This window comes from Phytobacter palmae, from assembly GCF_039409775.1.
GTDB lineage: Bacteria > Pseudomonadota > Gammaproteobacteria > Enterobacterales > Enterobacteriaceae > Phytobacter > Phytobacter palmae.
On record NZ_JBCIVJ010000001.1, the window covers coordinates 230553 to 288090 of the forward strand.

Here is a 57538-nt window from a genome sequence, read left to right on the forward strand (position 1 = left end):
AGTTCACCCGCACGCTGTTACTGATTACCGCCCTCGGGGTGATGCTGGTTGCCGTGCTGGGTTTTATGATTGCGAGGTTTGGTATGCGTCCGGTGAATACCATGAGCGAACAGGCGCACAAACTTGCCCCTGGCGATCACGGTCAGCGCCTCGATACCACAACCCTTCCCGATGAACTGCAAACGCTGGCGGAAGCTTTCAACGGCGTGCTGGAACGGCAAGAAGTGGCCTGGCGGCAACTGGAAAGTTTCAACGCTGACGTCGCCCACGAGCTGCGCACGCCGCTGACTAACCTGATAGGTCAGACACAGTTGGGGTTATCCCGCGAACGCTCCATCAGTGAGCTGGAAGATTTACTGGAATCCAATCTGGAAGAGCTGGCGCGTATGACATCGATTGTCAATGACATGCTGTTTCTGTCCCACGCACAGGCCGGGGAACATGCCACCCAGCTTACCGAAGTCTCGCTACGTGAGGAGGCATGGAAGACTGCCGATTATGTCGAACCCTCATTTGCCGGGAAAAACCTCGCCGTCAATGTACAAGGCGATGTTATTGCCTGTATCGACCGTCGACTCTTCCACCGTTCACTGGCAAACCTTCTGGAAAACGGGGCTCGCCATGCGAAGCCGAATACCGCCATAACCGTTTCCATTCGCCAGCGGCATGAGCATGCGATCATTGCCGTCGCCAATGTCGGTGAGCCGATCGCCGCAGAGCATCTGGATCGCCTGTTTGAGCGGTTTTACCGTATCGACTCGTCACGCACGCGCAGCGATACACATCATGGTCTGGGGTTATCCATTGTTCGCGCAGTCGCGCTGATGCATCGTGGAGATGTGTTTGTTCGTAGTGAAAACGGCATCAATACATTTGGTCTGTCACTGGCGATCGGTAAAACAGATGCACATGGACATACTGCCGCGGGTGACCAATCGGCGACCGATGAGCAGACACAATTCAAAAATGCCTGAACAGAAAGAAAACAGGAGGCTAAACCTCCTGTTTTTCGGTTTATTTGTAGATTACCGCCACGCCGTGCATCTGGTTTTCGCCACCGGCCGCTACGATGCGGTAGGCACCAGCCCCCGCCTCCTCCGCTTTTTGGGCCAGCTCTTCATGCAAATCTGACAGCGTGGTCGCGCCCGACGCCGAGACCGACCCCATTTTTTGCAGACCGCTACCGGATTCTACGGGCACCGCCGCCAGCGCACCGGCAGAAAACAGGCCAACAATCATTGCGGTTATAATGCCTTTCGTCATCTTCATATATTTACCTCATAAAGAGAAAAGTCAGGAATATCCGCTGACATGAATCAGTTTAGAAAGCCTGGCTGTCATTATGCTGACGCATAAATAACAGACGTGTCAGATAACAAAAATATACATTTATTTTAATTTATCCTCTAAATATTCTTATTAGCCAGCCTGTTCCCCAAACTTTCAAATACGAAGTAAACAAAAATGATAAGCCAGTATTTCAGCAAGTTAATCAACAGCCCGTCTAACCTCGCCGCCAGCCACCTTGTTCACAAACCTGTCAGGAATGTCATTTTCACGTCACGCTAACGACAGCTACGATGACGTAAACTCCGCTTTCAGTGGTAATACATCGGGCAATTATGTTGCGCATTATTCGGCACACCAAAATAGACACAGCGCATTCATATTTAGCAAAGAGGGGCATATATTATGGCCATGCAAAAATCGGTTATCCTCGATATTCAGACATGGATTGATAATAATATTGACAAACCTTTACGGATTAATGATGTTGCCCATCGGGCAGGTTATTCCAAATGGCATTTACAGCGCCTCTTTCATCAGATTATCGATATTCCGTTAGGTGTTTATATTCGCAATAAAAAACTGGAAGGCGCCGCCCACGACCTGAGTGCGACAAAAGAGTCGATTATCACCATCTCGACGCGCTACGGCTTCGATTCCCAGCAAACCTTTACCCGGGTGTTTACCCGAAAATACAGTATGCCGCCGGGCGCATGGCGTCGACAGCATCAGTCGAATGAGGGGTAGCTTCTTCGACCATGCTCCCTCCTCTTTCCAACGGAGCGAGGCCGCACTGCCGCTATGTCCGGCGTCACGTAGCCCGGGTACGGTGCGTTAAACACCGCATCCGGGCATTGTCCGCGTCGCTCACAGGGACTATGCGGCGACGGTACGGAAGACGCTCATCAGCGTTACCAGATGCTGCGCCTGATCGCGCAGATCTTCCGCCGCAGTACTTGATGCTCCTACCAGCGCCGCGTTTTGCTGAGTCACCTTATCCAGTTGGTTAATGGCTTCATTCACCTGCCCGACGCCTGACTCCTGCTCACGCGTCGTCACGCCAATCTCGTCGATCATCCCGGCCACATGGTGCGACTGCCGTACCAGCTCGCCAATGGTCGCGCCCGCATGGTTCACCAGCGCCGTGCCGTTATCCACACGCTCGATACTGTCCATAATCAGCGCCTTAATTTCTTTTGCCGCAGACGCCGAACGCTGAGCCAGCGAACGTACCTCACCCGCCACCACCGCGAAACCGCGCCCCTGCTCCCCTGCCCGTGCGGCCTCTACCGCTGCGTTCAGCGCCAGGATATTGGTCTGGAAGGTGATACCATCAATCACCGCAATGATCTCGCTGATTTTGCGTGAACTTTGGCTAATCTCATCCATCGTACGTACGATGTTCTCAATCGCCTCGCCCCCTTTCGCGGCAATTTCACTGGCCGTTGCCGCCTGCTGATTGGTAACCCGCACCGTATCCGCGTTCTGGCGAATCGCCTGGCCGATTTGTTCCATCGAGGCTGCCGTCTGCTGCAAACTGGCGGCCTGCTGCTCGGTACGCTGGCTGAGATCGGTGCTTCCTTCCGCCACACCATTTGCCCCAGCTGAAATTGATTCACTGCTCTCCCGCACCTGATTGACGATACCGCTCAGGCTTTGTCGCATCTCATCCATCCCCGCCAGTAAACTGGTTCTGTCATCTGGGGCAAGGGTAATTCGGGTGGCCAGATTCCCTTTAGCAATTTCATGAACCACCTGTAGCGCATAAGAGGGTTCGCCCCCCAGTTGTCGCTTGATGTAGCGGGTGAAAAGCCAGGCAATAGCTATCCCCAGTAATGCAGCCACCCCGGCAATTATCAGCAGGGCATCACCAGAGGCACGGGCGCTTGCGGTGGAAGCCGCCGCCGCCGAGGTCGTACTGGCCTGCTGGGTCTGGATCATGGCGGAAATTTCTTCAAACAGGCGAATCTGTAACGGCTGCATCTTCTCTACCGCCAGCGACTGGGCATCCAGCATCTGACCATTTTTTGCCAGCCCCACGGTCTGGCGGACAACATTGACATACTCCACCTGGGTGGCTTTAAAACTGTTCAGCATGTTTTGCAGATCAGCGTCATGTACATTCGCCTGTAACTGCGCCACCAGTTCGTCGTTACGTTTAATCGACAGTTCGGTGAGCTTTTCCTCTTCCATCTGGCTCTTTTCATCATCCTGAAACACCATGATAAACGTGGCCTTAGTGGCATTATTAAGGTTGTCTTTTAATGCCTGCATCGACAGCAGATTTGTCAGATGATACTTTTCGTAGAACTCAATATGTTTACTGGTGTTATTCAATTCAGCCCGACCAAAAATCGCCACCAACAGACCAATAGCGATAATCGCGGCAAAGCCCGTGCCCAACAGGGCACCCAGAGAGAAATGTCTTTTTACTCGCATATATCCCTCGATAAATGAATCACGAAGCCGCTTACCAGCGAAAATATCCCCGCATTAGCCCCGCAGAAAGCAACTGCAGGCGCAAGAATGCGTAACCGCACAGGATTAATATACGTAGCGTAAAAAACCGGGGAAAATATGAAATAGCGATGGTTTGACTAAACAGACAGGTTGCACCAGGGCAGACATGATGACACATCGTAGTGAGCCAAAATGAAGCCACTCAACATAGTAAAAACTTATTTTTCATAAAGATACAATAAATCAACCGACCGATAACATCATCAAAAATAATGACGCCATAGCCAGCTCATCCCTGAGCCATTCCTTTCATGGACTCTCTGGAGATGTCTCAATAACAGATTACTCAACCAACTCCTCCATACGATCAATGGCAAATTTTAATATTTTCTCTGCATCAATAGCGGCATACGGATAGCCGGCAATAACTTCAATATGCTGGCCTTCTTTAATCGCTTTTTTCAGCTCTTCTTTTTTATATTGAATATGCGGTGCGACCAGGAAACCATCAAAGGCAGGTGCCACACTGGCAAATGCGTCTGCTCCTGTTCCACTGATTTGAATTTGATAGCGATGCGCGTCTGCTACGCCCTGCATTTTTTTTGCCAGTTTCACCGCTGTATTACCAAACAGACAACATATTAATAACCTTTTCATGATAATGCCCTCCTGGAAGTTACCGATACGCTATTCCCGCCCAGGCTCAAAAAATGCGCACTGCATCATATTTGCGAATTTATACGATTAATATTTAACCAGCGTATGTAGGCTCCTGGCCGATGGCTCGCTTTTCTTTGCGTCAATCTGCGATAACAAGAGAGATGAGAATAAGATACACTTACGCTTCAACATCCGTATGTTGGCTGTTTTTTGTACGTCCGTGATGTCATGCAGTAGTCGGGCGTATGGCTTACACCGCTGGTAATCACTCGATCTGGCGTGAAAAATGGCGATCGAAGCAGCACCGGATTATCGCATCTGGTTAGCAACCAGCGTCGGAGTTTATCAACCACCACCTGCGTGGCCGGAGATAATAAGAAGGAGATTTACATGCTGGAAAAACTACGTACCCGTGAGGGTAAAAAATTCCTGATCGCCGTTGCTATCATTTTTGTGGCCGCCGTGTCGATTATCTCAGAAGCCGCGTTCCAGGGCGTGGTGGATCAATATGATTTGCCGATGGACGAGTGGTCGGTATCAATGTTTGTGATTCAGGGCGCGTGGGTGTTTATCTATAGTCTGATATTTACCATCATCGGCTCGCTGCCTTTCGCGTTTTGGTTCCTGGGACCAAAGGATGATCGCGGGTAGGTTGTTCCCCCGGCTGGCGCTGTAGCCCGCAGATAACCGGTAACCCGGCTTAGCGAAGCGCCAGCCGGGATGAGTCATTCGCCAATATCGAGCCCGCTCAATGCACAGAGCAGAGCATCCACCTTGGGCAATAGCTGCTTACGTCGCGGCCATACCAGCGTCAATGCCAGTCCTTCCGGCTGCATATGCGGCAAAATCCTCTCCAGCTCGCCGCGCGCAAGCGCATCGCGAACCAGCCATGTCGGCATCTGGGCAACCCCTAACCCGCCAAGAACAGCCTGTAACTGAGCATCCGCATCCCCCAGAGCCATATGGTAGGGCACGGTACGCCAGTCCGGATATCCATCCTCGGTGACAAACTGCCACGGCTTACTGCTGCCATCGACACGCTCGTACACTATGGCCCGATGCTGCAACAGCGCCTCGGCACTTTCCGGGTGCCCCTCGCGCGCCAGATACGCGGGCGAAGCGCAGAACACCATCTTCTCTCGCCCCAGTTGCCGGTACCCCAGCGACGCAGGCATCTCCGCCGTTTTGCCAATCCGCACCGCAACATCAATTCCTTCATCAAACAGATCAACAAAACGGTCGGAGAAGGTCATGCTGATATCAATATCCGGATGCTGCTGGCAAAAGGTTAACAGTAGCGGCATGACGCGCAGCCTGCCATAGGTATTCGGCACGGCCAGCCGTAGCCGCCCGGACGGAATACTGCGTTGCGCCGCCAGCACTGATTCCGCCTCCGCCAGCTCCTCCATAATGCGAATACAGGTCTGGTAATAGGCGTGTCCGGCGTCTGTCAATTTCAGGCGCCGGGTCGTTCGCTCCAGCAATGTTGAACCCAGCCGCGCCTCCAGCCGACTCACGCTTTTACTGATGGCGGAGCCCGTCACATGCAAACGCTCCGCTGCGGCGGCGAAACTTCCCCCTTCTATACTGGCAACAAAGGGCACAATGTCTTTTAGTCGTTGGTCGTGCATTTATTCATGAACTCAAGTCAGGAATGATGTGAATTAATGCCATAAATGAGAACTACATTCTCGATTAGTCTACTCATAAGGTTTATGCATGAGGAGAATAAAATGCAAAAAGAGGCACTCATTGTCGGCATCAGCGGGGTGATTGGCCGCGCGCTGGCGCAAAAGCTGCTGCAGGAAGGCTGGAAGGTCTCCGGTCTGTCGCGCGGGCGCGGCGCGGTGCCGGAAGGTTGTACCCGCCTGATCGCTGATTTGACGGACCCACAGGCCGTCAATATGGCACTGGCAGGTGTGAAGCCAGACGCGCTCTTTTTTAGCGTCTGGTCCCGTCAGGCAAACGAACAAGAGAACATCCGCGTCAACGGGGCGATGGTCAGAAATGTCATTGAGGCGCTGGGCGACAACCTGCGCGGCGCACATGTCGCACTGGTTACCGGGTTAAAACATTATCTTGGTCCGTTTGAGGCCTACGGTAAAGGTGCCGTACCGGTTACGCCTTTTCGTGAGGAGCAGGGTCGTCAGCCCGTGGATAATTTCTATTATGCCCAGGAAGATGAGATCTTTGCCGGAGCGGATAAATACGGTTACCGCTGGAGTGTACACCGTCCGCACACCATCATTGGCTACGCGGTCGGCAACGCAATGAACATGGGGCTGACGCTGGCGGTCTACGCTACTTTGTGCCGTGAAAAAGGCTGGCCGTTTATTTTCCCTGGCTCGCCGCAACAGTGGCATGGCGTCTGCGATGTTACCGACGCAAACCTGCTGGCTGAGCAGCTTACCTGGGCAGCCCAAAGCCCGAATGCGGCAAATGAAGATTTTAACGCGGTTAACGGTGATGTATTCCGCTGGAACTGGCTATGGCCTCGCCTGGCTGCCTATTTTGGGATCGAGTCTGGCGGTAACCCGCAGACAATGATGCCGCTGGAAGGGCGGATGCAAGAGGCTGCCGCCGCCTGGCGGGAGATTGCAGCCCGCTACTCGCTTGCCGAGCCGGATATCAGCCGACTGGCCTCCTGGTGGCATACCGATGCCGATCTTGGTCGCCCGATGGAAGCCTTCACCGACATGAGCAAAAGCCGCAAGGCCGGATTCACGGGCTATCGGGCCACACTGGATTCTTTTACTGCGCTGTTTGATACCTTAAAGGCAGAGAAAATCATTCCGAGTCACTAATTCCACGAAGAAAACATCAGGGGCGATCATCTTCGTCCCTGGTTTTAGTCATCTTTTCTGGGTTGTACAGCTTGCTGATTGTTGTTGAACGTCAGATATCAGGTCTTTCCCGGCGAAGCTGCCTCTTCGCACTTAACAATTAAAGGCTTGAATACCGAGGCACGAGCTTTCATATATTTTTCAGTGGCTTTTAGGGCTTATCTTTTGAAATCAGTGCTATTTCTGTTCTTTAATCTGCTCGCCTGTACTCATTTTCTGGCAAACCGCCATCGTTATCTCACCCTGCGTTAATGTAAAAATGTTCTCTTAATGTTCAGGCTATCTTCGTAACTTATTCTTAAACAAGAAAGTTAGTCACATAAATAAAAAGCAGCAGAATAATTATTTCACTGCAATGTATTAAATTTTCGCACCTTAAGGTTATCTTAATATTAAAAAAGACATTTTTCTTTTTGCATAAAAAAATGATGTACATCACAAACTTAACTGTTGTTATCAAAATAGCGTTTTTTATTTAAAGTTTAATTATCTCTTGCCGTTAATACAGATGACTAAAAAAACATATTTTGCTTATTACAACACTTAGAAAAGGTGAAGTATGAACATTTTCGATGACCAGTACGCATCTGCACCTGCCACTGATACGCATCGTATCATGAAGCAGACGGTGACACTGGTACTGATGCTGATGGGCTTCATTTTTCTAACGACAATATTTGCGCTCATTCAGACTGAAAATGATCTGGCGCGTAACACCCGCCACCAAACCCGGCAGTTGCTGATGAAAGCGCTCGACAATCGCCAGGAAAATCTTCGTTTACACCTTGCCGATAACGCCGCATGGAACGAAGCCTGGGATAATCTCCACCGCAAGGTCGACATTAGCTGGGCCTGGGACGAACAAAACCTTGGTAAGTCGTTGTTTTCAAAATTTGGTTACGAAGGCGTGTTTGTTCTCTCGTCAAAAGAAGAAACCCGCTACAGCGTCGTTGACGGCAACCTTAACCTGGTACCTTTTGAGGACTGGCTGGGAAAAAATCTTAATACTGAATTAAGCACGGCACTGAAAATAAGCAATGGCACGGCTATTTCGCGTGTCGTTTTCACCAATAATGAGTTAGTCCTGATTTCGGCAGCATGGATTACTACCGAGGATAAGCTTGCGCTTGCGAATGCGCCTCAGGATCATTCGATGATGATCTTTGTTGATAAGCTGACGCCTCAAAAACTCGCCGCGCTGGGCGAGGAGTACGCCATTGCGGATTTACATATCCTCGCGTCAAAACCCGTGCGTCGTCAACCACATACAACGGGTATGTTATGGCCTGTATCAGGGGGGGACGTCTACTTTGAATGGAATAACAAAAATCCAGGTGACACGCTACTCACGTGGGTTCTTCCCTTGCTTGTGCTACTGATGCTCACATCGGTCCTTCTGGCGATCTCTCTGGTACGAAAAGGGCTGTTAAAAGCCAGGTTGAATGATGAAAAGACATTCCTGCTGGAGCAAAGCCGTCGGGCGTTCGCCATTAGCGAGCGCCGTTTTCGTGATGTGGTTGAAACAACGACAGACTGGATCTGGGAAGCCGATGAGCTCTTACAACTCACCTGGATATCTGTGCGCTTTCCGGCAATTACCGGTCATCGTATTGATGACTGGATAGGGCGTTCACTGCGGGCATTTTTGTCACAGGAGAACCCGGCACTGACCAAATGGTTAGAACTTCCTTATGCGGGTAATTTCCTCACCCTTAACCATTGCAGTTATTTTTCCGCCCAGGGTAATCAGCGCTACTGTAATTTAACCCTGAAACGCGTCACCCTGATTGATGGGTCACTGGGATTCCGTGGTACCGCAACAGATGTCACCCTTGAAGTTGAGGCAAGTGAACGTATTCAGTACTTGTCACACCATGATGAATTAACCGGCCTGCCTAATCGCGTCAGGATGAAAGAATTCCTTGAGGGGCGCCTGCAATCAGATAATGAAGCGAAAAATGCGCTGGCAATGATCAGTGTCGATTTAAATGATTTCAAAACCATTAACGATGTCTACGGCCACACAGTAGGCGACCAGGTGCTGAGCGAAGCCTCTAACCGCCTGCGCCGCTGCATGCGAAGCATAGATTTGGTGACACGTCAGGGGGGAGATGAATTTATCATCATTGCCACCGATCTTAACCGACGTGAAGATATTGAACGTTTTTGCTTACGTATAGTGGAAGAATTGAACCATCCTTTTGAAATCTGCGGTAATGAGATTTTTATTGGCGTCAGTATGGGTATTGCCCTGGCACCACAAGATGCACTCACCGCAAGCGATCTTCTGCGCTATTCTGATATCGCGCTCTACAAAGCGAAAAATGCCCCGAATGCACATTGGGTTTTTTATAAGCCTGATATGGCTGAACAAATTGTTCAACGCCGGGAACTCGAACAGGAACTCCGTGAGGCAATAAAACAGAATCAATTATTTCTTTTATACCAGCCTCGCTACGATATAAGTCTGCAGAAGATAACCTCACTCGAAGCGCTGGTACGCTGGCAGCATCCGACTCACGGACTTTTTATGCCTGACCAATTTATTCCTCTGGCTGAGGAGACCGGAATAATTATCCCGCTAACTGACTGGGTTCTGACAACCGCATGTCGCGAGGTAATGGCTAAATCAGCAGACCTGTCCCTTTCAGTAAATATATCGCCAGTGGAATTTAAGGCCAGCGACATTGTGTTTCGCGTAAAATCGATCCTGGCTGACACGGGTTTTGACCCTTCACGTCTCGAACTGGAAGTCACGGAGAACGCCACTCTGAGCAAACCAGAAAATACCTTAAAAATCATGCAGCAATTAAAATCATTCGGCGTCAAATTGTTAATGGATGATTTTGGTACTGGCTATGCCTCACTGAATTATCTACGGAGCTTCCCTTTTGATGGTATCAAACTTGATAAGTCTTTTATTATGGCAATGGACGACTCTGATAGCGCCAAAAATATTGTCGAGAAGATAATCGGACTCGGTAAAGACTTTAACCTTGAGGTCACTGCCGAGGGGGTAGAGACGTTATCTCAGTTGCAGCAGCTTGAAGAATTTGAGTGCGATATTGCGCAAGGGTATTTTATAAGTCATCCGACCACACTGGATAAAATCGAACTTAACCAAAATTTCAAAAATAAAAAAATAACTATTCCGGAAGAATAATTTTAAATCATAGATTTGTGATCCCACTCCAGGATGTAATAACAGCTTTAGCGTATATAAAATTCATGTTACTATCGTTAACGTTACCGAAACATTATTTATAAGTACGAAACAAACCAGCACTCATGATGGCTTACCGTGTCACTATAATTAATTCACAGGATAACAATTAGTCTGCAATATTTAATTTTATGCGTTATTGCATAAAACTTTAACACCAGGCCCGTTCGACTGGGCTGCTCATCTGACAATATATTTTATATTGAGTTACCGGGGGTAGCTATGCAAATATTACGCGATATTACCATCAGGAAAATGGTATTACTGATACTGGTTCTTTTCAGTATTATTTGGGGAATGGCTACCCTGCTAACTTTTTATAACTTTTCTACTATTGATCAATTACTCACACAAAATACATCCCAGAAAAATGCCTATGCCATGCTGGTAAAAGGTAATGACCAATATTTTCGCACCATGACTCGCATGTTACGGGCAATGGATTATCGCCAGACCGGTGATGAGGAAAACGCAGCAAAAACAATGGAGTCTGCGGGTAAGGCGCTGGCAACCAGCCAGAATATGCTTGCGCAGTTTCGTGACGCCCGCCATCCTGGTGTGAGCGATGACGTCATCAAATCGATGATCAATGACTGGGACGGCTTGCTGACTAACGCCATTGTGCCAATGTACGATGCGGCGAAAAATAACCAGACGGATAAGTTCCGCGAGTTATTTCGTAAAACCTACCCGCCCTTAAGTGTGCAATTTGGTGCCACCGCTGAAAAGTATACCCAGGCGATTCAATCAGATGCCATTCTGGTGCAAACCAACGCTCAGATTTCCTATAACAAAATAGTGTTAATCAGCGCGTTACTGGCAGGTCTGGTGACGCTCTTATTGACCGATCGTTATTTAGTAAATTATCTGGTTAAACCGCTTGGCATGTTAAAAACTCACCTGGAGTTGCTGACCGCAGGGAAACTGAGTAGCCAGCTTGAAAGTTTTGGCCGTAACTGCGCCGGACAGTTGATTCCCTATGTACAAAATATGCAGGAAAGTCTGCAGACAACGGTAAAAACCATCCAGGACAGCTCCGCCAGTATCTTTGCCAATACCAGTGAAATCCGGGGCGATAATGAAGAACTGTCGAGCCGCACCGAACAGCAGGCCGCTGCCCTGCAACAAACGGCAGCCAGTATGGAGGAGCTGACCTCCACCGTTAAAAACAACGCCCAGAACGTGCGCGAAGCACTCAAACTAACTGAGGAAGCACAAAAAACGGCGAAACGAGGCGGTGATATCACCTCAACGGTGGTGCAAACCATGCACGGTATCACCGACAGTTCGCAAAAAATTTCTGATATCACCAGCGTGATTAACAGCATTTCATTCCAGACCAACCTGCTGGCGCTGAACGCCGCCGTGGAAGCCGCTCGCGCCGGTGAACAAGGCCGTGGCTTCGCCGTGGTTGCCAGCGAAGTACGCCTGCTGGCACAACGTAGCGCGCAGGCGGCAAAAGAGATTGAAGCCTTGATCAGCGAATCGGTTAACCGGGTCAAAACCGGTGCTGAGCAGGTACAGGAAGCGGGTGACGCCATGTCAGTGATTATCCAGTCTGTCGCCCAGGTAAATAGCCTGATGGGTGAAATCTCTGTTGCCTCGGATGAACAAAGCCGTGGTATTGAACAAATTGGTCTGGCGATGACCGAGATGGATGGCGTGACGCAACAAAACGCCACTCTTGTGCAGGAAGCCACCGCCAATGCGGTCTCACTCGAATCCGAGGCGGAACGGCTGAACAAAACCGTTGATCGCTTTGATCTGGGTGAAGGCGCGGTCACCCCCACTCGCAGTACGAAAAAAACCAGCGCGAAGTCAGTACGTGTACCGTTAGCCACCACCAGCAACGATAACTGGCAGACCTTCTAATCACAGGCAGCAAGCCGGGAAAATGGCCGGAAATACACCGGCCATTTTTATTTTCAAGCCCTCTCCCCTTCTTCTTTTCCGATCATTCTGCGTTTGCTTGTCATTTCGTATAACTTTGATCGGCTAAAATGACTCTTACCAGGCGTGCGTAACCGATACCTGCACAGGTCCGCACGCCATTGCACAACTCCATGCACTCCTGAGGTTTTTGCTATGCAAAATGAAGAACAACGGCTTATTGAGGGGCTTTTCCAGCGTCTGAAACAGGCGGAACAGCAAAGCGGCACACGGGATGGACAGGCCGATCGCCTGATCGCTGAGTTTGTGCGCCAGCAACCCTCTGCGCCTTACTATATGGCCCAGTCGATCCTGATACAGGAAGCTGCGCTCAAACGCCTTCATGCACAGATTCAGGATCTCCAGAATGAAGTGGCTTCGCTGAAAAACAGCCAGCAAAGCGGTAACGGTAGCTTCCTGAGCAGTCTGTTCGGCGGTGGAAAAAGCCAGCCGCAGCAGCCAGCCAACAACTGGAACAACGCGCCGCAGCAACAGCCACCACAGCAGCAGGCGGCACCCACGTATGCGCAACCGGCATCACGCGCCGGAGGTTTTATGGCCGGGGCGCTGCAAACCGCAGCCGGGGTGGCTGGTGGGGTTGTTCTGGCCGATATGCTGACCAGTATGTTTCATCACTCCCAGCCACAGGAGATCGTGAACATTATCGAGCAGCCTGTTGAACAGGTCTCTGATGTGACAGGCGATCAGAATTTCACCAACGATTTTCAGGATCAGGACAGCTTCACCAATGCCTCCGATCGCAGTTTCTTTGACCAGAGCAACGACGACAATAGCCGTTTCCTCGATCAGGATGATGACTACGATTTCGGCGGCAATAACGACGATGACAGCTTTATCTGATTTGTCGAAATCACGATGATAATCCCCGCCACTCCAGTCCGGTGTGGCGGGGATTTTTTGTCGGTTTCGGCCTACGGCAGCATGATGTCGTGATAGAGCGCGGAAAGACGCTCTCGCAGATAGCGTACCGCTTTATGCTTGCGCGACAGCAGTGTCTGAACCGGCAGCCCCGTCTGTGCGGAAAGGGCTTTGAAGCTGTAATTTTCCAGCTCGGTTTTTTCAAATACCTCGCGCTGGGTTGCAGGAAGTGCCGCCAGCGCGCTTTCCAGCTCCTCCCAGAAAATCTCTCTTAAGCGCGCCTCTTCCGGTGTCTGCACATCGCCAAACAGCACGTCATAAAGTTGATCATCAGCCTCCTCGTCGTCCGAAAATAACCACTCACGCTTTTTCCGTCCGCGGTCGATCATTTCATTGCGCGCCGCACGAAACAGCCAGGCAGAGACGTTTTCAACCGGTTGTTCCACATTAATCAATTGCAGCGTAACATCCTGCAAAATATCGTCCACATCTTCTCGCCGCGGAATACGACGGCGGATAAAGGCTCTCAGCGTTGTCCGGCACGCTGAGAGCGCTTCAAGGAGCCGCGCCGTCCGGGCGTTGTCGGCGTTATCCATTATGCTCACGCATTATCCGAGGGTTTTGGTGGTTCGTTCTCTGCGGGCACGTCAGGGCCGCAGCGCCAGCCATCGCGCCCTCCCCAACGGTGGCGTTTCTGGAAAAAAGCCTGTCTCTCTTCTTCGCTCATATTCATCCACCGTTCATGCAATTGACGATGATCGCGCGCCATTCTGAACATCATCGGCCCCATTCCCATACCACCAAACAGCACCCGGCATAGCACCAGCAGCCCAAGCGCAGTCCAGAAGCCGATCGCTTTCAGGCCAAACAGACCTGGAATGATGGCATTCCACAGGGTCATTACCACCAGCGTCATTACGACGGCAAAAACAAGGAACATCACACCAAACTTGCCGGGGTGGCGTCTGTGATTAGCAAATCTTCTCATGTTGTCTCTCCTTTATATCGTTGTATCCGGGTAGACGAATGAGCGAGAAAAATATTGCTAAAAAAAGAGAATTTTTTGCAAACGCGACAAAATGAAATTCAATAACACGTGCAATTAAATGATTTGAAATGGTTTTCTGCAGAAATGTTCGTACTCTCAACATGCCCGCGCGAAAAACAGCCAGTTTTCATGATCTCTATCATCTTTACAACGGATTGCTACAGCACAAAAAGCTAAACATGGCTATTCTCGGTTTTCACACAGGTACATCTTTTCATTATTAATGCCCCCGCATTTAGTGACAGCATAATGACAAAAGGATGACTATAAATATAAATTAAACAAACTAAAGATAACGACAAAAAAATCTTTACGGTTGCGCACGCCGCCGTTACGGTATTTTATTCCTTTGCGAAAGAATAAATACAACAATATGATTTTTATAACAAAAATAAAAAACATCGCCTTTTAATATTTATTTCTTCAACGCCAGCTAAACAGAAACGATCTTAAGTGAACATTAATGAAAATATGCAATCTCTTAAGGTTGAGTTAATAAATAAGCTCTATCCTGGGTAAGTACTCTCAGCGAAATGAGTCTGCTACTTCACTGGCTACAGTGCGAATTCATTGCCAGCAACGGTAAGGAAAAGTAATGCGTGAATTTTTACCCTTCTCCCGTCCCTCTATGGGCGACGAGGAATTAACAGCGATTCAGGACGTTCTGAAGTCGGGCTGGATTACAACAGGTCCCAAAAACCAGCAGCTGGAAGAGGCATTTTGCCAGTTAACGGGCAATCAGCATGCCATCGCCCTGAGTTCAGCAACAGCCGGTATGCATGTAACCTTAATGGCGCTGGGCATCGGCGCTGGCGATGAGGTGATTACCCCCTCCATGACCTGGGTTTCCACCCTCAATATGGTCGTGCTACTTGGCGCAACCCCGGTCATGATCGATGTTGACCGTGACACATTGATGGTCACCGCGCAGAGCATTGAGGCCGCGATTACACCAAAAACAAAGGCCATTATTCCCGTTCATTATGCTGGCGCGCCTGCCGATATCGATGCGATTCGCGCATTGGGTGAAAAATACAATATTCCCGTTATTGAAGATGCCGCACATGCCGCCGGAACCTATTACAAAGGCCAGCATGTCGGTTGTCGCGGAACCGCGATTTTCTCCTTCCATGCCATCAAAAATATGACCTGTGCCGAAGGCGGTCTGGTGGTAACGGATAATGAGAAACTGGCCCAGCGTATTCGCAGCCTGAAATTCCACGGTCTTGGCGTAGACGCCTACGATCGCCAGACACACGGTCGCGCGCCGCAGGCGGAAGTCATCTCCCCCGGCTACAAATACAACCTGGCGGACATCAATGCCGCACTGGCACTGGTACAACTCGGCAAACTCCATGAAGCCAACAAGCGTCGAACCGAGATTGCCCGACACTATTTACGCGAGCTGGCTGATACACCATTCCAGCCGCTGACGATTCCAGCCTGGCCGCACATTCACGCCTGGCATCTGTTTATTATTCGCGTAGATGAAACACGCTGCGGCCTGACCCGCGATGCCCTGATGGAAGCGCTGAAAGCACAGGGCATCGGCACCGGCCTGCATTTCCGCGCCGCCCACACGCAAAAATATTACCGCGAGAATTTCCCTGACCTCTCATTGCCCAATACGGAGTGGAATAGCGCGCGTATCTGCTCGCTGCCGCTGTTCCCGGATATGACCGATGACGACACCAGCCGTGTTATCGCCGCACTACGTCACCTGGCAGGGCAATAACGATGTTTGAAACCAGCCCAATCAATAAAGTATCCGTTGTGATCCCTGTTTTTAATGAACAGGACAGCCTGCCGGAACTGATTCGCCGTACTACCGCCGCCTGCGATCTGCTGGGTAAGGATTATGAAGTTCTGCTGGTTGATGACGGCAGTAGCGATGACTCCGCCAAAATGCTGGTGGATGCCGCACAGGCCAACGGCAGCCATATCGTGGCAGTACTGCTTAACCGCAACTATGGTCAGCACTCCGCGATCATGGCCGGTTTTAGCCATGTCACTGGCGATCTGATCATCACTCTGGATGCCGATTTACAGAACCCACCCGAAGAGATCCCTCGTCTGGTGGCAACCGCCGAAGAAGGTTACGACGTGGTCGGCACGGTTCGTCAGAACCGCCAGGACAGCCTGTTTCGCAAAACGGCATCACGCATGATCAACCATCTGATTCAGCGCACAACCGGTAAAGCGATGGGTGATTACGGCTGCATGCTGCGCGCCTATCGTCGCCATATTGTCGATGCGATGTTGCACTGCCACGAACGCAGCACTTTTATTCCGATCCTCGCCAATATGTTCGCCCGCCGGGCCACGGAAATTCCTGTGCATCACGCGGAACGCGAGTTCGGTGATTCGAAATACAGCTTTATGCGTTTGATTAACCTGATGTATGACCTGGTGACCTGCCTGACCACCACACCGCTGCGCATGTTGAGCGTGTTTGGCAGCGTTATCGCGCTGGTGGGTTTTGCGCTCTCCGTCGTTTTAGTCGTTATGCGTTTTGCTCTTGGGCCACAGTGGGCTGCCGAAGGGGTGTTCACCCTTTTTGCCGTCCTGTTCACCTTTATTGGTGCGCAGTTCGTTGGCATGGGCTTACTCGGCGAGTACATAGGCCGCATCTATAACGATGTCCGTGCCCGCCCCCGTTACTTTATTCAGCGTGTTATCCGTCAGGAAACCCCAAATTCTATTGAGGAAATTGAGTCATGAAAACCGTCGTCTTTGCATATCACGATATGGGGTGCACGGGCATAAAGGCACTGCTGGAAGCAGGCTTCGAGATTGCCGCCATCTTTACCCACGCAGACAATGCGGGCGAAAACCACTTTTTTAAATCCGTGGCGCGCCTGGCGGCTGAACAGGAAATTCCGGTGTATGCCCCGGATGATGTGAATCACCCCCTGTGGGTTGAGCGCATTCGCGCACTCGCGCCAGAGGTTATCTTCTCCTTCTACTACCGCAACCTGCTGTGCAACGACATTCTGAGCCTGCCGACAAAAGGCGCATTCAACCTGCACGGTTCGCTGCTGCCGAAATACCGTGGCCGTGCACCGCTGAACTGGGTGCTGGTTAACGGTGAGAAAGAGACCGGCGTTACCCTGCACCGCATGACGCAACGCGCCGATGCCGGCGATATTGTGGCGCAACAAAGTGTGACGATTACCGACACTGACATGGCGCTGTCCCTGCATCAAAAACTGTGTTCGGCCTCGCAAACCCTGCTGAGCGACGCGCTGCCGAAAATCCGCAGCGGTCAGACGCAGGAGCGCGCGCAGGACGAGGCTCTGGCCACCTATGTTGGCCGTCGTACCCCGGAAGATGGTCGGCTGAACTGGGAAAAACCGGCGCAGGAGCTGCATAACCTCGTGCGTGCGGTCTCCGATCCGTGGCCGGGCGCGTTTGGCTATGTGGGCACCAACAAATTTATCGTCTGGAAATCCCGTGTGCGTACAGACCTCGCAGCAGCAAAGCCGGGCACCGTGCTGTCCGTCGCTCCGCTGGTGGTAGCCTGTGGTGAAGGCGCGCTGGAAATCGTCACCGGCCAGAGCGCAAACGGCGTTTATATGCAGGGTACCCAGCTTGCGCCTGCGATGGGTCTGGTGCCAGGGGCGCTGCTCTCCAGCCGTCCGTTTGTCGCCGTGAAACGCCGTACCCGTGTACTGATCCTGGGGGTAAACGGTTTTATCGGTAATCACCTGACCGAACGTCTGCTGCAGGACGATAATTACGAGATTTACGGGCTGGATATCGGCTCTGATGCCATTAGCCGTTTCCTGGACTGCCCGCGTTTCCACTTTGTGGAAGGCGATATCAGCATTCACTCCGAATGGATTGAATACCACATTAAGAAATGCGACGTGGTGCTGCCACTGGTGGCGATTGCGACACCGATCGAGTACACCCGTAATCCGCTGCGCGTGTTCGAGCTGGATTTTGAAGAGAACCTGAAAATCATTCGCGACTGCGTGAAGTACAACAAACGCATCATCTTCCCGTCAACCTCGGAAGTGTACGGCATGTGCACCGATGCGAACTTTGACGAAGACACCTCCAATCTGGTAGTGGGTCCGATTAATAAGCAGCGCTGGATCTACTCGGTGTCCAAGCAGTTGCTGGACCGCGTGATTTGGGCCTACGGCGATAAAACCGGCCTCAAATTCACCCTCTTCCGTCCGTTTAACTGGATGGGGCCGCGTCTGGATAACCTGAATGCCGCACGTATCGGTAGCTCCCGTGCCATCACCCAGTTGATCCTCAACCTCGTTGAAGGTTCGCCGATTAAGCTGATTGAAGGGGGCAAACAGAAACGCTGCTTTACCGATATCAGCGATGGTATTGAAGCCCTGTTCCGCATTATCGAAAACAAAGATGGCCGCTGCGACGGGCAGATCATCAACATCGGTAACCCGGATAACGAAGCGAGCATCAAAGAGCTGGCGGAAATGCTGCTCGACTGCTTCGAACGTCACCCGCTGCGCGACCGCTTCCCGCCGTTTGCTGGCTTCCGCGAAGTGGAAAGCAGCGATTACTACGGTAAAGGCTACCAGGATGTTGAGCACCGTAAGCCGAGCATCCGCAACGCCAGACGTTGCCTTGACTGGCAGCCGACGATAGAAATGCACCAGACCGTTGAAGAGACGCTGGACTTCTTTTTACGCACCGTTGAGGTCACGGAACAGAAGCCATGAGAAAAGTCGGCCTGCGCATAGACGTCGATACCTTCCGCGGCACCCGTAAAGGGGTGCCGTCGCTGCTGGACATGCTCAACCGCTACGGCGTTCGCGCAAGCTTCTTCTTTAGTGTGGGGCCGGACAATATGGGACGGCATCTCTGGCGGCTAATTAAGCCGAAGTTCTTACTAAAGATGCTGCGCTCAAAAGCGGCCTCGCTGTATGGCTGGGATATTTTACTGGCGGGCACTGCGTGGCCCGGCAGGAATATCGGGCGGGCCAACGCGGAGATTATCCGCAGCGCCGCCGCCAGCCACGAAGTGGGGCTACATGCGTGGGATCACCACGCCTGGCAGACCTGGTGCGGCGTATGGGACAGCGATGAGTTGCTCCACCAAATCGCGCTGGGTAAAGAAGAGCTCGAATCGATAATCGGTACGGATATTACCTGTTCAGCCGTGGCCGGCTGGCGTGCCGACCAGCGGGTGATTAAGGCGAAAGAAGCCTTCGATTTTCGCTATAACAGTGACTGTCGGGGCAGCGTTCCTTTTTTACCTGTAACGGGCGTCGGCCAGACGGGCACCGTGCAGATTCCGGTGACGCTGCCAACCTGGGATGAGGTTGTCGGTGGTGAAGTGAGTGCCAGCGAATTCAACGATTTCATCCTGACCCGCATGCTGGATGATCCCGGTGTGCCGGTCTATACCATTCACGCAGAGGTCGAAGGGATCGCCCATCGTCTTGAGTTTGAAGATTTACTCCAGCGCGCCGCCGAGGCAAATATTCAGTTCTGTCCGCTGGGCGAACTGTTACCTGCCAATTTACGCGCCCTGCCCACGGGTAAAGTTGTGCGTGGTGAAATTGCCGGCCGCGAAGGATGGCTGGGTTGTCAGCAAATGGAGAGAACGGAATGACGAAGTCGTCACGCTACGGTCTGGTGGTACTTGCCCTGTTTGTCCTCTACTACCTGATCCCTGTCGAATGGCGTTTACTCTGGCAGCCTGATGAAACGCGTTATGCAGAGATCAGCCGTGAAATGCTCAGCAGTGGAAACTGGACCGTGCCGCATTTTCTCGGCCTGCGTTATTTCGAAAAACCGATCGCCGGTTACTGGATGAACTCAATATTCCAGTGGCTGTTCGGTGACACCAACTTTGCCGTTCGCGCCGGGGTTATCTTTTCAACCGCTCTGGTTGCCGGGATGGTGTCATGGTTTGCCTGGCAGCTCTGGCGCGATAAACGTGTGGCGATGATGGCCGCCGTCATTTTCATCACCATGCTGGAAGTTTACGGCATCGGCACGTATGCGGTGCTCGACCCGATGATCGCCCTGTGGCTGGTTGCCGGGATGTGTACGTTCTGGATTGCCGCTCAGGCAAAAACCACCTCCGTAAAAGCGGCGGGCTATGTGCTGCTGGGCCTGACCTGCGGCATGGGGGTCATGACCAAAGGGTTCCTGGCGCTGGCCGTGCCGGTACTGAGCGTTTTACCCTGGATAATCGTGCAGAAAAAATGGAAAGAGGCGCTCATCTGGGGCTGGTTTTCTATCGCCAGTTGCGTGCTCCTTGTCCTGCCGTGGGGGCTGGCCATTGCCCGGCATGAGCCGGATTTCTGGCACTACTTCTTCTGGGTGGAACATATCCAGCGTTTCGCCATGGCGGATGCGCAGCATAAAGCTCCGTTCTGGTACTACCTGCCGGTAATCTTTCTGGGAAGTCTGCCCTGGCTGGGACTGCTGCCCGGATCGCTTCGCCTGGCATGGTTCAGCCGTGAGAGCAATCGGGCGACGTTCTATCTGCTGTGCTGGATAGTGATGCCATTTCTCTTTTTCAGTATCGCGAAAGGCAAATTGCTGACCTATATCCTGCCCTGCTTCGCACCGCTGGCGATCCTGATGGCCGGCTATTCGGTGCAGGCCGCAGAAAGAGGCTACCGTGCTTTACGCGTCAATGCCTGGCTTAACATTGGCTTTGGGCTGTCTGGCCTGGTTGCCGCGTTTATTGCCTCTCCCTGGGGGCCGCTGAAAGACCCGGTATGGACAACGCTCGAAAGCTATAAAGTGTTTTGTGCCGCCATGGCCTTTTTCGTCTGGGCACTGGTGGGCTGGTACACCCTGCGCAATACCGAAAAAAGCTGGATGCTCTCGGCCTTATGTCCGGCCGGGCTCGCGCTGCTGGTCGGTTTCGCCATTCCTAACCGGGTGATGGAATCAAAACAGCCGCAATTCGCGATCGGTATGGCAAAAGAGTCACTGGCATCCAGCCGCTATATCCTGAGCGATAATGTCGGTATCGCCGCAGGCCTGGCGTGGGAACTCAAACGCAGCGATATTATTATGTTTGGCCAGACCGGTGAGCTGCAATATGGCCTCAGCTACCCGGATGCGAAAGACAAATTTATTGCTGAGAAAGATTTCAACGACTGGCTGGAACAGCATCGTCAGGAAGGCAAAGTCACACTGGTGGTTCTGCTCTCACGCGGTGAAAGTGTGAATAGCCTGCCGGTTCCTCCCCCGTCAAGTGTCTTTGTTCAGGGGCGAATCGCACTTATTGAGTATGCACCGCTACGATGACCTGGTTTCTGCTTATACTGGCAAGCCTGCTGAGCTTTGCCGGTCAGTTGTGCCAAAAGCAAGCGACGCGGCCTGCCCTCAGGATGGGCCGCCGTCGTCATATTTTAACCTGGCTCGCACTGGCGCTGGCCTGCCTTGGCCTGGGGATGATTTTTTGGCTGCTGGTATTACAGAGCATTCCCGTTGGCATCGCCTATCCGATGTTAAGTCTCAACTTTGTCTGGGTAACGCTGGCCGCCAGGGGGATCTGGCATGAACCGGTTAACCTGCGCCACTGGCTTGGCGTGGGGTTGATTATAGGGGGAATTGTGATTCTGGGCGGTGCGGCATGAAAGGTCTTTTTCTGACGCTGGTCAGCGTGCTGTTAACCAGCGCGGCTCAGCTTGCGATGGGTTATGCCATGGCGGCCCTTCCGCCAGTGTCGCAGTTTTATGCTTTTGTTGGCGCGCTCTGGCCCGTCCATCTGGAAACGACGCTGCTGCTGACCGGGCTCGCGGGTTATCTGGCCTCGATGTTTTTCTGGTATCTGGCCTTACACCATCTGGCATTGAGCAAAGCCTATGCCCTGCTGAGCCTCAGCTATATTCTGGTGTGGTCGGCATCGCTTATTTTGCCCGGCATGCACGGTGTTTTTTCCGTTCAGTCGCTGACTGGCGTGCTGATAATTATGGCGGGCGTACTGGTTATTTTTCTGCCCGCACATAAACGGCCTGGCTGATTATCTTCGCAGCGCCAGTAATAATACGCCTGCGGTAATCAGTAACAGTCCTCCCGCTTCCCGCAACCCCGGTCGTTCGCCGAGAAAAATAAAAGCAAAAATTGCCACCATCACCACGCTCATTTTATCTACCGGTACGACTTTAAATACTTCGCCGATCTTTAATGCCCGGAAATAGCACACCCAGGATGCGCCGGTCGCCAGACCGGATAAGATAAGGAAAAGCCAGGTGCGTTTGCCAATCAGCAAGGGATTCTGCCACTTACCGGTAAAGTAAATAAAAGCAGCCAGAATAACGATAATAATTCCGGTGCGGATTAACGTGGCAAAATCGGAATCAACATTCTGGATCCCGACTTTAGCGAAAATGGCGGTCAGTGCGGCAAAAAAGGCGGACAGCAGTGCCCAGATAAACCAGTTGCTGAGTGAAAACATGCTCTCTCCCATTGATTATTACCATCAATATTCAGTCATGCATGGATAAAAAACAGGATATGCTGCTAATCAGCAGGCTATGTTTATGCAGCAAATACCCGCGCATGGCCTGTAATTTTGAGCGCAACCGTAGTACCTGGCAATAATAATTGCGGGGTGACGGTATTAATGGTGAGCGTTTGCGCACGATCGGTAAATCCCAGCGTCAGCGTTGAGATATAACCAGCAAAATCGATATCCAGCACCGTCGCCTGCAATGCAGTTTCACCTGCTGCCACTGGCGTAATCAGCAATTGTTCCGGGCGCAGCATGATGCGCCGCACGCCCTCTGGCGTATTATCATCCACCGGCACATCACCCACCAGGCATCTGGCTTTACCGTTGGCGACCTCCGCCGTCAGGATTAACGCATCTCCCAGGAAAAGCGCTGTCTCTTCATCAATGGGCTGTGAATAGACCATCTGTGGCGTCCCTGACTGGGCAAACCGCCCGTGGCGGATAACGGCAATCTGCTCGGCAAAAGAGAGCGCTTCATTCTGATCGTGGGTAACCAGCACGGCAGCGACTCCCGCCTGCGAGAGGAGATCGGCGGTCGCTTTCCGGGTTGTGGCGCGAAGCCCGGTATCGAGCGCCGAGAAGGGTTCATCCAGCAGCATTATCTCCGGTTGCTGCGCCAGCGCACGTGCCAGAGCCACACGCTGCTGCTGGCCACCGGAGATTTCATGCGGCCAGTGACGCGCCAGTTGTCTGTCCAGAGACACCCTGTCCATCAGACCTTCAACCTGCTTACGCCGCTCCTGGCGCGAGGCGCGGATCCCCCAGCCAATATTTTCTTCTACCGTCAGATGCGGGAAAAGCGCCCCTTCCTGCGGGACAAAGCCAATTTTTCGCTGATGCGCCGGGATCGATACTGTCGGGCTAAACAGTGGTGTACCGCGCATCGTTATCAGGCCGCTGTCGGGCATCTCAAACCCGGCAATCAGGCGTAACAGGGTGGTTTTACCAGAGCCTGAAGGCCCGACTATTGCAGTGCGACTGCCGGGTGACAGCGAAAGAGAGATGTTATCCAGCACCTGAGTGTGGCCAAATTTTTTCGACACATTAATAAGCTCGAACATCTTAACGACCCGATAGTTTTTGTGATTGCTTGTAAAGCAGGCCCGTCAGGGGGAGAGAAATCAGGATCATGCACAGGCCATAGGGGGCTGCTGCAACATAATCAATTTCGCTGGTCAGCGCCCAGAAACCGGTGGCAAGCGTGCGTGTCCCCAGCGGAGAGAGCAGCAATGTCGCTGTCAGCTCGTTGCTCACCCCCAGAAAGACCAGTGCCGCAGCCGCGCCCGCACCGGGTGCCGCCAGACGCATTGTTACACGACACAACGCCCATCCCGGCGAGACGCCCAGGCTTTGCGCCACATGCTCAAGTTCGACAGGCGCCTGAGCAATACCGGCGCGTAAGTTGATAAGCGCCCGGGGAATAAACATCAGCATATACGCCAGAAAGAGGGTCACTTCGGTCTGATAAATGGGTCGCGCGTAATGAATGGTGACCGTCACCAGCGCCAGTGCCGTCACGATACCCGGCAGTGAGCTGGCCACATAATTCATGCTTTCGAGCAGACGAAAAAGGCGATGTGGATGGCGAACCGCCAGCCACGCGCACGGAATCGCAAAGCCGGTGGTAATCACTGCCCCTGCCGACGCAAGAATCACCGTTTGCTGCAGGGATAACCACAAATCACCGTTCTGCCAGACCGCCAGCCCCCCCGCCCAGAGCCAGCGACACAACACCGCTACAGGCGTTCCCAGCGCCAGCATCACCACACAGACCAGCAGAAGTTGTCCCAGCAGTTGGCCTGTCATTGCGGGCACATGGATATTCTGGCGACGGGCGGACCCGCTCCCCACGCGGGCGTAGCGAGCTTTACCGCGGGTTCCCCCTTCCAGCAACAATAGCCCCAGGCAGCACAGCGCAAGCACCCCCGCCAGCATATTGGCCGCCGGGCCGCTAAAGGTAGACTGGAACTGATCGTAAATGGCGGTAGTGAAGGTATCGAAGCGGATCATCGCATACAGGCCATACTCCGCCAGCAGGTGCAGGCCCACCAGTAGCGCACCTCCCCAGATCGCCAGTTTCAGTTGCGGCAATACCACACGAAAGAAAACCAGCCACGGGGCGATGCCCAGCGATGCGGCAACATCCTCAAGGTTCGGATCCAGCCGCCGCAGGACCGCAGCAACCGGCATATAAATAAACGGATAATAAGCCAGCACGGAGATAAACACGGCGGCTGTCAGCCCATGTAAAGAAGGGATAACGCTCACCCAGGCGTAGCTTTGCACAAAAGCCGGGATCGCCAGCGGCGCAACCACCAGCAATGACCAGAAACGACGCCCCCGCAATGCCGTTCTCTCCGTCAGCCACGCAAGCGCCACGCCGAGGCAAACGCAAACAGGGAGAGAAAAAAGTATCAGTAGCAGCGTGTTCGCCAGCAACTCCGCGACGCGCGGGCGAAAAACGAGCGCCTTAACGCTCTCCCATCCCGTATCAATACCTGTGGCAATCACAAACCCAACGGGCAGTAATGCCAACAGGGAAACCAGCATGGCTAATATCACCAACACGCCCGCGGGGCGATGCTGATGCGTTTGGCGTTGCTGTTTTTCAGCCAACGGAATGCTCAAACCAGACATAAGGCGCTCACTGTTATTATTTTAAAGAATACCCGCCTGGGTCATCAGTTCGGTGACTTTCTTGCTGTTTAACGTAGATGGCTCAACTTTCGGGGCATCCAGTTTATTCAGCGGTACCAGTTTTTCATTTGAGGCCGCGTTCACGCCCACCGCATATTCAAATGCGTTATTCGTGCGCAGAATATCCTGTCCGGTTTTGCCGGTGATCCATTTAATAAAGGCCTGGGCCTGCGCTTTATGTTTGCTGGAGGCCAGCACGCCGCCACCGGAAATACTGACAAAAGCGCCAGGATCCTGATGTTTGAAATAGTGAAGTTGCGTGTTTTTGCTGTTCTCACCGGTTTTTGCCTGATCGACAAAATAGTAGTAATGGTAAATAACGCCAGCATCAATCTGCCCGGCATTTACCGCTTTTAAGACCGTACTGTTACCTTTGTAAGCGACAAAGTTGGTTTTCATCGCTTTTAGCCAGTCGAGGGTCGCTGACTCACCTTTTAACGACAGCATGGCGCTGACAATCGCCTGGAAATCTGCGCCCGACGGAGAGGCTGCCCAGCGCCCTTTCCATTCCGGTTTTGCTAAATCCATAAGAGATGTCGGCAGCTGTGCCGGGCTGATTTTGCTCGGGTTATAAACGAATACGGTGCTGCGTGCAGCAATGCCAATCCAGCGGCCATGCGCGGGACGATAAGCGGCAGGTACCTGTTTCAGCGTATCGGCATCCAGCGGGGCAAACAGATTTGCATTATCAACCAGCGTCATTGCCGGGGAGTTTTCCGTCAGGAAAACATCGGCAGGCGAAACGTTGCCTTCCTGGACAAGCTGATTCCCCAGTTCGGTATCGCTGCCATTGCGCAGAGTCACTTTAATCCCGGTCTCTTTCGTGAAGCCATCCACCCACGACTGAACCAGATTTTCATGTTGAGCATTATAAATGACGATGCCGTCTTCGTTATCGGCTGCAAAAGCAGAAGAACCCGCTAAAACAGAAGAGATGACCAAAGCTATCGAACACATGGCCGAAAAGCGATTTTTCATAATCATTCCTTATAAAATGTGTGTATAAACGAAGCGTTAGCAAACTGGCAGGAGTTTAAACGCACAGGTATCGGAATGAGAATCGAAATAATTATCAATATTTGAGTTTACTATTTAATACTGCCAAACTTTGAATATTTTAATAAAGATATCGTCTAAAATTTATAGAACACCCGAAGATTAAGAAAACCTTAACATGCAGGAAAATTACCCTCTTTTTTCAGCTTCCTTTTCTGGTATCGTCCTTTCTTTTGCAGGTTTATAAAATTAATATCATTCCATCCCTGATGCCAGCAGGGACACTATAATTAATAATAAAAGGCAAGCTGACGCACCATGAACAGTAAAAAAATAGATATCATCGCAAAAATTGCCATGCGCAGTCGTGGCATTACGGTAAAGGAAAAAAGGGTTCGCTTTCAGGGCGTCACTGTTCTTTTTCGCTACAACGAAGGCCGGTATGATGTCTTCTCTGATAACGAAAAGGTCGACTCCATCGAAACTAACAACATCAATCAGGCGATTGCGGAATATAAGAAGAAAAAGCAAAGCTAACTCCCCCTGCCCCGTTTTGATCCCAATGACTCAACCGCTTTCAGACACCAGACAGCTACACTCATTGCATCCTCTTCTGTAACTACGGAGATTGTTATGTCAGAGAAGCTTCACGCTCAATGCCACTGTGGCGCCGTTGCTTTTACGGTTGAACTCACCGATGGCTTTAATACCATACGCCGCTGCAACTGCTCTTTTTGCCGGATGCGCGGTGCGGTAGCCGTTTCTGCCCAGTTATCCGGGCTGGAAGTGACGCGGGGAAAAGAGAAACTTACCGAGTACCGTTTTAACACCCAGGCTGCGGCCCACTATTTTTGCTCCGTCTGCGGGATTTATACTTTTCACCAGCGCCGTTCCAACCCAGAGCAATTTGGCGTAAACGTCGCCTGTATTGAAGGCGTTTCTCCTTTTGATTTTCCAGTGGTTCCCGTCATGGATGGCATCCATCACCCCAAAGATGGCCCAAGCGATGGCATCATGGGCTATCTGACATTCAATGTGAAATAACCCCCGCCCTGGCATACTTCGGCCAGGGTTTTTACAGATATGCCTTGTAAGTTCGCACTTCCCTCATCTTTTCATGGCAGCGCCCCACGCTGATTATTCACTCTATTGGCTTTTTTGCTTTTTTTTGAGTTTCGATTACTCTTAGGGATCTATTTGCCTGCCGCATACGTTCGCCAATTTTTTGGCTGCAGAACCTGACTGAATGAGGCCGTCGTGAAGGGTACCCGTGATGATAGTAATAATGGTGCAATTGAGCGCTCCTTAACACAGATACTCTCATGTGAAGAGATGTTGGGCGCGCTTGTGATAGAGATGTTGAACGCGAAACGAACAATCAGCAAACGCACAATCTGCCTTAAAATAGCTGCCCGCATCGCAACAGAGAAGAACCCGGTAACGCAAGCGCAACTCAGCGCTCTAATGACGCTTATCTTTACCAAACGTCAGAAGTGAAAGCTCAACGGCATTTCAAATAAGGTCAGCAAAATGAGGCAGATTTGGCCTGCATGTGCATAATGGTTAAGGCTTGTGTAAAACAGTGTCGTAAATATTGAGAGGCGAAATGAGTAAAAATGATAAGGACAAACTTGTAGATACTGTCATGGGAGAAGCGATTCTTACGCTTCTGGAATCAGCGGATGATATTTCTTTCGATGCATTAATTGTGCAGTTGCAGGAAAACCTGAGAACAGAGACCGACAGTGAAAGGCAGGAAGCCTGGCGAAGCGCAATCAGTGGCGTGCACCATTTCCGTATGCAGCCCGAAAACAGTAAAAAAAGCGCCTGGTCTTTGCAAACGACCCAGCGCAAAAATCGACTCCGAAATGACACTTTTTTAAGTATCAGTAAAGTAATCAAGCACTAAGTCTACGCGCCCTGTTTAACCTGTACGGTTAACAGGTTTGCAGTCCCACCCCGCTTCTAATCAGACTTGCTTCAGCATGTTCTTACATAATGCTCATTGTGAATTTGAACCGGCCTGACGGCCTTAGAAGACGTTCCTCATCTCAGCAACGGGAGAGTAATTGAACGAAAATGAGCAAGTTCAACCAGAGGAAATCCATGAGGCGATTGGCCTGGCAGCCACTTATCTTATGAATTCGCACCTGCCCATAAAGGCAGATAACCTCGTCATGGTGCTTCGCGCGCAGGAAGTCATGGCAACATGCTCCCGCCAGAGAAGCGTTCTCGAAGCCACCCGGCAATATCTGATGCAACGGCGCAAAAAGCCGCTGTAATGGCTACCAGGCATTATTCTGGCGTGTCGGAGACAAGTATGATCGACATCTGCCTTCGCTCACATTGCGAAGGCAGCATGTCATAAGAGGGAAATCAGAAAATTTGAATTAGACGTCGTCAGGTGTTTTGTGAACCACCATTTCAAGAGCGTTGCGATAGATATCAAGTTTGACGACATCTTTTTCAATTTCAAGCAGTTGAATAAGTGCAAAGATAAGATCTTTATTGCTCACTTCCGCCTTACGAACTCTAAGGTTCTGTGTGATTTCTGCGATAAGTTGTTCTTCCGCCTCGAAAGCATGAGGATCGCGACCAAAAAAGGCGTTTAGTTGTTCCTCAGTTGTCGTGCTCTGCATATTCATTCCTGTAAAAAAGTAGACAACGGCTCTCTGCAAGATGTCAGAAGAACCTAACCAGGAATAAAATTAGACAGCAATCTCATGGCCTGCAACGTCGTTGATGAAATTTTTTGACCGTCCGGTCCAGCGACGGACCTGCCGCCCTTTCCAGTCCGGCAATTATCAATCCTGGCGGCTTTTTGTGCAGTAAAACACCGGCGTATGACCATAGACGAAATAGTAGCTTTCCGCATTCGCACGCACGATATCAATGCTGATGCCCCGATCGCGCAGATGATAGAAATCAGGCACATGGTCCAGCAGGGGTTCCGCCCGTTTTGGCAGTTCATTGGTGTCATTCGACACCATGATCATTTGTCCATTCTCATACCAGTAATTAAAAGAGACGTTATTACTGGCAGCCAGCGCAGGCTGCATCCCTTTTATATATTTACCTGACGACTCATAACTGCCACTGCCGCTGTCGAATGAATAATCGGTAATGATATCCAGTATGGCATCATCATCGACAATGATCGCATGTGCGCCACAGGTAAAATGGTTACGCTGGTAGTTGAGATACCCGGCGCAAAGTAACGGTGCAGCAATGGCGATTATGACACCCCCCCAGAGCAGATAAAGTTTATTGGTTTTCATGATATTTCTGCCGATAAAAAAGGGTTCTGCAACGTGCGTTAACACTGTCAGGTGTTTTATCACATACGAAGATAGATATTCCCTGTTGCAAGCGATTGATAGTCATATAAGCCCTATCTCCGGCCTTGCAATTAACAGGATAACGCGCCGATAGCGCGTTAAATTGACTGCGGCTTTGCTCGATATCGTACCAGGAGGAGAAAACCTCACAATTACCTATTTTTCCGATCTGCTGATAATCGGCAAACACAGATTTATCATTATTAAGTGAGCCATAGAGCACAGCGCATGAGAGACAAAAAAGCAGACCGGCAAAAAACCAGGAGACAGGTGCGCGCAATAACGAATCCAATTTTGAGTCTTGTTGATCGATTATTGTATTGTCATTCGCAGTGGGTATTGGCTCGACGATAGCAGGCGCTGGTACATCTTTCGCCCGGGGAAGAAAATCGCCAGCTTCTCCCGCACAAATTTGCGCGACAGATTTAAACCCAGCTTTTGGAATTGTTTTAATCACCTCATCGGTCAGTCCTGCCGACTTCAACGCCTTTCTGACAGACGCAATGGCCTGATATAACGCGTTAGTCGTAACAACCGCACCCTGTTTTCCCCATACAGCATCAAATAAAAAACGCTGCGAAAGCACCTCTCCGTTATGTAAAAGAAGCTGCAATAAACATTCACTTACCGGGCCGTGGAGGATAATGCACTGGTCAGGGTAGTTTTGTATGGCGCAAAGACGTCGTTCATTGGGCTCAAACAGAACAACATTGTTAATCAGCCAGACTCTCTTCATAGCGTGACCATCAGAGAAATACACACTATAGATCCCCTTGAAACGTCGGCATGACTAAAAATCTGATTCAGACTTTTATTGTTATCTTTCAATACTTTAATCTCATTTACCTTAAGCGCCAGCCTGCAAGTTGCTGTCTTTAAATTGCTTTCCATTCATTATAAATCATATAACGTCACTCCACTTTTTTTCCATAATCTCTAGAGTAGCTGACATCCGGCACCGTGATTGGGCCACAGTATGTTCTCTGCCGGACAGCGTACTTTCAGGCTTAGAGGTGAAACCAAAAACCTTTAACCAGCATTAATAACTGGCTACCACAAAAAATATGGTGATAAATCTTGATGATTAAGATCGACATCTTTTGCAGTAAAAAGAGGAATATCAGGTTCGTTTTTTAGAATTTACAGCTTAAGATTTTACTTAAAAAAGATTTTATGATTGAAGCATGGTTTACCACCCGCCCGCAAATAGTGCAGTGGATCGGAGATTGGAAAGCCCCGGCATCAGCCATATAATCCACCCTATAAATGTATGGTTATCGAGAAGCACTCTGTGTTGCGGCATCAGGCCGAGCTATTTTAATGCGAGCATGACAGAATGGGCTATCGCTTATACGGATTTATGATTGGTAAAGAAATACATTTCGACATTAATAGTCGTCGATTGTACAGGCTGCCAACCAGCCACACTGATAATAATCTTATATTCGCTTCTGTCGTTTTTAACGATACGATGATGAATCTGTTTCTTTATTTATTAAAATATGGTCGTCATAAAAACATCAGTAAAGAGGAATTGTTTCATAACATTTGGGAAGTGAGCAACCTGAGCCCTTCTTCGCAAAGACTATGGCAGGTTTTAAATAACTTAAGTAAAAAACTCACACTTATCGGCCTGCCTCGTGATTTTATAATTAATAAGAAAGGCCGTGGCTATACTGTAAATTATGAGGATGTTACACCAATTTATTATCGAGTGAGTGAACTCCCGCCTCACTCTATTAAAAAAGAGGAGAAGCCAGATACCCTGAGAGAGTGATGTCAGCCAGGGGTTCGCCCTGAGCACACCCGTGCAAGGGGCTTTTTTTTATATTGCAATCCGATTATGGGGCGTAACCGTTCCCTTTTAATACTGATGATATGAAACCGTCCACTGACGATAATGCCGATACTGGAAGAATAAATGAATCTGATACAACCTTTTTTAAATTTGAAAGTTGGCAGGAAATTACTGTTAGGTTTCTCAATCGTATTGTTTGTCACAATTGCGGTTCTGACCTCCGGTATCTTCGGCTTAAAAAACATTCAGGATAAGGTCAGCAAGAATGAGCTTACGACCGATCTTTTTAATTCGCTTTCAAGCGTAAGACTTGGCCGAACCAATTTTCAATATACGCTTGACCAGAAGTATTTAGAGCAAACAAATAGTTCTGCTCGCCGTATGCAGGACACGATTAAACAGCTTAATAGTTTTAGCTGGTCGGTTGAGGGTAAAAGCGCGCTGGATAAAACAGCAAGTGCGGTTAGCGACTATATCGAAACGCTTAATCTTTTCACCAAAGCGCTGAATACGAAGAAACTTATTGAAAAGAAACTGGATACACAGGAGTTCAATGACGATTCTGCCCTGGCAGATAAAGCAAGCAAAAACAGTGCTCTCACGCAAACCCAGGCACTTCTGGCGGAACAAGTCGCTTTTCTCATGAGTGATATTGATTCGCAAGTCACTCTCTATAAAAACCATCCGACGGAACAGTTGCAAAAGGAGATTCTTCTTCGCCTGGCTGCCGGGAAAACGACAACTGAACAGCTTCTTCAGCACTTGCCGGATGACCAGCAAAGCTGGCTTGCCGATGATGTGCAATATTTTCAGAACATTGCTACAGAACTGGAACATTACCGTAATGTCTGGACGGAACAGTCCACCCTGTCATCTCAACTGACTGACAGAGCAGGAATTTTGACGAACGCAATTCAGGATCTGTTTGATCTGCAGCAGCAAATTGTCGCCAGCGTCGTGAGCAATGTGCAATGGCAAATGAGTACGGTCGCGCTGATCGGTATCCTGTCCGGTATCATCTTAGCGTTCTGGATCACGCGTGCCATAACCACTCCACTCAATGAAACCCTGCATGTGGCAGAACAAATTGCGAAAGGCGATCTTACCAGTACGCTGACCAGTAGCCGCCGCGATGAGCCGGGTCTGTTAATGCAGGCCGTTGCCGCCATGAATGAAAATTTGAAAAACATCATTTATGACGTACGTAATGGCGTGGAGAGCGTTGCCCGGTCATCCTCGGAAATTGCCGCGGGCAATATGGACTTATCATCTCGTACTGAACAGCAGTCCGCTGCCGTCGTGGAAACAGCCGCCAGTATGGAACAGCTAACTTCTACCGTGGCGCTGAATGCCGAAAATGCCAACCATGCGCGCCGGCTCTCAGAAGAAGCATCGCAAAATGCCAGCCACGGCAGTCAAATCTCGCAGCAGGTTATCGACACCATGAAGAATGTGCGCAGCAGCTCGCACCGCATTTCCGAAATTACCACGGTTATCAACAGCATTGCGTTCCAGACCAACATACTGGCGCTCAATGCCGCGGTTGAAGCCGCCCGTGCCGGCGATCAGGGGAAAGGCTTCGCCGTTGTCGCAGCCGAAGTACGTAACCTTGCCCAGCGTAGTGCGCAATCGGCAAAAGAGATCGAAAACCTGATTCAGGAATCCGTCGTCTACGTCGACAATGGTTTTACGCTGGTCGAAAGCGCGGGAGAAGCCATGTCTAAAATCGAGAACTCTGTAGCCCAGGTTCGCGACATCATGGGCGAGATAGCCGCCGCAACTGATGAACAAAGCCGGGGCATTTCGCAAATTGCCCAGGCAATGGCGGAAATGGACACCACTACACAGCAAAATGCCGCACTGGTTGAAGAGTCTTCCGCTGCCGCCAGCTCGCTGGAAGATCAGGCAGTGCAGCTCGAAAAAGTGGTCTCAATTTTCCGGGTGGCTAAAGACAGCGCCATTCAGAGTGAAAAACGCACGCTGGCACGCAGTAATCTGGCAGCGCTACCAAAGAAAAAAACCAGTAACCACGAAAATGGTGACTGGGCCAATTTCTGAGTTTCCGTTTTTCTGAATCCTCATCAGGCAATCATTACTCCTGATTGCCTGATGATAAATAAGCAACTGCGTTCTCCTTTTACTCTCTTTCTTACTACCACGACACCGGACTATGCCAAACCTGATTAAAACAACTACGTTGTTTTCGCAAATACAGCAGAAAACTTTTTTTGGCTTCGTCGTCATGACCGGCACTGTGAAATTTGTGGTCGCTATATTTTTATCACTGGTCTTGCTGGCATCTGGACTCAGTTTTATCGCCATGCATCAATTATATTCAGAACAGGAGAATGCGCGCGTCGCGGCACAAAGCGTCCTCTCCTATGCTGAGGAATTACTGGCAGAAGCCAGCGATGCCGCCAAAAGTAGCCTGCAGGCGCAACAGGTCTTATGTAGTGGCAGCATGGCTCAGGATCAGGCATTTTTGCTGAATCATTATCCACATATTCAGGCGATAAGTTTTGTGCAGGGGAATATGATCGGTTGTTCTTCATTAACCGTTGCACAGAGGAAAAAAGTCCCCCCGGCATTGCTTTCAGATAACGCTTTAAAAGAGGCTTCTGTTGAGAAACTGTTGTTTGATATGCCAACACTTTATTACCTTGCCAACATTCAAAATAATACGTTATTGGTCAATATCAGCACCTCGTTTATTAATAACGCCTTTAATCTTGATGGCGTTCTGCCAAATATGTATTTGCAAATTGGCGGCGCACAGGTCTGGAGTGACGGCAGCATTATTTATGCTTCCGGAGACGATGATCACTTTATGCACCTGAGATCGGCAACCTTTCCGGTTTCGGTCGCCTGGCAATCCCCTTTGTCGATACCGTGGTACCGCTTTATTGCGGAAAACAGCTCATTAATCGCGTTTGCAGTGTTGGTTTCAACATTGTGCGGCTATCTTTTTTGGCGGCTGACAGGCCATTTTACATCCTCTCTTATGGTACTACAGCAGGCGATTTCGCAACGCCAGATACACCCTTTTTATCAGCCATTCTTTCAGGGCGACACGGGCAAAATCGCCGGGTTTGAGGTGCTTGCCCGATGGAAACATCCTGTTTATGGTTATGTTTCACCTGATATTTTTATTCCACTGGCCGAGCAACACAATCTGATTGGCCCATTAACCCGACTGCTGATGCAGCAAATCACAACCGATTTTCAGAAGGCGATCCATCTTTTTCCCGATGGACTGTATATTTGCATCAATATCAGCGCACAGAACTGCCTTGATCCGCATTTTGAAATGGATATCAACGATATGATGCGCAAACTGGAAGCGAAAAAACGCCATATCGTAGTTGAAGTGACCGAAAGGCATCCGCTGCATGTTACGCCGCAGCTGAATGAATGGCTTGCCGCCCTGCGCCGCGCCAACATATCCGTGGCGCTGGATGATTTTGGCACAGGTTATTCGAATCTCGCCTACATTTGCGCATTGCAGCCTGAGTTTCTCAAAATCGACAAAATGTTTGTCAGCCAGATAGACAACAATACCGACACTCGCCTGGTGGAAAGCGTCATTGATCTGGCGAAAAAAATGCGACTTAAGGTGATAGCCGAAGGGGTGGAAACTCAGGCGCAGGTGGATTACCTGCGCGCAAAAAATGTCGATTTTATGCAAGGTTACTTCTTCTGCCGCCCACTGCCTGCAGAAGACTTTATTAAGCGGATGAGGCTGGAGGTCAGCGCTCCGCCGTCGCCAGCTTGAGCGCCAGCCCTAAAAAGACCACACCAGCAATCTTATTCATCACCTTTTGCGCTGCCGGCGACTGACCAAACCGCGCACCGGCGCTGGCGGCAAAGAGCGCCATCAGACTAAAGGCAATCAGCGTGGCGATAATAAACAGCCCGCCCAGCGCAAACATCTGCAAAGTGACATGCCCGGCTTGTTTATCAACAAACTGCGGCAAGAAGGCGAGGAAGAAAATTGAGACCTTCGGATTGGTAATATTCATCACAATGCCGCGCAGATAAAGCCGGGCTCCCTCACGCACCGGCCCGGTACTGCTCTTCGCAGCCGTTGGCTTCGCGCGAAACGCCAGCCAGGCAAGCCAGGTAAGATACGCAGCCCCGGCATATTTCAGCAGGCTAAAAGCCAGCTCCGATTGCTGGAAAATCACCGCCACCCCCAGCGCCACGGCGGTGGTATGGACTATCAGCCCCGTACACAGGCCAAGAGTGATAGTTAATCCGGCGCGGCGTCCGCGTAAAGCAGCCTGTGTCATGACAAACAGATTATCGGGGCCGGGTACAAACGCCAGAAACAACGCTGCTGCCAGGAAAGCAAAAACGGTATCAATGGACAAGGGTGAAACCTTCTGCAGAGTAAGGAATAAGGCGAGGTTAGCATTGAATGTCTCGTCGTAAAACGCCCTGTATTATCCGACACATTATAAATGCGTTACCCCCAGCGCCGCAGCCTCGTCGCGCCAGGCCAGCAAGGGGGAGTAAGCCTCCCTGGTAACCGGGCTAAACCCGGTAATCAACAGCGCGTCGCATACCGCCTGATAACGCGGATGGCTGACCAGCTCATGCAATGCGTCCTGGAGATTTGCCAGGGTATATGCGGACGTCTGTTTTGCGGTAATGAGGGGTAATCCTGGAGCCAGAGGAGTGGAGCCAATCACCGTCAGCCCGGCCAGCAGTTCAGGTTCATGGCGCTGTAACAGCGCCCAGCTCACGCAGTCGATGGCCGCGATATCCGCCGTTCGCTGGCCAAGCGCCGCCAGCGATTGTCGGTGGCTGCCGCTCAATACCACCGCCGAGAAAAACCTCCCGCCCTGCGCCAGCGGCGCAACCATTTTGCGTAATGCGTTATAACCCGATTGCGAGTCCTCAGCATTGCAGGCCACCACGCGGCCACGGAAATCCGCCAGCGTTTGTAGCGCGTTTTCCTCGCGAGCCACCAGCAGACTACGATAATGAAAACCGTCACAGCCGGGGGCGGAATAATGAAAGCAGCCGACCGTTTGCACGTCGGGCAACTGCGTGACCAGCGGAAAACCACAGGTCTGGCTCAGCAACAGGGCGTCATGTCGCCAGTGGGAAAGCAGTGCCTCCTGCGGCCAGAGCGCATTAACGGCTATGCCCCGCGCCGCCAGCAGTTCCGCCAGGGCGCGGATAAGCGCCACGGTGTCCGGGCGGTGTAAGTCATACATCGGAAAAGCGATTTCATGGCGCATGATGATCATTGCCCGCGTTAAAGCCTGGGTGCGCATTCACATCGACAGGGCGGAACAGGAAACGCCGCAGCCATATGCCATAACCACGCACCACAAATCCGCCATTGCGCCTCTGATAGTCATCGCGATCGTATAAGTAGACCGTGCGCAACCCGTACCAGGGCACTCCCGGTAAGTCATGATGTACAGAATGATAGTTCAGGTTGAGGAACAGCACTCGCCAGGGTAACGCGGCTTCGTTAATTACCGAGCGGGCCAGCGGGTCTTCTTCTGCCCGATGTTCCAGGAAAGAGCGCACCTTGGTGAGCGCCAGCGCCGGATAACTGACTGCCAGCACAAACCAGACGAGCGAGAAACCGCAGTGGGCAATCCACGAAAAGGTCACTACCAGCAACACCCCGTGAACCACCCACATCACAATCGCATCGCGCTGGCGGGCGCGAAACGCTGCGATCATTGCTGCAAGCATTTGCACAATGTCGAGCAACGGTCCCAGCAACAAACGCCCCGCAAAGGTGTTACGCAATTGAATAAGGCGACGATACCAGCGGGGTAAACGCTGCCAGTGATGTGCGGAAAAATAGTAAGACTCCGGGTCGTCATCCGGCAACGTCAGCAAATGTGCGCGATGATGCGCAAGGTGAGAATCACGGTACAAACCATACGGATACCAGACCGCCAGCGGCATAAGCCCCAGCAACTGATTAACCCACGGGTAACGTGTAGGATGGCCATGAATCAGTTCATGTTGTAACGACATATACCAGGCGGTAAACCAGATAAGCAGTAGCGTAGAGAGAAATAAACCCAGTGTTTTATGGAAGGCCAGCGTGGCAAACCAGCCGCCGTAGATAACAATGATGAGTACCCATGTTGGAAATTCACTTCGCCATAGCCATGACCCGGACAGCCGCCCGATAAACGCGCGCTGCTGCTCGTGCAGGTAAACCGCCTTACTTTTTGCCATCCACTCCACACCCTTTATTCAGCCGTTTCTCTCGTGCCGACGATGGGAGAAAAAGCCAGAAATAACAAAGAATTTAAATGGATGAGCTATTGCGAAAAAGCGCTATAGGCAGCCAGCAAATAAACAGACGCATGGTACTGTAAAGAAGCAGGCACATTCACCATGCGAGCATGGCGACGCAACAACGGCGTTATTACGGGTATAGGTCAAAACAAAAGCAGAGAGCACTGTAATGCCATAAAGAATCGATAACTTCGCCTGTCCAGACGGCAAATCTTAACTGCCAAAATAATAAACAACGGAAATCATTGTAAAACGAAATATTATTTGTCAGAAAATTTTGATAACTGACATCACCTGTCACCAGCATGCCTTACAACTTTCAGCAGGAGCGACGAATTGTACTTAAGTTTTCAGTAAGGATGCCGTTATTACACTAAACAGTTAAGACGACATGGCATTATGGAAGAGGCAATGTTATGCACCAGAACAGTACTGACAGCAATATTATGACTACAACGGCGCCATACCGATCAGGGTAGCTTAAAAAAGTGGCGTCAGAAGTCACTTATGATGAAAACAGTATAATCACTTGTATATAGACAGAACTAGTCACTGAGAAGGAATAAAAATAATGAGCATTTTGGATTTCATAGGGAATGGTCTTAGCAAAGCTGACAAAGTATATATTCATCCACTCATTCCCCGTTCTAAAACATCCAATGCGATATCAGCATATTGTTATGATATTTCTCATGATGATATTCTTGTTCTTGTAGATGATACTGTTTTCGGCAGCAGTAAGAATGGGCTCGTCATAACCAAAGACAAAATTTATTGTAAAGGCCAGTTAGAAAAACCTGCATCTTTTTCATTTAGCGAAAACACTCTGTTTTTTGTTGAGAAAAAAATGATGTCAGTTTCAGTCTATATTAACAATATTGAATTGATAAACACAACTCAGCCATCATATAAACATATTGATTATCTGTTTAACAAGCTGAATGATTTTATAAAAAATAATTTTAACTCTAACACGAATACCGAGGCTGCTGTGCCCCACACAGTTCCAGTTACAGAACCAGCCCCAGTTTCAGTTACAGAATCAGCTCCAGATCCAGCTCCAGATCCAGCTCCAGCTCCAGCTCCAGCTCCAGCTCCAGATTTTAATGCGGGTTATAAATCTATATACCAGATTTTGCCTGATGATGGATTAATGCAGAAAATAAAAATCGATAAAGGCGTGGATTCTTTTTTCGATTTCTTTTCAAGTGGGGATAACAGAAGCTCAAGTGAATTCGTCAGAAAAGAAATCAGCGGTTTTCTGAAGAAAAACATCGTTCACATCAGAAATAATTATATAGATAAAAACAATATTGTAGGATTGAAAAACAACAACGCAACAATGGAACTTTTGATATATTCACTTGCACTCTTGCGTCTTGAAATGGCAGAAAGATACGTAAATGAAAATGCCATTGAATTCGTACTCGTGGAAGGGATGAAAGAATTCATGGCTGCAGGCTCTGCATCCAGAGACAAAAATATCATAAACTATATGGTCAGGTTGTCATACGAATCAGGCGATAACTTCGATGATGCGACTACGTCATTATACATAAGACTGTTGAGCAGCAACATGCACGGAAAAACTGTCGGCGCTGATTTTGAATTAGAAAACTTGCTTGATAAATTCCATAATGACTCTCATTTATCGGATGCATCATCCCAGGAAGAGGTTATCAACAATATTCTTGGTGATATTATCTATCAATCAATTGAAGAGCTGGGTGATTTGTCCCGAGACAGAGAAATCAGTCGCCTTGCTCAACGCAGCGTGGATGTTGTGCTCGATAAATTTTCGCGATAAGGCAGCAGTAGATTTAATCGGCAAGGCTTTCTGAGGTCTCCCTGATACCTCAGAAAGGTCGATAATAACCACTGGAGACGTTATGGACAGGCAAACTACTTCGCCGTTGCTTATCGATCAGGCGCAACCGTTAGATGCGCTGCTACGCAAAGCAATGGCGGCTGACCTCGCGGCGCTGGCAGATACTCTTACCGACAACGGGCGTGGCCGGGTTTCGCTTAAAGAGGAAACGAAAAAAAGCATCCTGTTGCACAAGCGGCAACAAACCCTGCACACGATAGCGCCAGTACTGGCAACAGAAATCTGCGCGTTTGGCGGGAATACGGTCGCGAATGCTTTCCGGCAAAAAAAATCGCCAGCGTACGCCGTCGTAGCTCTGGATGTGGCCAAAAGAATTGGCGCTAAGGTCAATAAGAATGCCACTGTCGCGGAAATTGAACGCGCCATCATCGAAAAAACGTTACTCAAAGCGCTAAAAGGCGGCAAAAAAGAGGAACTGAAAGCCTTATTTAAAGAGCAACAACTGACGGTAGATCATGCGCAAATTAGCCAGCTGCTTAATGAGGGGAAAGCCGAAGACGTGCTCAGATTGCTGATCGCCTCATGCGGGCCCTATGCCGTCTCAAGGATGGTGAATGCCGCCATGCTTCCGGCGCTCAATCTGGCATTGAAAGCAGGTTTACCTGCTCTTGGCAAAGTTATTGCGGGCCGCGCTCCGACCTTGCTCAATCCGATCGCTGCTGTGCTTTCTGCCGCCTGGATGACCTACGATCTTACCGGGCCCGCCTACCGGGTAACCATACCCGCAGTTATTCGCATTGCCTGTATTCGTCAGGCCGATATCCAACAGCAAGCGGACACATTCTGTATGGAGCTTAAACAATGTCTATAGACGCAGATGTTTTATATCGCACGATTAAGCAGTCTCCGGATATCATCGAAGGGCTAAAAACGGGGCTGTATAAAATTTACGGCGGTGTGATACGTGTGACGAAGGGGCACGAAAAGGCTGGCAGCATCGTCGCCCATTTGATGTTCCCCAGCGATGCAGAAAAAGCGCAAGAAGGCATCGAGAGCCTGAAAAATGTATTGTCATCGCAAATGGGGACGATACAAAGCGGCATTGAGACGTTGCAAGGCTCAGTCAATACACTGCAGATGCTCCAGTCTGCAAATCTGGCGCTTTCCGGGCTCAATCTGGCCGTTTCTGTCGCCGGGTTTGCGATTGTCTGCCACAAACTCAACCGCATTGAATCTCTGCTCCACAGCCAATCGCAAAAGCTGGATACGCTGCTGCATTTAGCGCTGGATGCGCGTCAGCGCGAGTCATTCCGGGATATTGCCAGTTTTAATGCCGCGCTCAATACCGCCCGACAATTTGCGGAAATGGGCGATATTGCGCAGTTGAAAACGCTGGTTCACGACCTTAATGCCCAGTATGAATTTACCAGTCTGGCGCTCAAGAACACGGCTAACGCGGTTAATTCCCCTGAATTTTATCCCTCACTGCATGAACTGAGCATTTTGCAGGAACGTTTTATGTATCTGGGGTTGTTTCGTAGTTTTATTCAACAAAAAATCGGCGCTCCCCGCTATGCACTGGAATCGCTGGAGCAGCTCAACGCTGACTGGCTGGAGATAAACACAACGATTGTTGACGGGATAAGCCACTCTCCCGCCACCCTGCAGCAACTGTCGCGACAGGATGGAGACAATCTGCTCTCTTTCCTCAGCTACCGTAAAACGCGCATTGAGGCGATTGAATATCAGAGCAACCTGTTACGTCTGGCCATTGAGAAACCGGAAATTCTGGAGTTCATCAATGCCAGCAATGACGAGATTTTAGTGCTGGCAGCCTGATACCAGCGGACTGACGGGCGCAAATTTAGCGCGGCGTGTCGGTAAATGGCAGTTGCGTCAGCATCTGTTGCAGATTAATGGCATCCCTAAACAGATGTTCGGCGATGCCAACCCCGCAAGGTAAGCAACCAGCACTTCCATGCGCCTGCCGCAAAGCGCCGCCAGGGTGTACGGTTGCTATCTTCACGGGCTGGCTGATAAGACGATTTAGCTCGACGGCGGAAAAAGCCGCGCGCTAAGAAAATCGATCAGCACGCGCAGCTTTGGCGAGGGATATTTACTGGCAGGCCACAAAAGATGTACCACGCCGGTATGGCTGGCATAACGTGTCAGTACTTCCCGCAACGCCCCCTCTTCCAGCGCTTCACGAATGGCAAAATCAGGCAACCAGGCAATGCCCAGCCCGCGCAGCGCAAAGCAGACACGGGTCTCAATGTTGTTGCACACCATGGTTTTCGGAAGCACGAGTTCGTTTTCCGCATCGTTACCGCGCATCACCCAGCGCTCCAGTTTGCCGCTGGAGGGAAAACGGTACTGCAGACAGGCATGATGGGAGAGATCCGCAGGGCTTTGCGGTTCACCATAGCGGGCCAGATAATCAGGCGATGCGACGACAACAGTACGAAACTGCCCCAGTTTGCGGGCCGAGAGTCGCGAGTCAGCAGGCGGCCCGATGCGCAGCACGGCGTCATAGCCTTCGGCAATCACATCCACCATGCGGTCGGTAAATTCCAGATCCAGCTGGATCTGCGGGTACTGGCGCATAAAATCCCCCAGCACGGGTAGTACCAGCGAGCCCACCAGCGGCAAGCTCAGCCGCAAACGTCCTGTCGGGTGCTCCGCCGCCTGGGTGAGTTCCTGCTGTGCGGCCTCTATTTCCGCGAGAATGCGTCGGCTGCGCTCCAGGAGTAGATGCCCTTCTGCCGTCAGCGTAATGCTGCGCGTGCTGCGGTGAAACAGCCGTACGCCAAGCTTATCTTCCAGCCGGGCTATGCTCTTGCCGACCGCCGAGGCCGATACGCCAAGATTACGCCCGGCGGCCACAAAACTGCGCATTTCCGCCACCTGCACAAACACGACAAACCCGTTGAGACTTTCCATCTGCCCTCTCCATTACGGACATTTATTTCCATAGTGTCATGAAATATACCCCTCTTTTTCCGCAATCGTGAAGCTCCTACAGTGGATACGTTGAAAACTGAGGAGAGAGCAAATGCAAGATTTTATTCAGCCTGTTATTCGTCAGGCACTGGACGAACGCCGTCTGGTGGGCGTTGAGGTCATGGTTGCACGCCACGGACAAACCCTTTTTCACCAGGCTGCGGGCTATGCCGACCGGCAGACGCAGCGCCCGATGACGCTCAATACCCGTTTTCGTCTTGCGTCGGTGAGTAAACCCATCGTTACCACCGCCGCCATGGTGCTGGTACAGCAGGGTAAATTGCACCTTGATGATGCCGTTACCCGCTACCTGCCTGAGTTCACGCCGCCACTGCCGGATGGCGGCCAGGCCACCATCACGCTGCGTCAGCTAATGAGCCACAGCGCCGGTCTCGGCTACCGCTTCCTTGAAGAAGATATGAACGGTCCCTACGCCCGCGCGGGTGTTTCCGATGGCATGGATGCTTCCGGGGTGACGCTTGAGGAAAACGTCCGCCGTATCGCAACGGTTCCCCTGTTATATGCACCGGGAACCGCCTGGGGCTATTCGCTGGCGATTGATGTGCTGGGCGCGATAATTGCGAAGGTTGAGGGGCAACCACTGGATATTGCGGTAAAAACGCTGGTCACCGGGCCGCTGGCAATGGACAGCACCGGCTTCGCGTTATCCCCGGATCAGGCGGTGGCAACCGCCTATGTGAACGATAAGCCAGAGCCACACACCCTGCAAGAGGGCGAATTCGCCGCCCCCTTTGAGAACACCGTGGGTATCTGCTACAGCCCGTCACGGGTCTATAACCGTCAGGCGTATCCGTCGGGAGGCGCAGGAATGGTCGGCACCGTGGCTGATGTAATGCGCCTGCTTGAAACATTGCGCAGCGGTGGCGGTTCTCTTCTGGCCCCCGAATGGGTGGCGGAAATGGGCCGCGATCAGATTGCGCCACATGAGCTTGCGGATGCGCCAGGCACAGGCTTTGGACTGGGCTTTTCCGTTCTTCGCGATCCACTCAAGGCCGCCTCGCCGGAATCCCCCGGTACCTGGCGCTGGGGTGGTGCCTACGGCCACGCCTGGTTTGTTGACCGCGAGCAGGCGCTCAGCGTAGTGGCCTTTAGCAATACGCTGTACGAAGGCATGTCGGGGCAATTTGTCACCGATCTGCGCGATGCGGTCTACCAGGGCCTGCGGGTGGCGTCATGACACGCGCGGAACGCCTGCCTGTTTTGCCGTTGCTGGCGCTGGGGATGGCGGCATTTGTCACGATTGTCACCGAAACGCTGCCTGCCGGGTTGCTGACGCTAATGGCGCGCGATCTCGCTATCACACCAGCAGCGGCCGGGCAAAGCGTGACGGTTTATGCCGTCGGCTCGTTTATTGCAGCCATTCCACTTATGTCGTTACTGCAGGGATGGCGACGCCGCCGACTGCTATTGTTAACGCTCGCGGGGTTTACGCTGGCGAATACCGTCACCGCCGTTGCCAGCAATTACGGATTGCTGCTCGCCGCGCGCAGTATCGCTGGCATCGCGGCCGGTATTCTGTGGGCGCTGCTGGCAGGTTTCGCCGCCTCGATGGCTCCCGCCCATCAAAGAGGAAAAGCGATCGCGATTGCCATGGCTGGCACGCCGCTGGCGCTCTCTATCGGCGTACCCATCGGGACCTTCGTTGGCAATCTGATTGGCTGGCGGCTCTGCTTTGCAATACTTAGCGTGATGTCGCTGCTATTGATGATCATTTTACGCCTGAGCGCCCCGGATCATGCCGGGCCAGCGCAACAGCGGCGCATCTCGTTGCGCTGCGTGGCACAACGACCCGGCGTAGGTCGCGTACTGCTGTTGGTGCTCAGTTTCGTCCTGGCGCATAACCTGCTCTATACCTATATTTCTCCGTTTCTGGCCCCGGCAGGGTTGGCGGCAAGAACAGATGCTGCGCTGCTGCTGTTTGGTCTGTGTTCGCTGGTGAGTATCGCAGTAACGGGGATACTGATTGACCGCTATCTGCACGGACTTACCGTTCTGAGCGTTGGCCTGTTTATGCTGGCTGCCCTGCTGCTGCAACTGAATGCAACCAGTGCGCCAACGGTCCAGGCGGCGGTAATCTTATGGGGGCTGGCCTTTGGCGGCGCCGCCACTTTGTTTCAGACCGCAATGGTTACCCGCGCTAAAGAGGCGACTGATATCGCGCAGTCAATGCTGGTAACGGTATGGAATCTGGCTATCGCAGGCGGCGGCATACTGGGCGGCATGATATTACAACAGGTGGGCATACGGGGTTTCACTCCATTGCTGCTGTTGTTACTGATCGTAGCCATGTGGCTGGCATGGTCTGCGGGCAAAAACGCAGAAGTTTGTGAGTAGCAACACGCCCGGAAAGCTAATGCAATGAGCAGATCGGCACATAGCGTGATATGTTGTGCGTATTGTCAATAATTTTGCTAAACACGCAAAGATGATAACGCCCAATTTTGCCGAGTATCTTTCCGTTTTTGCCGACGTCGTCCGCAGCGGCAGCTTCTCTGCTGCCGCGCGTAAGCGTGCCCGGACCCCCTCTGCCGTGGTGCGGCAAATTGACGCTCTGGAGCATGAGCTGGGCGTGGCGTTATTCATTCGCTCAACGCGCTCACTGACGCTGACAGATTCAGGGCACAAGCTGTACCAGCGGGCGCTGCGCCTGCTTGATGAGCTGGCTGACGTCCATGCGGAAGTGTCGGCATTTGATATTTCTGTGTCCGGTATCCTGCGCATCGCCTGCCTGCCCTCTTTTGGTAAGCGGTACGTTCTGCCGGTCATCGCTGCGCTGGAAGCTGAACACCCGGCGCTTCGTGTTGAACTGGATCTCACCGAAAGGCTTTATAACCCGGTCACAGAGCGGCTGGACGTGATGATTCGCATGGGTGATTTGCCGGACAGTACGCTTATCGCCACGACGCTCGCGCCGCTGACGCGCCTTCTGGTGGCAAGTCCCGCTTACCTTGCGCGCACAGGCCAGCCGGTAAATGCCAGCGAGCTGGCATCGCACCGCCTGCTCGATAAACTGCACGGCACCGACCTGCTGGGATGGAAAGAGATCCCCGGTTTTTCGCACAGCGATGCGCAACGTGCCGGGGTGTTCTTTCGCTGCGATGATTTTGAAGCTTTGCGCGGTGCGGCGCTGGCAGGGATGGGTATCGCCTTCCTGCCCACCTGGATGGTCGGCCAGGATGTAAAAGCAGGCATGCTGACTCGTCTTTCGCTCGACGCCGAACCCTGGAATGCCTCCCCGTCGCGAATTCACCTGTTACGCGCGCTGCCACAGCCAGGCACCAAGGTGCGCGCTTTTAATGAGGCGCTTTGCCAGGCCATCGGTACACCGCCTGTCTGGGAACCCTGAGTCGCATCTTTGCATAATGCGCAAAGATGTTGCGTCTGAAACGGCGTTATCATTCAGTATCGTGCCGTATAGAGTGGTGGCAACACTTGATACGGGATTGATGCCATCATGGTTAGCTCTTCATCATCTTCTGCGCCGCTCTCTGCCACCACGGTTTTTCTGATGGCCCTGGCCTGCGCCTTTGCAGTTTCAACGCTTTATTACAACCAGCCGCTACTGGCCAGCATGGGGGCGAGCTTCGGGCGATCCGATGCTCAGGCAGGTCAGATTGCTATGTTGACGCAACTGGGTTATGCCAGCGGTCTGTTCCTGTTGGTGCCACTTGGCGACCGTGTCGATCGTAAACGACTCATCATCACCCTGCTGGCATGCAATATGGTCAGTCTGTTTGCGGTGGGGATCTCGCCCAACTTTAACCTGTTAAAACTTGCCAGCTTCGCCGTCGGCGCCAGTGCCGTGAGCGCGCAAATCATTATCCCTACGATGTCGGGTCTGGCCGATCCCGCTTTACGCGGGCGGGTCGTGGGAACGCTGTTGAGCGGCCTCTCGGCAGGTTTACTGTTTGCCCGAACCTTAAGTGGCTTTGTTGGTGCCAGCGAGGGCTGGCGTATGATGTTTTTCATTGCCGTCGCCATAGATTCAGGGGTGATGGCGGTAATTATCATCCGCTTTCCGTCAACCGAACATGCCACATCATTGCCCTATCGCGCCCTGCTGTCGTCATTATGGGCGCTGTTTAAAGATGAACCAACCGTTCGCGCCGCCTGTGCTACGGGATTTCTGATGTTTGCCGCCTTCTCCGCATTATGGTCTACGCTCGCTATGTTGATGGCGCGTCCGCCGTATGAATTTGGTCCCGACGCTGTGGGGGCATTTGGCTTCGTTGGTATTGCCGGTCTACTGGCTTCCCCGTTGATTGGCCGGACGGTTGACCGTGTGGGTTCCGGCAGGATGCTTTTCGCCGGTGCACTGCTGTTAGTGGCGGCCTTTGCTCTGGTCGGCGTCGGTGCTTCACACCTGTGGTTACTCATCCTCGCGATGGCGATGATCGATATCGGTAACCGCGCGGGCCTGGTTGCGAATCAGAGTCGTATTACTGCGCTTTCGGCTACCGCGCGAAGCCGCCTTAATACCCTGTTTATGACCAGCTATTTTCTTGGCGGCGCAACGGGAACGGCGGTTGCGGCAACCACCTCGGCTTCACTCGGCTGGCACGGGCTGGCGCTGACCGGGACACTCTTTGCACTTACGGCGCTGTGCGCCCATCTTTTAATCAGTACATCAAAATCGTCGCTTCGCTAAAAAACGCAGGGACAGAGGAGAAAATATGTCTGAACAAACAAACGTGATTCCCGAAACCATGACTGCTATCGAGATCACAGAGCCCGGTGGCCCGGAGGTTCTGCAGGCAACAACACGTCCGGTACCGCGCCCTAAAGAGAATGAAGTGTTGATTCAAATTGCCGCAGCGGGCGTTAACGGACCTGATGTTATGCAACGCAAAGGGCAATATGCACCACCGCCGGGCGCATCGGATATACCCGGTCTGGAGGTCTCCGGTGTGATCGTGGCCGTGGGTACGAAAGTCCAGCGCGTCAAACCGGGCGATCATGTGGCGGCGCTGATCCCAGGCGGCGGCTATGCGCAATACTGCGTGGCAGATGAAATCAATGTCCTGCCATTACCGCCCGAACTTAGCCTGATCGAAGCCGCTGCCTTACCCGAAACATTCATGACAGTCTGGCTCAATATGTTCCAGCGCGGTCAGTTTAAAGCTGGCGATATTATCCTGATTCATGGCGGAGCATCTGGTATTGGCACGACGGCGACCATGCTGGCAAAGGCCTTTTGCGCCACAAAAATCATCACTACTGTCGGCTCAGAAGCGCATCGGCAGGCCAGCCTGAAACTGGGGGCGGATGTCGCCATCTTGTATAAAGAAGAGGACTTCGTGGATGCCGTTCATCGGGAGACCAACGGGCACGGCGCGGATATTATTCTCGACATCGTGGCTGGCGACTATGTTGCCCGTAATTATGCCGCCGCCGCGATGAACGGTCGCATTGTGCAAATTGGCGTGATTGGCGGCGTGGCTAAAGAGGTCAATTTGTTCCCTATGCTCAGCAAACGACTCACACATCTGGGCTCAACGCTGCGTTCACGTACGCCAGAGGAAAAAGCCGGGCTGATTAATGCGCTCACCGAAAATGTATTGCCATTAATTGAAACCGGGTCGGTAAAACCACAAGTCTTTAAAACATTTCCTCTGACGCAGGCGAGTGAAGCACACAGAATGCTGGACGCCAGTGCGCATATCGGCAAAGTGGTGTTGGTAATGGAGCAGTAAACGCACCGGCGATGTCTGGCCCTGAGGCAGACATCGCCATCAGAAATCATCTCCTGCCGCCAGAGCCCATCCCCCGTCCCATCAGTAAAGCCTATCGTTGCGTAACGTATAAACGATTAAAGTTTGTTCATTTCGCCTATTCCCATAAAAAACAAAGACTATTTTGCGCACAGTTTTTGCAAACAAAATGTATATAGTTTCATTGCAAAATTATTTCTTTCTCCCCCTGTATTTCTTTCTCACTACTCCTGTTAGACTCCATATAAATCGCACACTATCAAATATCGAGCGATTTATATGGCGTGCCTTTTACGCTTTAAGCCACCTCTCTAAAACAGAGCGCGACTATGAACACATTAAAAAACTTCACCATCCGCCGCGTTGTGCTATGCATCCTCCTCACGGCATTTGCACTTGTCACCGTTACTGGCGGTTATGCCGCTTATACCGCTCACAACATGAACAAATACGCCGAACAGAGTGCGGCGCAGACACAACAGGCCCTTTTCCTCGCGCACGCCACACTGGTTTTAAAACATGGCTCAGACGCTGAAAAACAGGCTCTCAAAAATGAAATCCCCGCAGGCCCGGAGTGGGCAACCCTGTCCCAGGCGTTGTCGGACACCTCCGTTAACTGGGATACAGAAGCCACGGCGCGTGTTAAAGACCTTATGCAGCATTCCGTTTTCGACACGGCACTGAATACGTCTGACGGTAAACGACTGAATGTAGTGCTGCTCATTGCGCTACTTGCTCTCGGCGGGCTGGTGATCTTCTGTGACTGTTATCTGGTCATCCATCTGGTAAAACCGGTTGGCGAAATTCGTTCCTACTTCCATACCATTGCGCAGGGCGATCTTACCCGTGAGCCAAAAGAGATCGGACGTAACTGCGTCGGTCAGATGATCCCCCTGGTGAGGGAAATGCAGAACAGCCTGCTCAAGACGGTTACCGCTATCAGCGAGAACAGTGACGCTCTTCACCGTGAAGCGAGTGAGATTGCGGCGGGGAACAGCGACCTTGCAAACCGTACCACGCAACAGGCGGCGTCTCTGGAGCAGGCGGCGACGAGTATGGAAGAGTTAACTTCAACCGTAAGTCATAACGCGGATAACGCCCGCCAGGTTCGCGACCTCTCTGTGACGACCGCACACACAACGGAAAAAGCCAGCGAACTGGTTGAGAACCTTGCCAACACCATGAACCGTATCGCGCAAGGGTCTGAACAGATTCGCCAGTTCACCTCAACCATCAATAGCATTGCGTTCCAGACCAATATCCTTGCGCTTAACGCTGCGGTTGAAGCAGCGCGAGCCGGTGAACAGGGGCGTGGTTTTGCTGTCGTGGCGACGGAAGTACGTTCCCTTGCTCAGCGTAGCGCAACGGCCGCACGTGAAATCGAATCCCTGATAAAATCAGCAATCCTTTCGGTGCATGAGGGCAAAGAGATTACGGATGCTGCGGGTGCTGCCATGACAGAGGTAAAAGTGAATGTCGCCAGCGTGAATACGCTTATCGGTGAGATAGCACTGGCCTCCGATGAACAAAGTAAGGGGATTTCACAGCTCAATCATGCGGTTGCGGAGCTTGACCGGGCAACACAGCAGAATGCCGGGCTTGTCCAACAGGTTACGACTTCGGCCAATAATCTCAACGCCAGAACCGAAATCCTGAATGAAGTAGTCAGTCACTTCACCCTCCCCGGCACCACCGTACGGCGGGATAGCGCCAGCGTTGATTTTACCAGGAAGCTCATACCTGCCAGGGCATAATGAGCGAGACCCACGCAGAAGAACGATCTTAATCGTCAATAGCGTAACGGACACCTCAGTTGCTGTTGTAGAACACTGTGGTATCCGTTACGCATAAGGCAGAATCATTTTCTGCCCGCATGCCCAACAGCCAGCCCCTTGCGTTTAATGACTGAATTTGCCAATCCAGGGGCTGGTTTTATCCTGCGACCATAGTTTCATCAACATCTCGCGAAATTTCTCAGCCGCAGGGCTCAATGAATCTCCCCTTCTTAAAACCAGGCCGAGTGTTCGTCGGATAACGGGTTCTATCAGAGGGCGGCTAACCAGCACATGATGCTCATCGGTAGGCATTGCCAGGCTTGGGACAACCGCGACACCCAGACCAGCTTCCACCATGCCGAGGGATGTAGAGAGATGCCTCACTTCATAAAACCAGTTTGGCTGCCAGTCGAATCCTTCGAGAGCCTGGTCGATCAGGAGTCGGTTGCCGCTCGATTTACGGACCCCGATTAGCCGAAGCCCGGCAAGATCTTCCCACATCACCAGCGATTTTTTGGCGAGTTCATGATCGCGTTTGCAGGCCAGAACAAAAGGCTCATTAACCAGGGGGGTAAACTCTATATTTGGATGTGTGATGTTTATCATATTTATGCCGAAATCTGCGTCGCCATTAAGCACAGCTTCGAGGCAGTCGCTGGCACTATGCTCAAGAATGCGGATGCGAATATTCGGGTAATGTTCATTGTAATCACGGATAACGGAAGGCAAGAAATAGAACGCGGCGGTAGGTAAACAGGAGAGCGTAATGACACCGGATTGATGCGTTGCCATCTCTTTAATGCTGAGAATGGAGCTTTCATAAAAATCTATGAGATTCTTTGCTTTAGGCAGGAAATCTCGCCCGACGGCGGTCAGTTTTACGCGCCTGGTCGACCGCTCAAATAATGTAGTGCCCAAACTCTCCTCCAGCTTTTTTATTCTCCTTGTTAAAGCTGGCTGGGAGATGTGTAAAAATTGTGATGCGCGTGTGAAACAACCAATTTCCGCAATCTTAACAAAAGCTTGAATACCCTGTAATTCATGCTGCATGTTTATCCCCCCACATTTACCCGGTCATTAAACCATCCTAACCGACAGCTTATTAATGTGTAAAACGCATTAATCCTTCGTTTTTTGACATTAGAGTTATTTATCAGCATGTGGGACGCTTACTGCATCATTTAACATGTGGAAAGAGAAAACCTATGTTCAACATACCTTGCGTACTGATGCGCGGCGGTACTTCTAAGGGACCCGTTATTCTGGCAAGCGACCTGCCCGCTGACACTCAGGAACGTGACGCTGTTCTGCTGTCTCTGATGGGGGCAGGCCATGAACTGGAAATTGATGGTATTGGTGGCGGGAGCCCGCAAACCAGTAAAGTGGCAATTGTGAGCCGTTCAGACAGCCCGGATGCTGATATTGACTATCTGTTTGCCCAGGTCATGGTGAAAGAGCGTCGTGTTGATACCACGCCAAACTGCGGAAATATGTTGTGTGCGGTTGGCCCTTTTGCCATTGAAAAAGGTCTGGTTGCGGCGAAAAACCCTGTGACTACGGTACGTATCCGCAATCTCAACACCGAAACCTTTGTTGACGCCGAAGTGCAAACGCCTGATTTCAAGGTTTGCTATGAAGGCGATACGCAAATTGATGGCGTACCAGGCTCTGCTGCACCGGTCGGCTTAACATTCCTCAATTCTGCTGGCTGTAAAACCGGTAAATTACTGCCGACGGGCAACACAACGGATCGCTTTGAGGGTGTCGAAGTTACCTGCATCGATATGGCGATGCCGATGATCTTAATTGATGCCCATCAGATGGATAAAACCGGTGGCGAATCTCCGGCTGACCTGGAAGCCGATCTGGCATTTATGCAACGCCTGGAAAAAATTCGTCTCAAGGCTGGCGAGGCCATGGGTTTTGGTGATGTGACCAACAAAGTTATTCCTAAACCTGTGCTTCTCAGTAAACCCACGGCAGGCGGCACAATTAAGGTTCGCTATTTCATGCCGCATAACTGCCATAAGGCACTGGCCATTACCGGCTCTATTGGTATTTCAACAGCCACCATCATAGATGGCTCCGTTGCTCAGAAAATCATTAGCGATCAACCGAAAGATGCCTTTACCAATATTGTTAATATCGAACACCCCAGCGGTAAAATTACAGTCTCATTATTAAAAGACGGAAATAAAATAGAAAATACCCGCGCTGCTGTCATCAGAACAACGCGCAAATTGTTTGAGGGCAGTGTTTATGTTCCGGAAGTCGCTTTAGCGGAAGTCATCTGAACATTAGCCAGCCTTTTAAAATCTTTACCGATTAATACCTTTAGCCTCTAATGGCTAAGAAGCTCTGTACCAGAAAGATAATGTCGAGGATATTATGGCTATAACGAACGTTAAAAATATTTCAGGTGGTTCCGGCGATGTAACAGCGAGTCAATACATCCGAGTAATATTTGCTTTAGCACTGTCAGGCCTGGCTGAATTAGCCTCTCTGTTTTTCATCCAGCCTTTGTTACCTGTTCTTGCGGTTGAATACGATGTCCCCGTCAGTCAGGTCAGTATTATTCTTTCCGCAGAAACGGCCCTGCTTGCCATTGGTTTGTTGTTCACGGGTACGCTTTCCGATCATTATGGCCGTAAGCGCCTGATTATTGTCTCCTTATTGCTGGGTGGATTACTCACCATTCTTTGTCCGCTGGTTCAGTCATGGGCGATGCTGGTAGCGTTACGTGCCGTTATTGGGCTGGCACTGAGCGGCATTGCCGCTGCGGCAACCGCTTACATTAGCGAAGAAGTGGCCCCTGTCGTTGCAGGCGTAGTAACCGGCTACTTTGTTTTTGGCAACTCAATGGGCGGAATGTCGGGCCGTATTGTGGCCAGCCAGTTGATTGAACATATCTCTATAAACACCATTTTCTATGGTTTTGCGGCAAGTCTGATTGTTGTTGCCGTACTGGTTTATTTTATTCTCCCCGCCTCTAAAAATTTCAAACCGACGGAAACGCTGAATGTATTCCGCGTGGTGAAGGGAGCAGCCTCGCATTTCCAGAATAAGAAACTCGCGCTGGCATTTGTTATTAGCTTTATCATTTTTGGCACCTTCACCTCTCTTTATAATTACCTGGCATTTTTCCTTAAGGGTGAGCCGTTCCATATTTCCCCTGCCAACGCTGGGTTGCTCTCATTCAGCTTTGCGTTAAGCTTTTTCACGGCACCGCAGGCGGGTCGGTTGTCCGCTAAATATGGCAGCATGAATGTGCTTCGCGTGTTGTTCGCCATCATGTCGCTGGGGATGTTACTGACATTAACCTCTAACGTTATCACCTTTATCATGGGTGCGGTCATCTTCACGGCATGCTTCTTCGGTTGCCATTCCATTGGTCTGAGCTGGGTAAGTAAAAACGCCACGCATGCTCGCGGGCAGGCCGTCGCCCTCTATTTATTCTTCTACTACATGGGTGGCTCAGTTATTGGATTCCTGAATGGTTTCGTCTTCCACTCAACCGGCTGGGCAGGCATGACAGCATTCATTATTGCTCTGCTGGTACTGGGCATGATTGTCGCAACACATCTTGCCTCAGGTACGAAAGCAAATCTGGTTCCAGCAGAAACATCAAAATAACCGCAAATCGTTCTACCACTCACGTCATCCGTTGGCGTGAGTGAATAAAGTTTACAAGCCAGAATTAGGTGTCATTATGAAACTTGCAAGTTACATACATCATGGTCGTAAAAGTTACGGTATTTATACCGAAGCAGGTATTATCGATCTTGGTCAAAAAATTGGTCAGCAATATCCAACATTGAAAGATCTGTTGCAATGGGATGCTCTCGATGTTGCACAGCAATATATTGACTACCCGGCGGACATTACAGATAAAGATATTACGTTCTTACCGGTTATTGAGGAGCCCGGGAAAATTTTTTGCGTAGGAATGAACTATGCAGAAAAAAGAAAAGAGTTTGCCGAAACCAACAATGCGCCAACACTCTTTATTCGCTTCCCGGATTCGCAGACGGGTCACGCACGACCGGTAATCAAACCGAATCTTACGGAGGAATTTGATTACGAAGGAGAACTGGCCGTCATCATTGGAAAAGCGGGCGAGAATATTAATCGCAACGATGCCTTAAGCCATGTTGCAGGCTATAGCTGTTATATGGATGGTTCGGTTCGCGACTGGCAGCACGCATGGTTTACTGCGGGTAAAAACTGGCGTCAGACCGGCGCTTTCGGGCCTTATATGACGACCGTTGATGAAATCCCGGACCCGCACGCACTATCTATTCAGACCTGGCTGAATGGCATGCTGGTGCAGAATGATTCAACAGCCAGTATGATTCATAAAGTCGCCGATCTCATTTCTTATATCAGCACATTCACAATGCTTAGCCCTGGCGATGTCATTATAACGGGCTCACCTGGTGGCGTCGGTAAAAAACGCAATCCCCCGTTATTCATGCACGAAGGTGATTGTGTTGAAGTCGCCATCGAAAAATTAGGCCGACTGACTAATACCATTGTCGAGTCAACGTCGCCATCTAATTCACTTGCCATTTAATTAGCTCGTCATAATACGTTATTCAGTATCGATGAACACCAGGTCAGGAGAAATATAGATGTATGCCGAAGAGACGCTAGAATTCGACACTGTTGAAACTAGCAACGGTGTTCTCAAAGACGAGATTATCCGCTTTCTGAAAAGTAATGGATTAGGAATAGATGATGACGTCGGGCAATTCGTTATTGCCCGTGCAGGCAAAGAATTAATTGCCTGTGCCGGGCTTGCGGGTAATACATTAAAATGTATTGCCGTGCATATTGAATGGCGTGGAACATCGCTGGGATTACAGCTGATTCGTGAAGCGGAAAACCTGGCAAATCAAAATGGCGATCATCATCTGTTCCTTTTAACCTGCCCTGATAATGTTAAATCTTTTCGGGGCTGCGGCTTTTTTCCTTTAGCTACCCTTGATGGCAAAGCCGCATTAATGGAAAACACCCCGGTTGGGATCCACCGCTACTGCAAGAAACTTCGCGCAGATTTTTTCATCCCGGCGGCCAATACTGGCGGTATCGTCATGAATGCGAACCCGTTTACTTTAGGGCACCAGTTTCTTATCGAACAGGCCGCCCGCGCATGCGACTGGCTTCATGTGTTCGTTGTAGAAGAAAACTTATCTCAGTTCTCCTTTCATGAACGCATTGCTATGGTACGTGACGGGGTCAGGCATCTTTCTAACGTAACGGTACATCCTGGCTCCAGATATATTATTTCTCGCGGCACCTTTCCCAGCTATTTCTTAAAGGAGAAACAGGTGGTGAATGATGTCTATTCCGCGATCGATTTGATTATGTTTCGACGTTATATTGCGCCCTCACTGGGAATTACACATCGTTTCGTTGGCACTGAGCCATATTGTAAAGTTACAGCCCAATATAACCAGGCGATGCACCACTGGCTTGAAGACGAATTAGCCATTCCCTCCACTGCCATTAAAGTGCATGAGATCGACAGAAAAACTGATGAGAATAATTATCCAATATCAGCATCAGCTGTTCGTTCTCTCTTACATAAGAACAAACTGTCAGTTGCAAGAAATATGGTGCCCGACAGTACCATGCCTTACTTATACAACTGGCTGAAAGCAAATCAACCTGACTTGCCGGAACAACATCTGGCAGGGAATCTTATGAGCATTAGCGTAGGACTCTAATATGAAAATTATACAGGCAGCGCTGGCGGGCACGCTGGAATCGAGCGACCTAATGGTGAAAGTCAGCCCTTCTGACAGCGGGCTGGATATCGTTATTAATAGCGAAGTGATGAAGCAATTTGGCGAGCAGATTACGCAGGTGGTCAAAGAAACGTTAGCCGCGTTTAATGTCACGCACGGGCAGATCATCGTTGATGATAAAGGTGCGCTTGATTGTGTTATTCGCTCCCGGATGCAAGTCGCGATCATGCGAGGAACCTGTAGCGATGAAATTAACTGGGAGAAATTACAATGAAAAAATTACGCCGCAGCATGCTTTTCTTACCGGGCTCAAGCGCTTCCATGTTATCGACCGCTTTTATTTATAAACCAGATTCGATCATGTTTGATCTTGAAGACGCGGTTTCTTTAAGGGAGAAAGACAGCGCACGCATATTGGTTTTCAATGCCCTCCAGCATCCCATGTATAAAGATATCGAAACGGTAGTGCGTATTAACCCGCTGAATACACCCTTCGGATTAAAAGATCTTGAGGCGGCGGTGCGCGCCGGAGTCGATGTTATTCGCTTGCCGAAAACGGATACGCCAGAAGATATCCACCAGCTCGAACGTGAAATTGTACGTATTGAGGAAAGCTGTGGCCGTGAGGTTGGCTCCACACAGGTGATGGCGGCGATTGAGTCTGCGATTGGTGTCATCAATGCCGTGGCGATTGCCCGCTCCTCAGAGCGCCTGATGGGCATTGCATTAGCCGCATTTGACTATGTCATGGATATGCAAACAGAACGTGGGGACGGTACAGAACTGTTCTACGCGCGTTGCGCTGTTCTGCATGCGGCGCGCGCTGCGGGTATCGATGCGTTTGATGTTGTCTATGGCGATGTGAACGATGAAGAAGGCTTCTTAAAAGAGGTGGATTTAATTCGTCGCATGGGCTTCAACGGTAAATCTTTAATTAATCCACGGCAAATTGAGTTGCTTCATAACGCCTATGCGCCAACCCAGGAAGAGGTTGATTATGCAGAACGCGTTATCGCTGCTGCCGAAGAAGGTGAACGTAGCGGGCTGGGTGTAATTTCTCTGAATGGCAAAATGATCGATGCGCCAATAATCAATCACGCCAGGGTCGTTCTTGAGAGAAGAAAAGCATCAGGCATTCGCCACTAATCGACAGGATAATAAAGATGAGCAAATTAATCGAAGCTTTACAAGAACAGGTCGGGCATGAAAAAGAATATGTGGCTTTTACACATGCCAACGCAACAACACCCTACCTGGCAGATTTCGGGCAAAAGCACCAGCGTAAACTTTGTGAAAGTCTGGATGAGATCGTAGACCGCTGCGAATTACGTGATGGCATGACGATTTCATTTCATCACGCCTTTCGTGAAGGCGATAAAGTTATCAATCTTGTCGTCGATAAACTCGCATCCCTGGGGCTGAAAAATATTACCCTGGCCTCCAGTTCATTAATGACCTGTAACGCGCCATTAATTCAGCATATTCGTAACGGTGTCATTACCAGGATTTACACCTCCGGCATGCGTGGAGAATTAGCCGATGCGATTTCGCATGG

56 protein-coding genes (2 of these 56 only partly in view) are annotated in these 57538 nt (G+C 50.9%); 38 read left to right on the top strand and 18 right to left on the bottom strand.

The genetic code is table 11. The features are described 5' to 3' along the window. On the top strand, positions 1-974 hold the 3' portion of the coding sequence (locus AAIG39_RS01135) for a heavy metal sensor histidine kinase (RefSeq protein ID WP_343193005.1). Its footprint begins 475 nt before the window's first position; the window shows 974 of its 1449 coding nt (coding positions 476-1449); its start codon lies off the left edge, out of view; its stop codon occupies positions 972-974. A gap of 40 nt (positions 975-1014) precedes the next feature. On the opposite strand, the gene AAIG39_RS01140 is transcribed toward AAIG39_RS01135, so the two are convergent. Continuing rightward, positions 1015-1269: a YdgH/BhsA/McbA family protein gene (locus AAIG39_RS01140; protein ID WP_090082272.1), complete on the bottom strand. Its 255-nt coding sequence runs from the start codon at positions 1267-1269 to the stop codon at positions 1015-1017. Positions 1270-1692: 423 nt separating this feature from the next. Between AAIG39_RS01140 and AAIG39_RS01145 the strand changes: the two genes are divergently transcribed. Next, positions 1693-2034 (top strand): helix-turn-helix domain-containing protein, encoded by a 342-nt coding sequence (locus AAIG39_RS01145; protein ID WP_090082274.1) that lies wholly within the window; start codon positions 1693-1695, stop codon positions 2032-2034. 129 nt (positions 2035-2163) lie between these two features. Here AAIG39_RS01145 and AAIG39_RS01150 read toward each other — a convergent pair whose 3' ends face one another. Further along, on the bottom strand, positions 2164-3726 hold the full coding sequence (locus tag AAIG39_RS01150; RefSeq protein ID WP_249572921.1) for a methyl-accepting chemotaxis protein: 1563 nt from the start codon (positions 3724-3726) through the stop codon (positions 2164-2166). Positions 3727-4089: 363 nt separating this feature from the next. Beyond that, positions 4090-4404, bottom strand: a complete 315-nt coding sequence (locus tag AAIG39_RS01155; RefSeq protein ID WP_343193006.1) for a PTS sugar transporter subunit IIB — start codon at positions 4402-4404, stop codon at positions 4090-4092. A 393-nt stretch (positions 4405-4797) separates the two neighbouring features. Here AAIG39_RS01155 and AAIG39_RS01160 point away from each other — a divergent pair, with 393 nt between their 5' ends. Beyond that, a complete protein-coding gene (locus AAIG39_RS01160; RefSeq protein WP_343193007.1) occupies positions 4798-5058 on the top strand; it encodes a DUF2534 family protein in 261 nt (86 codons plus the stop codon). Between the two features lie 74 nt (positions 5059-5132). On the opposite strand, the gene AAIG39_RS01165 is transcribed toward AAIG39_RS01160, so the two are convergent. Beyond that, complete coding sequence (locus tag AAIG39_RS01165; RefSeq protein ID WP_090082284.1) at positions 5133-6038, bottom strand: LysR family transcriptional regulator; 906 nt, start codon at positions 6036-6038, stop codon at positions 5133-5135. Between the two features lie 102 nt (positions 6039-6140). On the opposite strand from AAIG39_RS01165, the gene AAIG39_RS01170 reads away from it, so the two are divergent. The 4 genes from AAIG39_RS01170 to AAIG39_RS01185 all read left to right on the top strand — a co-directional run bounded on the left by AAIG39_RS01170 (position 6141) and on the right by AAIG39_RS01185 (position 13263). Beyond that, positions 6141-7211 (top strand): SDR family oxidoreductase, encoded by a 1071-nt coding sequence (locus tag AAIG39_RS01170; RefSeq protein WP_343193008.1) that lies wholly within the window; start codon positions 6141-6143, stop codon positions 7209-7211. A 598-nt stretch (positions 7212-7809) separates the two neighbouring features. Further along, positions 7810-10413, top strand: coding sequence for a bifunctional diguanylate cyclase/phosphodiesterase (locus AAIG39_RS01175; RefSeq protein ID WP_343193009.1), 2604 nt, complete (start codon positions 7810-7812; stop codon positions 10411-10413). Between the two features lie 282 nt (positions 10414-10695). Further along, positions 10696-12345, top strand: coding sequence for a methyl-accepting chemotaxis protein (locus AAIG39_RS01180; RefSeq protein WP_343193010.1), 1650 nt, complete (start codon positions 10696-10698; stop codon positions 12343-12345). 213 nt (positions 12346-12558) lie between these two features. Further along, positions 12559-13263 (top strand): DUF2076 domain-containing protein, encoded by a 705-nt coding sequence (locus tag AAIG39_RS01185; protein WP_090082292.1) that lies wholly within the window; start codon positions 12559-12561, stop codon positions 13261-13263. 71 nt (positions 13264-13334) lie between these two features. Here AAIG39_RS01185 and AAIG39_RS01190 read toward each other — a convergent pair whose 3' ends face one another. Both AAIG39_RS01190 and AAIG39_RS01195 read right to left on the bottom strand, forming a co-directional pair. Beyond that, entirely contained in the window at positions 13335-13877 is a 543-nt protein-coding gene (locus AAIG39_RS01190) for an RNA polymerase sigma factor (RefSeq protein ID WP_090082293.1), read from the bottom strand. A gap of 5 nt (positions 13878-13882) precedes the next feature. Beyond that, positions 13883-14269: a hypothetical protein gene (locus AAIG39_RS01195; protein WP_090082296.1), complete on the bottom strand. Its 387-nt coding sequence runs from the start codon at positions 14267-14269 to the stop codon at positions 13883-13885. A 655-nt stretch (positions 14270-14924) separates the two neighbouring features. On the opposite strand from AAIG39_RS01195, the gene arnB reads away from it, so the two are divergent. The 7 genes from arnB to arnF are packed head-to-tail and all read left to right on the top strand — an operon-like array spanning position 14925 to position 22301. Continuing rightward, positions 14925-16064: a UDP-4-amino-4-deoxy-L-arabinose aminotransferase gene (gene arnB, locus AAIG39_RS01200; RefSeq protein WP_343193011.1), complete on the top strand. Its 1140-nt coding sequence runs from the start codon at positions 14925-14927 to the stop codon at positions 16062-16064. Between the two features lie 2 nt (positions 16065-16066). Further along, positions 16067-17050: an undecaprenyl-phosphate 4-deoxy-4-formamido-L-arabinose transferase gene (arnC, locus tag AAIG39_RS01205; protein WP_090082300.1), complete on the top strand. Its 984-nt coding sequence runs from the start codon at positions 16067-16069 to the stop codon at positions 17048-17050. Next, complete coding sequence (arnA, locus tag AAIG39_RS01210; protein ID WP_343193012.1) at positions 17047-19029, top strand: bifunctional UDP-4-amino-4-deoxy-L-arabinose formyltransferase/UDP-glucuronic acid oxidase ArnA; 1983 nt, start codon at positions 17047-17049, stop codon at positions 19027-19029. Before arnC ends, arnA begins: the two co-directional genes overlap by 4 nt. Continuing rightward, complete coding sequence (gene arnD / locus AAIG39_RS01215; protein ID WP_343193013.1) at positions 19026-19925, top strand: 4-deoxy-4-formamido-L-arabinose-phosphoundecaprenol deformylase; 900 nt, start codon at positions 19026-19028, stop codon at positions 19923-19925. Before arnA ends, arnD begins: the two co-directional genes overlap by 4 nt. After that, positions 19922-21583, top strand: coding sequence for a lipid IV(A) 4-amino-4-deoxy-L-arabinosyltransferase (gene arnT / locus AAIG39_RS01220; RefSeq protein ID WP_090082307.1), 1662 nt, complete (start codon positions 19922-19924; stop codon positions 21581-21583). The genes arnD and arnT overlap by 4 nt, the downstream gene beginning before the upstream one ends. Beyond that, a complete protein-coding gene (gene arnE / locus AAIG39_RS01225) occupies positions 21580-21915 on the top strand; it encodes a 4-amino-4-deoxy-L-arabinose-phosphoundecaprenol flippase subunit ArnE (RefSeq protein ID WP_343193014.1) in 336 nt (111 codons plus the stop codon). The genes arnT and arnE overlap by 4 nt, the downstream gene beginning before the upstream one ends. Then, positions 21912-22301 carry a 4-amino-4-deoxy-L-arabinose-phosphoundecaprenol flippase subunit ArnF gene (gene arnF / locus AAIG39_RS01230; RefSeq protein ID WP_249572927.1) on the top strand — a complete coding sequence of 130 codons (390 nt, stop codon included), beginning with the start codon at positions 21912-21914 and terminating at the stop codon, positions 22299-22301. The genes arnE and arnF overlap by 4 nt, the downstream gene beginning before the upstream one ends. Here the strand turns inward: arnF and AAIG39_RS01235 are convergent, their stop codons facing one another. The 4 genes from AAIG39_RS01235 to AAIG39_RS01250 all read right to left on the bottom strand — a co-directional run bounded on the left by AAIG39_RS01235 (position 22302) and on the right by AAIG39_RS01250 (position 26468). Beyond that, entirely contained in the window at positions 22302-22736 is a 435-nt protein-coding gene (locus AAIG39_RS01235; RefSeq protein ID WP_343193015.1) for an EamA family transporter, read from the bottom strand. 83 nt (positions 22737-22819) lie between these two features. Beyond that, positions 22820-23854: an ABC transporter ATP-binding protein gene (locus tag AAIG39_RS01240; RefSeq protein WP_343193016.1), complete on the bottom strand. Its 1035-nt coding sequence runs from the start codon at positions 23852-23854 to the stop codon at positions 22820-22822. Between the two features lies 1 nt (position 23855). Then, on the bottom strand, positions 23856-25430 hold the full coding sequence (locus AAIG39_RS01245; protein WP_343193017.1) for an ABC transporter permease: 1575 nt from the start codon (positions 25428-25430) through the stop codon (positions 23856-23858). A gap of 21 nt (positions 25431-25451) precedes the next feature. Further along, the gene (locus AAIG39_RS01250) at positions 25452-26468 is read right to left on the bottom strand and encodes an iron ABC transporter substrate-binding protein (RefSeq protein ID WP_343193018.1); all 1017 of its coding nucleotides are present in this window, start codon (positions 26466-26468) and stop codon (positions 25452-25454) included. A gap of 336 nt (positions 26469-26804) precedes the next feature. On the opposite strand from AAIG39_RS01250, the gene AAIG39_RS01255 reads away from it, so the two are divergent. From AAIG39_RS01255 to AAIG39_RS01275, 5 genes are all read left to right on the top strand, one after another. Beyond that, complete coding sequence (locus AAIG39_RS01255) at positions 26805-27023, top strand: hypothetical protein (protein ID WP_090082319.1); 219 nt, start codon at positions 26805-26807, stop codon at positions 27021-27023. Positions 27024-27119: 96 nt separating this feature from the next. Then, complete coding sequence (locus tag AAIG39_RS01260) at positions 27120-27530, top strand: GFA family protein (protein ID WP_090082322.1); 411 nt, start codon at positions 27120-27122, stop codon at positions 27528-27530. A gap of 213 nt (positions 27531-27743) precedes the next feature. Beyond that, on the top strand, positions 27744-27983 hold the full coding sequence (locus AAIG39_RS01265) for a hypothetical protein (RefSeq protein WP_343193019.1): 240 nt from the start codon (positions 27744-27746) through the stop codon (positions 27981-27983). Between the two features lie 109 nt (positions 27984-28092). Further along, positions 28093-28395: a hypothetical protein gene (locus AAIG39_RS01270; RefSeq protein ID WP_090082327.1), complete on the top strand. Its 303-nt coding sequence runs from the start codon at positions 28093-28095 to the stop codon at positions 28393-28395. 160 nt (positions 28396-28555) lie between these two features. Beyond that, positions 28556-28768, top strand: a complete 213-nt coding sequence (locus AAIG39_RS01275; RefSeq protein WP_090082329.1) for a hypothetical protein — start codon at positions 28556-28558, stop codon at positions 28766-28768. Positions 28769-28876: 108 nt separating this feature from the next. Here AAIG39_RS01275 and AAIG39_RS01280 read toward each other — a convergent pair whose 3' ends face one another. The 3 genes from AAIG39_RS01280 to AAIG39_RS01290 form a co-directional block, all read right to left on the bottom strand. Continuing rightward, complete coding sequence (locus AAIG39_RS01280; RefSeq protein WP_343193020.1) at positions 28877-29125, bottom strand: biofilm development regulator YmgB/AriR family protein; 249 nt, start codon at positions 29123-29125, stop codon at positions 28877-28879. Between the two features lie 165 nt (positions 29126-29290). After that, positions 29291-29764, bottom strand: a complete 474-nt coding sequence (locus AAIG39_RS01285) for a hypothetical protein (RefSeq protein WP_343193021.1) — start codon at positions 29762-29764, stop codon at positions 29291-29293. After that, positions 29751-30560, bottom strand: coding sequence for a winged helix-turn-helix domain-containing protein (locus tag AAIG39_RS01290; RefSeq protein ID WP_343193022.1), 810 nt, complete (start codon positions 30558-30560; stop codon positions 29751-29753). Before AAIG39_RS01290 ends, AAIG39_RS01285 begins: the two co-directional genes overlap by 14 nt. Positions 30561-31160: 600 nt before the next feature. Here AAIG39_RS01290 and AAIG39_RS01295 point away from each other — a divergent pair. From AAIG39_RS01295 to AAIG39_RS01305, 3 genes are all read left to right on the top strand, one after another. Next, on the top strand, positions 31161-31601 hold the full coding sequence (locus tag AAIG39_RS01295) for a winged helix-turn-helix domain-containing protein (RefSeq protein ID WP_090082338.1): 441 nt from the start codon (positions 31161-31163) through the stop codon (positions 31599-31601). Positions 31602-32003: 402 nt separating this feature from the next. After that, positions 32004-33680 carry a methyl-accepting chemotaxis protein gene (locus AAIG39_RS01300; protein WP_343193023.1) on the top strand — a complete coding sequence of 559 codons (1677 nt, stop codon included), beginning with the start codon at positions 32004-32006 and terminating at the stop codon, positions 33678-33680. 112 nt (positions 33681-33792) lie between these two features. After that, the gene (locus AAIG39_RS01305; RefSeq protein WP_343193024.1) at positions 33793-35394 is read left to right on the top strand and encodes an EAL domain-containing protein; all 1602 of its coding nucleotides are present in this window, start codon (positions 33793-33795) and stop codon (positions 35392-35394) included. On the opposite strand, the gene AAIG39_RS01310 is transcribed toward AAIG39_RS01305, so the two are convergent. From AAIG39_RS01310 to AAIG39_RS01320, 3 genes are all read right to left on the bottom strand, one after another. After that, positions 35369-35992, bottom strand: a complete 624-nt coding sequence (locus tag AAIG39_RS01310) for a LysE family translocator (RefSeq protein WP_343193025.1) — start codon at positions 35990-35992, stop codon at positions 35369-35371. The genes AAIG39_RS01305 and AAIG39_RS01310 overlap by 26 nt on opposite strands. An 84-nt stretch (positions 35993-36076) precedes the next feature. Further along, complete coding sequence (locus AAIG39_RS01315; RefSeq protein ID WP_343193026.1) at positions 36077-36868, bottom strand: phosphate/phosphite/phosphonate ABC transporter substrate-binding protein; 792 nt, start codon at positions 36866-36868, stop codon at positions 36077-36079. After that, on the bottom strand, positions 36858-37835 hold the full coding sequence (locus AAIG39_RS01320; protein ID WP_249572938.1) for a fatty acid desaturase: 978 nt from the start codon (positions 37833-37835) through the stop codon (positions 36858-36860). The genes AAIG39_RS01315 and AAIG39_RS01320 overlap by 11 nt, the downstream gene beginning before the upstream one ends. Before the next feature lie 634 nt (positions 37836-38469). On the opposite strand from AAIG39_RS01320, the gene AAIG39_RS01325 reads away from it, so the two are divergent. The 3 genes from AAIG39_RS01325 (at position 38470) to AAIG39_RS01335 (ending at position 41565) form a co-directional block, all read left to right on the top strand. Next, a complete protein-coding gene (locus tag AAIG39_RS01325) occupies positions 38470-39705 on the top strand; it encodes a hypothetical protein (RefSeq protein WP_343193027.1) in 1236 nt (411 codons plus the stop codon). A gap of 82 nt (positions 39706-39787) precedes the next feature. After that, entirely contained in the window at positions 39788-40597 is an 810-nt protein-coding gene (locus AAIG39_RS01330) for a hypothetical protein (protein ID WP_343193028.1), read from the top strand. Further along, positions 40588-41565: a hypothetical protein gene (locus AAIG39_RS01335; RefSeq protein ID WP_090082356.1), complete on the top strand. Its 978-nt coding sequence runs from the start codon at positions 40588-40590 to the stop codon at positions 41563-41565. Before AAIG39_RS01330 ends, AAIG39_RS01335 begins: the two co-directional genes overlap by 10 nt. A gap of 207 nt (positions 41566-41772) precedes the next feature. Here AAIG39_RS01335 and AAIG39_RS01340 read toward each other — a convergent pair whose 3' ends face one another. Beyond that, on the bottom strand, positions 41773-42666 hold the full coding sequence (locus AAIG39_RS01340; protein ID WP_090082358.1) for a LysR family transcriptional regulator: 894 nt from the start codon (positions 42664-42666) through the stop codon (positions 41773-41775). Positions 42667-42778: 112 nt separating this feature from the next. On the opposite strand from AAIG39_RS01340, the gene AAIG39_RS01345 reads away from it, so the two are divergent. From AAIG39_RS01345 to AAIG39_RS01370, 6 genes are all read left to right on the top strand, one after another. Continuing rightward, positions 42779-43924, top strand: coding sequence for a serine hydrolase domain-containing protein (locus AAIG39_RS01345; protein WP_343193029.1), 1146 nt, complete (start codon positions 42779-42781; stop codon positions 43922-43924). Next, positions 43921-45081, top strand: a complete 1161-nt coding sequence (locus tag AAIG39_RS01350) for an MFS transporter (RefSeq protein ID WP_343193030.1) — start codon at positions 43921-43923, stop codon at positions 45079-45081. Before AAIG39_RS01345 ends, AAIG39_RS01350 begins: the two co-directional genes overlap by 4 nt. 91 nt (positions 45082-45172) lie before the next feature. Then, the gene (locus tag AAIG39_RS01355) at positions 45173-46093 is read left to right on the top strand and encodes a LysR family transcriptional regulator (RefSeq protein ID WP_343193031.1); all 921 of its coding nucleotides are present in this window, start codon (positions 45173-45175) and stop codon (positions 46091-46093) included. 108 nt (positions 46094-46201) lie between these two features. Continuing rightward, entirely contained in the window at positions 46202-47395 is a 1194-nt protein-coding gene (locus tag AAIG39_RS01360) for an MFS transporter (RefSeq protein WP_090082365.1), read from the top strand. A 25-nt stretch (positions 47396-47420) separates the two neighbouring features. Beyond that, complete coding sequence (locus AAIG39_RS01365) at positions 47421-48440, top strand: NAD(P)H-quinone oxidoreductase (RefSeq protein WP_343193032.1); 1020 nt, start codon at positions 47421-47423, stop codon at positions 48438-48440. Between the two features lie 347 nt (positions 48441-48787). Then, complete coding sequence (locus AAIG39_RS01370; protein WP_090082370.1) at positions 48788-50212, top strand: methyl-accepting chemotaxis protein; 1425 nt, start codon at positions 48788-48790, stop codon at positions 50210-50212. 144 nt (positions 50213-50356) lie between these two features. Here AAIG39_RS01370 and AAIG39_RS01375 read toward each other — a convergent pair whose 3' ends face one another. Further along, positions 50357-51283, bottom strand: a complete 927-nt coding sequence (locus tag AAIG39_RS01375) for a LysR family transcriptional regulator (protein WP_090082373.1) — start codon at positions 51281-51283, stop codon at positions 50357-50359. A 155-nt stretch (positions 51284-51438) separates the two neighbouring features. On the opposite strand from AAIG39_RS01375, the gene AAIG39_RS01380 reads away from it, so the two are divergent. The 7 genes from AAIG39_RS01380 to citF form a co-directional block, all read left to right on the top strand. Next, positions 51439-52527, top strand: a complete 1089-nt coding sequence (locus tag AAIG39_RS01380) for a 4-oxalomesaconate tautomerase (protein ID WP_343193033.1) — start codon at positions 51439-51441, stop codon at positions 52525-52527. A gap of 94 nt (positions 52528-52621) precedes the next feature. Continuing rightward, positions 52622-53866: an MFS transporter gene (locus tag AAIG39_RS01385; protein ID WP_343193034.1), complete on the top strand. Its 1245-nt coding sequence runs from the start codon at positions 52622-52624 to the stop codon at positions 53864-53866. 76 nt (positions 53867-53942) lie between these two features. Beyond that, complete coding sequence (locus AAIG39_RS01390; protein ID WP_090082381.1) at positions 53943-54806, top strand: fumarylacetoacetate hydrolase family protein; 864 nt, start codon at positions 53943-53945, stop codon at positions 54804-54806. A gap of 58 nt (positions 54807-54864) precedes the next feature. Continuing rightward, positions 54865-55962 (top strand): [citrate (pro-3S)-lyase] ligase, encoded by a 1098-nt coding sequence (gene citC / locus AAIG39_RS01395; protein ID WP_343193035.1) that lies wholly within the window; start codon positions 54865-54867, stop codon positions 55960-55962. A 1-nt stretch (position 55963) separates the two neighbouring features. Continuing rightward, positions 55964-56257: a citrate lyase acyl carrier protein gene (citD, locus tag AAIG39_RS01400; RefSeq protein ID WP_041852327.1), complete on the top strand. Its 294-nt coding sequence runs from the start codon at positions 55964-55966 to the stop codon at positions 56255-56257. After that, positions 56254-57129, top strand: coding sequence for a citrate (pro-3S)-lyase subunit beta (gene citE / locus AAIG39_RS01405; protein ID WP_090082386.1), 876 nt, complete (start codon positions 56254-56256; stop codon positions 57127-57129). The genes citD and citE overlap by 4 nt, the downstream gene beginning before the upstream one ends. A gap of 17 nt (positions 57130-57146) precedes the next feature. After that, positions 57147-57538: the 5' end (the start) of a citrate lyase subunit alpha gene (gene citF / locus AAIG39_RS01410; protein ID WP_249573099.1), read on the top strand. It continues 1129 nt past the right edge of the window; 392 of the gene's 1521 nt are visible here — the first part of the coding sequence; it begins with the start codon at positions 57147-57149; its stop codon lies off the right edge, out of view.

What these genes read in the sequence shown, in the direction of transcription:
- AAIG39_RS01140 (WP_090082272.1), bottom strand. Translation starts at nt 1,269, where the DNA reads ATGAAGATGACGAAAGGCATTATAACCGCAATGATTGTTGGCCTGTTT.
- AAIG39_RS01145 (WP_090082274.1), top strand. Translation starts at nt 1,693, where the DNA reads ATGGCCATGCAAAAATCGGTTATCCTCGATATTCAGACATGGATTGAT.
- AAIG39_RS01150 (WP_249572921.1), bottom strand. Translation starts at nt 3,726, where the DNA reads ATGCGAGTAAAAAGACATTTCTCTCTGGGTGCCCTGTTGGGCACGGGC.
- AAIG39_RS01155 (WP_343193006.1), bottom strand. Translation starts at nt 4,404, where the DNA reads ATGAAAAGGTTATTAATATGTTGTCTGTTTGGTAATACAGCGGTGAAA.
- AAIG39_RS01160 (WP_343193007.1), top strand. Translation starts at nt 4,798, where the DNA reads ATGCTGGAAAAACTACGTACCCGTGAGGGTAAAAAATTCCTGATCGCC.
- AAIG39_RS01165 (WP_090082284.1), bottom strand. Translation starts at nt 6,038, where the DNA reads ATGCACGACCAACGACTAAAAGACATTGTGCCCTTTGTTGCCAGTATA.
- AAIG39_RS01170 (WP_343193008.1), top strand. Translation starts at nt 6,141, where the DNA reads ATGCAAAAAGAGGCACTCATTGTCGGCATCAGCGGGGTGATTGGCCGC.
- AAIG39_RS01175 (WP_343193009.1), top strand. Translation starts at nt 7,810, where the DNA reads ATGAACATTTTCGATGACCAGTACGCATCTGCACCTGCCACTGATACG.
- AAIG39_RS01180 (WP_343193010.1), top strand. Translation starts at nt 10,696, where the DNA reads ATGCAAATATTACGCGATATTACCATCAGGAAAATGGTATTACTGATA.
- AAIG39_RS01185 (WP_090082292.1), top strand. Translation starts at nt 12,559, where the DNA reads ATGCAAAATGAAGAACAACGGCTTATTGAGGGGCTTTTCCAGCGTCTG.
- AAIG39_RS01190 (WP_090082293.1), bottom strand. Translation starts at nt 13,877, where the DNA reads ATGGATAACGCCGACAACGCCCGGACGGCGCGGCTCCTTGAAGCGCTC.
- AAIG39_RS01195 (WP_090082296.1), bottom strand. Translation starts at nt 14,269, where the DNA reads ATGAGAAGATTTGCTAATCACAGACGCCACCCCGGCAAGTTTGGTGTG.
- arnB (WP_343193011.1), top strand. Translation starts at nt 14,925, where the DNA reads ATGCGTGAATTTTTACCCTTCTCCCGTCCCTCTATGGGCGACGAGGAA.
- arnC (WP_090082300.1), top strand. Translation starts at nt 16,067, where the DNA reads ATGTTTGAAACCAGCCCAATCAATAAAGTATCCGTTGTGATCCCTGTT.
- arnA (WP_343193012.1), top strand. Translation starts at nt 17,047, where the DNA reads ATGAAAACCGTCGTCTTTGCATATCACGATATGGGGTGCACGGGCATA.
- arnD (WP_343193013.1), top strand. Translation starts at nt 19,026, where the DNA reads ATGAGAAAAGTCGGCCTGCGCATAGACGTCGATACCTTCCGCGGCACC.
- arnT (WP_090082307.1), top strand. Translation starts at nt 19,922, where the DNA reads ATGACGAAGTCGTCACGCTACGGTCTGGTGGTACTTGCCCTGTTTGTC.
- arnE (WP_343193014.1), top strand. Translation starts at nt 21,580, where the DNA reads ATGACCTGGTTTCTGCTTATACTGGCAAGCCTGCTGAGCTTTGCCGGT.
- arnF (WP_249572927.1), top strand. Translation starts at nt 21,912, where the DNA reads ATGAAAGGTCTTTTTCTGACGCTGGTCAGCGTGCTGTTAACCAGCGCG.
- AAIG39_RS01235 (WP_343193015.1), bottom strand. Translation starts at nt 22,736, where the DNA reads ATGTTTTCACTCAGCAACTGGTTTATCTGGGCACTGCTGTCCGCCTTT.
- AAIG39_RS01240 (WP_343193016.1), bottom strand. Translation starts at nt 23,854, where the DNA reads ATGTTCGAGCTTATTAATGTGTCGAAAAAATTTGGCCACACTCAGGTG.
- AAIG39_RS01245 (WP_343193017.1), bottom strand. Translation starts at nt 25,430, where the DNA reads ATGTCTGGTTTGAGCATTCCGTTGGCTGAAAAACAGCAACGCCAAACG.
- AAIG39_RS01250 (WP_343193018.1), bottom strand. Translation starts at nt 26,468, where the DNA reads ATGAAAAATCGCTTTTCGGCCATGTGTTCGATAGCTTTGGTCATCTCT.
- AAIG39_RS01255 (WP_090082319.1), top strand. Translation starts at nt 26,805, where the DNA reads ATGAACAGTAAAAAAATAGATATCATCGCAAAAATTGCCATGCGCAGT.
- AAIG39_RS01260 (WP_090082322.1), top strand. Translation starts at nt 27,120, where the DNA reads ATGTCAGAGAAGCTTCACGCTCAATGCCACTGTGGCGCCGTTGCTTTT.
- AAIG39_RS01270 (WP_090082327.1), top strand. Translation starts at nt 28,093, where the DNA reads ATGAGTAAAAATGATAAGGACAAACTTGTAGATACTGTCATGGGAGAA.
- AAIG39_RS01280 (WP_343193020.1), bottom strand. Translation starts at nt 29,125, where the DNA reads ATGCAGAGCACGACAACTGAGGAACAACTAAACGCCTTTTTTGGTCGC.
- AAIG39_RS01285 (WP_343193021.1), bottom strand. Translation starts at nt 29,764, where the DNA reads ATGAAAACCAATAAACTTTATCTGCTCTGGGGGGGTGTCATAATCGCC.
- AAIG39_RS01290 (WP_343193022.1), bottom strand. Translation starts at nt 30,560, where the DNA reads ATGAAGAGAGTCTGGCTGATTAACAATGTTGTTCTGTTTGAGCCCAAT.
- AAIG39_RS01295 (WP_090082338.1), top strand. Translation starts at nt 31,161, where the DNA reads ATGGGCTATCGCTTATACGGATTTATGATTGGTAAAGAAATACATTTC.
- AAIG39_RS01300 (WP_343193023.1), top strand. Translation starts at nt 32,004, where the DNA reads ATGCAGGACACGATTAAACAGCTTAATAGTTTTAGCTGGTCGGTTGAG.
- AAIG39_RS01305 (WP_343193024.1), top strand. Translation starts at nt 33,793, where the DNA reads ATGCCAAACCTGATTAAAACAACTACGTTGTTTTCGCAAATACAGCAG.
- AAIG39_RS01315 (WP_343193026.1), bottom strand. Translation starts at nt 36,868, where the DNA reads ATGCGCCATGAAATCGCTTTTCCGATGTATGACTTACACCGCCCGGAC.
- AAIG39_RS01320 (WP_249572938.1), bottom strand. Translation starts at nt 37,835, where the DNA reads ATGGCAAAAAGTAAGGCGGTTTACCTGCACGAGCAGCAGCGCGCGTTT.
- AAIG39_RS01325 (WP_343193027.1), top strand. Translation starts at nt 38,470, where the DNA reads ATGAGCATTTTGGATTTCATAGGGAATGGTCTTAGCAAAGCTGACAAA.
- AAIG39_RS01330 (WP_343193028.1), top strand. Translation starts at nt 39,788, where the DNA reads ATGGACAGGCAAACTACTTCGCCGTTGCTTATCGATCAGGCGCAACCG.
- AAIG39_RS01335 (WP_090082356.1), top strand. Translation starts at nt 40,588, where the DNA reads ATGTCTATAGACGCAGATGTTTTATATCGCACGATTAAGCAGTCTCCG.
- AAIG39_RS01340 (WP_090082358.1), bottom strand. Translation starts at nt 42,666, where the DNA reads ATGGAAAGTCTCAACGGGTTTGTCGTGTTTGTGCAGGTGGCGGAAATG.
- AAIG39_RS01345 (WP_343193029.1), top strand. Translation starts at nt 42,779, where the DNA reads ATGCAAGATTTTATTCAGCCTGTTATTCGTCAGGCACTGGACGAACGC.
- AAIG39_RS01350 (WP_343193030.1), top strand. Translation starts at nt 43,921, where the DNA reads ATGACACGCGCGGAACGCCTGCCTGTTTTGCCGTTGCTGGCGCTGGGG.
- AAIG39_RS01355 (WP_343193031.1), top strand. Translation starts at nt 45,173, where the DNA reads ATGATAACGCCCAATTTTGCCGAGTATCTTTCCGTTTTTGCCGACGTC.
- AAIG39_RS01360 (WP_090082365.1), top strand. Translation starts at nt 46,202, where the DNA reads ATGGTTAGCTCTTCATCATCTTCTGCGCCGCTCTCTGCCACCACGGTT.
- AAIG39_RS01365 (WP_343193032.1), top strand. Translation starts at nt 47,421, where the DNA reads ATGTCTGAACAAACAAACGTGATTCCCGAAACCATGACTGCTATCGAG.
- AAIG39_RS01370 (WP_090082370.1), top strand. Translation starts at nt 48,788, where the DNA reads ATGAACACATTAAAAAACTTCACCATCCGCCGCGTTGTGCTATGCATC.
- AAIG39_RS01375 (WP_090082373.1), bottom strand. Translation starts at nt 51,283, where the DNA reads ATGCAGCATGAATTACAGGGTATTCAAGCTTTTGTTAAGATTGCGGAA.
- AAIG39_RS01380 (WP_343193033.1), top strand. Translation starts at nt 51,439, where the DNA reads ATGTTCAACATACCTTGCGTACTGATGCGCGGCGGTACTTCTAAGGGA.
- AAIG39_RS01385 (WP_343193034.1), top strand. Translation starts at nt 52,622, where the DNA reads ATGGCTATAACGAACGTTAAAAATATTTCAGGTGGTTCCGGCGATGTA.
- AAIG39_RS01390 (WP_090082381.1), top strand. Translation starts at nt 53,943, where the DNA reads ATGAAACTTGCAAGTTACATACATCATGGTCGTAAAAGTTACGGTATT.
- citC (WP_343193035.1), top strand. Translation starts at nt 54,865, where the DNA reads ATGTATGCCGAAGAGACGCTAGAATTCGACACTGTTGAAACTAGCAAC.
- citD (WP_041852327.1), top strand. Translation starts at nt 55,964, where the DNA reads ATGAAAATTATACAGGCAGCGCTGGCGGGCACGCTGGAATCGAGCGAC.
- citE (WP_090082386.1), top strand. Translation starts at nt 56,254, where the DNA reads ATGAAAAAATTACGCCGCAGCATGCTTTTCTTACCGGGCTCAAGCGCT.